Source organism: Streptomyces sp. NPDC033177 (assembly GCF_055577715.1).
On record NZ_JBVIPS010000001.1, the window covers coordinates 1,249,762 to 1,303,228 of the forward strand.

The following is a 53,467-nucleotide window of genomic DNA, read 5'->3' on the forward strand; positions in this document are numbered from 1 at the left end:
AACTCCCGATGCTCTGACGCTCCGCCGCGTGCGCGGGGATCGCGCTGCTGCGGGTGGGTTCCTCAACCCACCCGCAGCAGCGCCTTCTCCCGGCGCCGCGCCACGCTGGAGCCCGACTCCCTGCGGGCCATCCGGCGCAGCACGACCGGCGCCACCAGCAGACTGGCCACGGCGCCCAGACCCCCAGCACTCCGGCCGTCTCCCGTCGGGCACGCGCTGACCGTACTGGCCGCGCTGCAGCACGCCGGGCGCAGCGTTCCCCGTCGCCCGGCTGGCCGCCGCACTGGGGTGGCCGCAGGACCGCGTGCCCGAGGCCCTGTGCTGCGCCGGAGCGGACCGTCTCACTCCGGCACAGCTCAGGGCCTTGGGGGAAGGCCGCGCCTAGGCTGCCGCCGCGCCCGCCAGGGCGGGCCGTTCGGCTTCCCGCACGCGTTCCATCAGCGCGATGCGGGCCCGCGCGACGCGCGAGCGGACCGTGCCCACCGGGCAGCCGGTGAGCAGCGCGGCCTCCGCGTAGGGCAGCCCGAGGAGCTGGGTGAGGACGAAGGCCTCACGCCGTTCGTCGGGCAGCGTCGCGAGCAGGTCGGCGAGGACCACACCGTCGTCGAAGCCCGGCAGGCCCCTGGGCTGGGCCCGCTCCGCGGCGGACTGCCAGTCGTCCGTGTCGCAGAGGCGGGGCCTGGCCGCGGCGTAGCGCAGGCTGTCGATCACCGCGCGCCGGGCGATGGAGAGCAGCCACGTACGGGCGGACGAGCGCCCTTCGAACCGGTGCAGGCTGCCGAGGGCGCGCAGGAACGTGTCCTGCGTCAGGTCGTCGGCGGCCTGCGGGTCGCCGCCGAGGTACGTCACGTACCGGCGGACGTCCCGGTGGAGGGCGCGTACGAAGTGCTCGACCGCTTCGGGGTCTCCGGCGCGGGCGGCGAGCGCCCAGGCCGTTATCGACTCGTCGGGTGAGCTGGGCAGGGCAGGAATGATCACCTGGTGTCCTTCTCGGGAATCCGGGACCCGGACACGCCGTACGTGCGTGCGTCCGGCGGGTCCGGTGAGGGGGGTACGGCCGCGCGAGAGTGCGTACGACCGATGCCCGAGCCGTCGGGCCGCGCGAGATGGCGCGCGGGAACGGCGTCGGGGATCCGGCTGTCAGGCGACAGCGGTCCCCGCGGGCGGACCCCGAGAAGTGATGGCGTGGACGAGGAGCAACTGCCGCGGCCGGCCCGCCGAACGGTGGCGATGGAATCGGATGCGGGGCCGGTGTGCGGGCGTGGGCAGCGCGAGAGGCACCCGCAGCGGGGCGACGAGCCACCCGGCGAAGGCACGCGCGACACGGAAGGCCGCGCGTTCGCCGTGCGCGAGCCAGAGGCCGCAGACGAGCGCGGCGAGAACGTGGGCGGCGAGCATGCCGGTCGGCGACATGCCGCTCATGTCGTGGCCGCCGCCCATGTGATCCATGTGCTCCATGGAGGAGCCCATCGAGGACGCGGGCATGGCGGGCATGGGCGTCGTGCTCGCGTCGGGCATCGGCGCGGACACGGCCGAGCCCTGTCCCCGTCCCATGGACCCCATGGAATCGGCGCCCATCGGTGCGGCGCAGAGCATGTGCTGCACCCAGCGCCGCACGAGCGGCACTCCGGCCGACGGCTGCGCGGCGGCCTGGGCCAGGGAGAACCCCGAGTGCAGCGCAGCCTGAGCGGCCACCGCCGCGGAGACGACCAGGGGCAGACCCCGTTCGCGGCCGGCAAGGAGCCACGCCGTGCCGCCGACTCCGACGGCTCCGGCTCCCAGCGTCCACCAGGGCACCGAGGCGCCCGACATCATGACGTGCCCCAGGGCAGCGAGCAGCACACAGGCGGCCGCGAACACCGCAGCCCGTACCGCGCGAGAACACCATCCAGCAGTCATGGCGGGGACATCCTTGCATTCACGCCCCTCCTTTCACGGATGGGTACGCGAATTACCCCCGCCCTGCTCATCGGCCGGGGTCGCCGGAGTGCATGTCCCCCATGTCGTCCCCGGAATGCATGTCCCCCATGTCTCCCTCATGCGTCCCGGGCTCGGTCTCTGTCCCGGTCTCGGTCTCGGTCCGCTGTGTGCCGGGGGCGCCCGGCCCGACGGCCGACCCCACGGCGTACGACACCGCGAAGATCACCGCGAGCAGCGCGAGGAAACCGCAGAGCAGGGACAACTGGGGGCGGTCGCTCATCGCCGCTCTCCTGACACTCGTGACGCGACAGCACGGAACCGTCACGCCCGCGCCTGTTCAGGAGTCGGCCACGCGGGGGCCGAAGTTCCCGTGACCTACCGCCCACTTGACCTCAATCAAGGTTCAGGTACGAGCCTGACTCCATGAACCCGACATCAGAGGCTCCCTCCGAAGCCGTGGCCGACTGGCTGAGCCAACATGCCCGTCCCCTCGACGCCCATGACCCGTCGGCCGGGCCGGACGACCTGCGCCCGCTGGGTGACGCGGTGGCGGGGGCCGAGATCGTCGCGCTCGGCGTGGGGTCCCGCGCCACCCATGAACTGTCCGTCGTCCAGCATCGGATGCTGCGTTACCTGGTCGAGGAGCAAGGATTCCGCTCACTCATCCTCGAAGGGGGCGATCCGGCACGGCTCGGCCTCGACGCGTACGTCCTGACCGGCGCCGGCGACCCGCGGGCGCTGCTCTCCGAGGCCCGCCCCTTCCTGCGGACGGGCGAAATTCTCGACGTACTGCGCTGGATGCGCGCCCACAACGAACGCAACCCGCACGACCCCGTGCAACTGGCCACACCGCCGTCGCTGTCGGCGATGCCCGTCGGCGGTCTCGCGGAGATCGAGCGGTTTCTGGCCGACAGCACGATCCGGTGGCACGAACGCACCCGGCTGAAGACCGTCCACTGGGGCGGGCTCGCCCACACCGCCGTCGGCGCCCCCCGGACGGTGTCCTCACCCGCTCCGCAGACCCACCGCAACGCCGGTGGTTACCTGCGTGAGCACTTCGGCAAGGCGTACGCCTCCGTCGCGGTGACCTTCCACCACGGCGCGGGTCATCCGGCACCGCCCGCGGACTTCGCCGAAGCGGTACTCGGTGCCGTCGACCTGCCCGCGTACTTCCTCGACCTGCGCGCCCGGCGCCCCGCACCCGTCGACGCCTGGTTCGGTGCTCCCACGAAGACCCGCCTGGTCGGCCCCTCGTACGACGCCCGCGAGGACGCCGGCCACCACCTGTCCGGCAGCTCCCTCGCGCAGTGGTTCGATGCCGTGGCGCATGTCCGCGAGGTGACTCCGGCCAGGGCTCTCGGGGATTCCGTTCAGCCTTCCGGGCCGCCGCTCACACATGAGCGGGCATCTCATGGGCGCCGATGACCGCTTGGGCCGCGGCCGCCAGTTCCCGGCGGTCGGAGCCGTGCAGTGGGGCGTGTGCGGTGACGCGGACCGTCAGGCCACGGGCACGGGCCACGCGGTGCAGTGAGGCCCCGAAGGACTCGTCGCCGAGGAAGGCCGCCGTGGTGCTGCGCATGCCGTGCCGGTAGTAGCGGATGGTCACGGGCCTTACGGGTGCGCCCGCGTCGGCCGCCGCCTGGAACGTGGCCCGGCGGAAGCGGCCACCGGCCACGGAACACCAGGTGGTGGCCTGCGGGAAGACGAGAACGGAGCGGCCCGAGCGCAAGGTCGACGCCACCTCGGATACCACTGCGGGTAGTTGGCGTATTCCGTCGCGGTCGATGAACTGGCTTCCGGCCCGCCGGGCGAGCGAGCCGATCACCGGCCACCGGCCCACCTCCCGCTTGGCCAGGACCGTCACCGGCTCCACGGCGAGCAGGCTGACGACGTCGAGCCAGGAGATGTGGTTGGCGACGACGAGGGTGCCGGGCCGGGCACCGGTCACCGTCAGTCGCTCCGGCCCCGCCTCGAGGCGTATGCCGAGCGCGCCCAGAATCCCCCGGGCCCGCGCCCGCAGCGCCCGCGGCTCGGCGAGGCGCGCGCCCTGCGTCACGCCGACGCCGATCTCGTACGCCAACGCGGCGTACCGGCGGGCCAGTTCGCCCGGCGGGGCCTCCCGTGCCGACCGGGTGACGCAGGCCGGGGTGCACAGCGCCGCCGGGGTTCCCGCGGGGCTCATTGCGTCTCCCCCAGGAAATAGCGGCGGTAGCGGTCGCCGAGCCGGTCCATGTCCAGGAGGACGAAGAAGTCGGCGACGTCGAACTCGGGGTCGTGCGCGGGCGCCCCGCACATCCACGCCCCCAGGCGGAGGTAGCCCCGCAGCAGCGGCGGCAGGTCGGTGTAGGCGGGCCGCTCCACCGGCGGCGCGGTGGGCACCCAGGGCCGCCGGGGCTGCACCCGCAGCTCGGGCGGCGACGCGTGCCGGGACGTACCGAGCAGCCAGGCGCTCGACACCGCCCTGCCGCCGTCGGACAGCGGCACCGAAGCGCAGCCCGCCAGATAGCGGTGGCCGGAGAGCAGGACGTAGCGGGCGAGGGCCGACCACATCAGGTTGATCACCGCGCCGGAGCGGTGGTCGGGGTGCACACAGGAGCGGCCGGCCTCGATCGTGGAGGACCGCAGCCCCTCAAGGGCGCGCAGGTCGAACTCGCCGTCGGAGTAGGACTTCTCGGCCCGGCCGGGCGGCATCAGACGGTAGGTGCCGACGACCTCGCCGGTGGTGGTGTCGGTGACGATCAGGTGGTCCGCGAGGTCGTCGAAGGGGTCCACGTCGTGACCGGGCAGAGAGGTGTGGAGCGTGGCACCCATCTCCTCGCCGAAGACGCGGTACCGCAGCCGCTGGGCGGCCCGGATCTGCTCTTCGGAGTCGGCGACGGAGGTGACGTAGGCACGGGAGGCGGCGGGAGCGGAGGGCGTCAGGGGGGTAGCGGATGTCGAGGGCATGACAGATCCGGGCTCCGTTCGGGGGAGGTCGTCTGCCCGGTGAAGAGCAGCACGTACAGCACGGTGATGGCCCAGGCTGAACTGCGCACGATGACCGCGAGGCCGACGGTCAGGACACGCGTGAGCATCAGGTGAACGGCGAGCGCAAACACCTGCCCCGCACTTTCGTGAGGTCATCAACGGCCGGGGTAGCGTGCGCACATGATCCGAGTGCTGCTTGCCGACGACGAGGCGATGATCAGGGCCGGGATCGGGGCGATCCTCGGCACCGCCGATGACATCGAGGTCGTCGCCGAGGCAGCCGACGGGCGCGAGGCGGTCGACCTGACGCTCGGGCACCGTCCGGACGTCTGCCTCCTCGACATCCGGATGCCGCGGCTCGACGGCCTCGGTGCCGCGGCCGAGCTGAACAAGGTCGCGCCCGACACGGCGGTGGCGATGCTCACCACGTTCTCCGAGGACGAGTACATCGCGAGCGCGCTCGGCTCCGGGGCCGCCGGTTTCCTCCTCAAGTCCGGCGCTCCGCGCGAGCTGATCGCCGGGGTTCGGGCCGTCGCCGAGGGCGGCGCGTACCTCTCCCCGTCGATCGCGCGACGGGTCATCTCCCGTCTCGGGGCGGGGCAGCTCGGCAAGCAGGCCACCGCGCGGGCCCGCATCGAGGAACTGACGGCGCGCGAGCGTGAGGTGCTCGCGCTGGTCGGGGCCGGTCTGTCGAACGCGGAGATCGCCGGGCGGCTGCACGTGGTCGAGGGCACGGTGAAGGCGTACGTCAGTCAGGTCCTGGCCCACCTCGGCTTCAAGAACCGGGTGCAGGCCGCGATCCTGGCGTACGAGGCGGGGCTCATCGGCGAGGAATGAGCGGCCCGAGGTCCGGGGTGATCGGCGATGCTTGGCGGATGCGCGCCGCAAACGGCTGGTCCTCCCGGCTCCTTCCCCGGTTTTCCACCCGGTTCCCCCGGCTCCTTCCCGGGTTCTCCCGGTTCCTTCCCCGGCTCTTCGACATCGCACTGTTGCTCGTGGTGTGCGCGCCGCCGTTCTCGGCCGCCCTCGGCCCCGGCGGGCGTGCCGCCGTCGTCGCGGCCGTGGGAATCCCGCTGCTCGGGGGCGCCGTGGCCTTCGGCAGGCGGTGGCCGCTCGGCGCGCTCGCCGTGCCCGTCGCGCTGAGCCTGCTGACGGACGCGGAGATGCTGACGCCCGCGTACTGGGCGGCGCTCGCCGTCTTCGGGTATCTCGCCGGCAGTCGTACGGCCGCGGTGCGTCCGGCGCTGTGGTTCTTCGGGGCCGCCGCCGTGGCCGGACTCGTCCTGAACGGTTTCGTGGCGAGCGATCTGTGGGGCTGGCCCACGATGCTCCTGACCTTCCTGACCGGCGTGGTGCTGCCCTGGCTTCTCGGCCGGTACCGCCGTCAGTACGGCGAGTTGACGGCCACCGGCTGGCGGCTCGCCGAGCGCATGGAACACGAGCAGCAGGCTGTCGCGGACCGCACCCGTATCCGCGAACGGGCCAGGATCGCGGGTGACATGCACGATTCGCTCGGCCACGATCTGACGCTCATCGCCGTCCAGGCGGGCGTCCTTGAGGTCGATCCCACCCTCGACGCCCGCCAGCAGGCGGCCGTCGCGGAGCTGCGCGAGGCCGCGGGAGCGGCGACCGAACGGCTTCGGGAGATCATCGGCGTGCTCCGGGCCGACGACGAGGTGCCGCCCAGGGCGCCGTCGGAGGAGGGCCCGGAAGCCGTGGTCGAGCGCGCGCGGGCCTCCGGGGTCGAGGTCACGCTCGAACGGTGGGGCGCCACCGAGGACCTGCCGCCGATGGTCGCTCTCGCCGTCCACCGTGTGCTCCAGGAGTCCCTGACGAACGCCGCCAAGCACGCGCCCGGCGCCGCGGTCCGCGTCGGCATCGAGCGGGACGGCGACGCTCTGCGCCTGACGGTGGTGAACGACCCGGCCCCGGCGGGCCGCCTGCCCGGAGTGGCGTCGGGCGGCAGCGGACTCGTCGGCCTCGACGAGCGGGTGCGCCTGGCGGGCGGCACGCTCCGCGCGGACCCCACGGCCGACGGCGGCTTCGGGGTGACGGCCGTGCTGCCCGCGGCCGGCGCCGCCCCACGCACCGCCGACACCCCCCGGCCCACCACCTCCGCCAGGGAGCTGGAGCTGGCCAGGCGGCGGATCAGACGGCGGCTGACCCAGGCGGTCCTGACCCCGCTCGCGGTCCTGGCCGGAATCCTGCTGCTCATGATCCCCCTCAGTCTGATCAGCTCCGTCTTCTCGGTCCTGGACCGGGAGGTGTACGACGGCCTGCGGGCCGGGCAGCCGCGCGACGAAGTGGAGTCCCGTCTTCCGGACTTCACCATGGACGGACCACCCGACGGTGCGCCCGCGACACCGCGCGGCCAGGACTGCGCGTACTACAGCACCCGCTTCATGTCGGGCGACGGCTACCGCCTCTGCTTCGACAACGGGCGGCTCGTGTCCAAGTCGGTCGTGGGTGAGGGCGACTGAAGCGGCGTGCCGTGTGACCGTACAGACTCAGGCAGCACCCGCGAACCACCCGCGAACCCAGACAGGAAAAGTAGGGCAGTCATGGCGACGACGCACCACGAACCGGCAGGACACCTCCCACTGGAGGGCATCACCGTCGTCAGTCTGGAGCAGGCCGTCGCCGCTCCCTTCGCCACCCGCCAGCTCGCCGACCTCGGCGCCCGCGTGATCAAGGTCGAGCGCCCCGGCGGCGGTGACTTCGCCCGGCGTTACGACACCACGGTGCACGGCCAGGCCAGCTACTTCGTCTGGCTCAACCGCTCCAAGGAGTCCCTCACCCTGGACCTCAAGTCCGAGGAGGGCAGGGCGATCCTGCACGAACTCCTCGCGGACGCCGATGTGTTCGTGCAGAACCTCGCCCCCGGTGCCGCGGACCGTCTCGGCCTCGGCGCGGACGAACTCCAGGCCCGCTACCCCTCGTTGATCCCCTGCACCGTCAGCGGGTACGGCACCAGCGGCTCCTGGTCGGAGAAGAAGGCGTACGACCTGCTCGTGCAGTGCCAGACCGGACTGCTCTCGCTCACCGGCACACCCGACGAGGCGGTGCGGGCGGGCATCTCGGTGGCGGACATCGCGGGCGGGATGTACGCCTACAGCGGCATCCTCACCTCGCTCTTCACCCGGGCCACCACCGGGCGCGCACCGGCCGTCGAGGTCTCCCTCTTCGACGCGCTGGGCGAGTGGATGGGCCAGCCCGCCTACTACACGCGGTACGGCGGCACTCAGCCGCCGCGCGTCGGCGCCCGGCACGCGACGGTGGCGCCCTACGGCCCGTTCACCGCGTCCGACGGCAAGGACGTGCTGCTGTCCGTGCAGAACGAGCGCGAGTGGGCTGCCCTGTGCGAACAGGTCATCGGGCAGCCCGAGTTGACCGACGACCCGCGATTCGCCACCGGCTCCGACCGGGTCGCGCACCGCGACGCACTCGACGCGATCATCTCCGCGCGGTTCGCCCGGCTCGGCAGTGACGAGGCGATGGATCTCCTGGACCGCGCCAACATCGCCAACGCGGGCGTGAATTCGGTCGCCGAGTTCCTGGACCACCCCGCGCTCGTCGAGCGCGACCGCTGGCGGGAGGTCGCCATTCCGGGCAGCTCGTCACCGGTGCGGGCACTGGTGCCGCCCGCGAACCTGAAGGGCGTGGCCCCGCGCATGGACCCGGTACCGGCAGCGGGCGAACACACGGAGCGGATCCTCGGGGAGCTGGGGCGTGGCCGCGAGGAGATCGCCCGGCTCCGCGCGGAAGGGGTCTGCGGGTGAGCGGGGCATGAGCCTCGCCCGTGCGGGGCGACTTGGGCTCGGCCCGTGCGGGTCGACTTGGGCTCGGCCCGTGTCAGGCGACGCCGAGCCCTTCGAGCACCACCGCGTTGGGCAGCTCGGCGAACGCCTTGCCGGGCACGATGAGCTTGCCCCGGCGGCTGCCGCTGCCGATCAGGACGTACGGAAGGTCGACGACGGCGGCGTCCACGAGCAGCGGCCAGTCGGCGGGCAGGCCGATCGGCGTGATGCCGCCGTACTCCATGCCGGTCTCGCCGGTGGCCGTGTCCGTCGGCGCGAACGAGGCCTTGCGGGCGCCGAGTTGGCGGCGCACGACGCCGTTCACGTCGACGCGGGTCGTGGAGAGGACCAGGCACGCGGCGAGCGAGGTCTCGCCGCCGCGCTTGCCCGCGACGACGACGCAGTTCGCTGACTGCTCCAGGATGTCCTGGCCGTAGTGCTCCACGAAGGTGGCGGTGTCGGCCCACCGCGGGTCGGTGTCGACGTGGATGACCTGCTCGGCGGGGATGCTCCCGCTCCATCCGCGCACGGCGTCCGCGACGGGCGCGACGAGGAGGCCGAGGGCCTCGGGCGCGGGTCGGACGTCGTCGAAATCTCCCATGGGTGCACGCATGGCCGCACGCTAACAGGCCGCCCTACGGCAGGACCCCGCGGCTCAGTACGAGGAGGCGTGCGCCGGGGGCACCGACACCGACATGGTCATCTCGACGGGATCGGCACCCTTGTTGTGATAGCCGTGCGCCACGTTCGCCTCGAAGGACGCTGCCGAACCGGCGGGCACGAGATGCTCCACGCCGTCCACGACGAGGGTCAGCTCGCCCGCGGCCACGTGAAGCAGCTCCATCGTCCCCGGCGGGTGTGCGTCGGAGTCGCTGCCGTCGCCGGGCATAAGCGTCCAGGCCCACAGCTCGAAGGGCCCGCGCGCCTCGGTCCCGACCAGGAGGGTCGTGCTGCTGCCCGCCTCCGTGGACCACATGCGCACGGCCTGCTCCGGCGGCACGAGCCGTACGTGCGAGCCCTGTTCGTAGTCGAGGAGCGTGGTGATGCTGACGCCCAGGGCGTCGGCGAGCTTCACCGTGATGCCGACGCTGGGGTTGGTCCTGGCCTGCTCGATCTGGATGATCATGCCGCGGCTGACGCCCGCGCGGGCCGCGAGCGCATCGAGCGTGAAGCCCCGTTCCGAGCGCCAGCGCTTGAGGTTGCGGGCGAGGGACTGGGTGAGCTGATCGAGGTCCGACACATTCCGTCCAATATATTGGATGACAGAGTTTAGGATATTGAACTACGGTGTGGTGCACCTGAAGGTTCACCACACTGTACTGCGAGGATTTCCGATGACAGCACTGTTCGCCCTGGCCACCAGCCTCCTGTGGGGCCTGGCCGATTTCGGCGGCGGGCTGCTGACCCGGCGCCTCCCCGCGCTCACGGTGGTCGTCGTCTCGCAGGCCATCGCGGTGGTCGTACTCGGGGCGATCGTGGTCGCCACGGGCGGCTGGACGGAGTGGGGCCCTCAGCTGTGGTTCGCGGTCGGCGCGGGGCTCGTCGGCCCCGCCGCGATGCTCGCCTTCTACAAGGCCCTGGCGCTCGGCCCGATGGGCGTCGTCTCGCCGCTCGGCTCGCTGGGCGTCGTCGTGCCGGTGGGCGTCGGGCTCCTCCTCGGCGAGCGGCCGGGAGTCCCGCAGTTCGCCGGGATCGCCGTCGCCGTGATCGGCATCGTCCTCGCGGGCGGCCCCGAGTTGCGCGGCGCCCCCGTGCAGCGGCAGGCGGTCCTGCTCACGCTGGTCGCGGCCTTCGGGTTCGGCGGGGTGATGGCGCTCATCTCGGAGGCGTCGAGCAACCTCACGGGCCTGTTCCTGGCTCTGTTCGTGCAGCGCGTGACGAACGTGGCCACCGGCGGCGCGGCACTGTTCGTCTCGGTCAAGCGGGGCGGCAGGGCGCTCCCGGAGGGCGGCGGAATGCACGTCGTGTGGGCGGCGGTCCCGGCCCTGGCCTTCGTCGGCCTCGCGGACGTCGCGGCCAACGGCACGTACTCGGTTGCCGCCCAGAACGGCCCGGTCACCGTGGCCGCCGTGCTCGCCTCCGTCTACCCGGTGGTCACCGCACTCGCCGCCCGACTGGTGCTCAAGGAACGGCTGCGCGGGGTGCAGGCGGCGGGCGCGGGCCTGGCCCTGGTGGGCACGGTGCTCCTGGCGAGCTGAGCGGGAGCGCCGTGCGTCAGACCTGCTCACCGAGGTCGAGGTCGTCCAACTCCCCCAGAGCAAGCAGTTGTTCCGGCGTGACCCCGTCAGGAATCGGCACGGGCGCGGGCGTCCGCAACGGCGGCTGCCACCCCGCCTCGGGGTCCCAGGTCCGCACCACGCGGGCAGGCGCTCCGGCCACCACGGCGTGGTCGGGGACGTCACCGCGGACGACCGCGCCCGCGGCCACGACGACATTGCGGCCCAGCCTCGCACCCGGCAGGATCACCGCGTTCGTGCCGATCCAGCAGCCGGGGCCGATCTCGACCGGCTCCATGCGCGGCCACTGCTTGCCGATGGGCGTGTGCGGATCGTCGTACGAGTGGTTCGTGGACGTCACGTACACCGTGGGCCCGAAGTAACAGTCGTCGCCGATCGTCACCGTCGTGTCGGCGATGACGTGGCTGCCGCGGCCGAGCACGACGCCGTTGCCGATGCGCAGGATCGGGTCGGGCCCGAGGTCCAGGTCGGGCATCATCCCGGCGGTGAGGGTGACCTGCTCGCCGATGATGCAGTGGTCGCCGATGCGGATCCACGGCTCACCGAAGACGGTCCCCTGCGGGAAGGACAGCTTCGTGCCCTGGCCGATCGCACCGAACCGCAGCCTGCCCGGCCGCTGCGCGGTGACGGCGCCCGTCCGCTGCACCCAGGCCCAGCCCGCGTGGACGGCGCGCTGGGCCGCGCGGCGCCGCCAGTCGGCGACCGCGGATGAGAACGTGTTCCTGTTCTTCGGCACGCGCTCACGTTACTCAGCCGCGCGCGCCTGAGTGAGCCCGGACCCCTGTGATCTTCACCCCACAGGGCGGCGGACCCCACCCCGTCCCGTACGGTTCCGCCAGGCGCGAGACACGTACGAATGGAGAGTTCCGATGAGCCACGAGGCACTCATCACCGGGTTCGGCGGCAAGAACCCGCAGATCGATCAGGACGCCTTCACCGCGCCCACCTCGGTCATCATCGGCGAGGTGACGCTGCACGCCGGTGCGAGCGCCTGGTACGGGGCGGTGCTCCGCGCGGACGGCGGGCCCATCGTCGTCGGCGCCGACAGCAACATCCAGGACAACTGCAGCCTCCACGTCGACCTGGGCTTCCCCATGACGATCGGCGAGCGGGTCTCGGTCGGCCACAACGCCGTCCTGCACGGCTGCACCGTCGAGGACGACTGCCTCATCGGCATGGGGGCGACGGTCCTCAACGGCGCGGTGATCGGCGCCGGTTCACTGGTCGCGGCGCAGGCCCTCGTGCCGCAGGGGATGGTCGTGCCGCCCGGCTCACTGGTCGCGGGCGTGCCCGCCAAGGTGCGCCGCCCGCTCACCGACGAGGAGCGGGCGGGCGTCACCCTCAACGGCACGATGTACGTAGAGCTCGCCAAGGCCCACCGGGACGCCCACGCCGGGTGACGTCAGTCGGCGGCCGGAACGGGGACCGGCTCGGCCGCCGTCTTCGCACCGCTGTCGTCCTGCGCCGCCGAGCGCGCCTCCGCCGACTTCTTGGCGCGGCGCTTGACCAGCAGCATGGAGCCGACGCCGATGAGGACGGCGATGGCCAGGCCGAAGTACGAGAACCGCTTGAGCCAGTCCTCGGCGACGACACCGATGTAGTAGATGACGGCGGTGGTGCCGCCCGCCCAGACGATGCCGCCCAGGACGTTGGCGATCAGGAACTTCCAGTACGGCATGCGAAGGACGCCCGCGAGGGGTCCCGCGAAGATCCGGAGCAGGGCGACGAAGCGGCCGAAGAAGACCGCCCACATGCCCCACTTCTGGAACGACTGCTCGGCGCTGCCGACGTTCGCGGCGCTGAAGTGCGTGGGGAACTTGTGTTCAAGCCAGGCGAGGAGTGGCCGGCCGCCCTTGCGTCCGATCGCGTACCCGATGGAGTCGCCGATGATGGCGCCCGCGGTGGCGCAGATCCCCAGGATCACGGGGTTCAGCTCGCCGTGCTGCGAGGAGAGCAGCGCCGCGGAGACGAGGACGATCTCACCCGGCAGCGGGATGCCCAGGCTCTCCAGACCGATGACCACGCCCACCAGCGCGTAGATACTGACGGCCGGTACGGTCTCCAGCCATTCCTGGACGTGCAACGCCGGTTCCTCCTGTGCTGATGTGCGTGTACCCGGCGTGCGCGCTCCCCCCAAGATCGCGCACGCCGGGCAGCCTACCCGCTCACCCGGCGTCGGCCGGGGCGGAGTCCCAGAGGTCGCATCGGTGTTCCCTGGCCACGGTGCCGCTCAGCTCGTTCCCGCCCGCGGACGCGGTGCGCAGCGAGAGCACCTGGCCCGGCTGCGTCCGCTGGTCGGGCGCGGTGGGCTGGCCCTCTGCGCGCGGCGCGGCGCCGTGGATGAACGAGCCCCAGTACTGGACCATCTGCCGGGCGAGAACCCGCTGCTCCGCGTCGAGGGGTGACGCGAGCCCGAAGTGCTTGAAGAGGTATTGCACTTCGTTGACGTGGGTCGCCCCGAAGTCGAACGTCTTGCCCGCCTCCCGGATCGAGGCGAAGGGCGGCGAGGTGCGGTCGGCGAACTCATAGGCGTAGACGGGGCCGCGCCCCGCGAGCGACCTGTCCATGCGCAGTGCGGGGCACGCGAACATCTGGTCGCCTTGGGCGGCCGCGTACGCGTGTGTCGGCGAGGCGTGCCCGGACACGCGGTAGCGCTTCAGAACCTTGGCGCCCAGCTCCGCGCCGTACATCCGGGTGAGCGCGCCCGGGTACTGCTCCTCGGTCAGGGGCTTGCCCTGCCCGTCGAACTGGCCGTAGGCGAAGAGCCGCCCCTCGTCGCTGTTCGCACCGTTCAGGACCGGCACGCGCGAGGAGCTTCCGTTCTCGTACGCCTGCTCCGGCTGGACCGGCAGGAAGTCGCCGCCGGCCACCGGGCCCCAGTCGAACCCGGTCTGCGCGGCGAGGATCTCCGCGGCGGACTTCTCGCGCAGACACGCGAGAGCGGTCGCCGGGTCGGGGCAGCCCGCCTTCTTCGCGAACGCCACGCCCTGCGTGCGGGCCTCGTCGCGCTCGCGGGCGGCGCAGTCCCCGTAGGCGCCGCTCTGCACGATGCCCGCGCGGAAGAGGCCCTTGGCGGTGGGCGAGGCCAGCTGCGTACAGACGGAGCGGCCGCCCGCGGACTCGCCCGCGATGGTGACGCGCTGCCGGTCGCCGCCGAACGAGCCGATGTTGGCGCGCACCCAGCGCAGCGCGGCCTGCTGGTCGAGCAGGCCGTAGTTGCCCGAGACCCGGTCGGACGCCTCCGAGTCGAGGCCCTTGCCCGCGAGGAAACCCATGGCACCCAGGCGGTAGTTGACGGTCACCACCACCGTGCCGGTACGCCGGGCGAAGGTGTCGGGCACGATGTCCTCGCCCGCGCCCGCGGTGAGCCCGCCGCCGTGCAGCCAGACCATGACGGGCCGCGGCTTGTGCTGCCCCTCGGGTGCGTAGACGTTGAGGTCCAGGCAGTCCTCCGTATGGCTGGGGTTCTCGTAGCCGGGATCCCAACTCGCCGTCTGTACGCAGCGGTTGCCGAAGGAGGTCGCCCCGCGCACGCCCTGCCAGGACTTGGCGGGACGCGGTTCCTTCCACCGGAGGTCGCCGACGGGCTGCCGGGCGTACGGGATGCCGAGGAACTGCCGCCCCTCGGCGGTGGATTCACCGCGCAGCCACCCCGCGTCCGTGCGGACGAGGGTGCCGCCACCCCTCGGGGAAACGTCCTGCGGGGCGGCCTGCGCGAGGTGCGGGGTGAGCAGGACCGCGGCGGCGGCGATGAGGGTGAGGGTGGTTCGCTTGCGTCCCGTGCGTCTCATGCGGTGACTCCCTTGAAGACGTCAACCCTGGCGGCGGGAAACTATGACCACTACTGACTCGTGTCAATGAGTTGAACGGAAAGCCGGCGGAAACGGCGGGACGGGATCACGCAGAACGGCGCCGTGCCGGTCGGGACCCCCGTGGCCCGGCCGACGCGACGCCGCTGTGTTCAACGAACGTACGGAAGCGAACGCCCGTACGCGACTCAGTTATTGGGGCGCAGGGTCCAGACGACCGTCATCTCGCCGGTCACCGCGCCGTCCTCGCGCTGGATCGCGATCGCCACCGGGAACTCGGGGCGCTGCCCCGCGTCCAGCTCGGCGACGACCTCGGCAGCCGGACGGCCGAGGGTCGCGGTGGCGGTCACGGGCCCCATGGCGAGCTTCTTGTACGCGATGTCGGCGCTGACGGCGAGCGGCACGGCGCGCGAGAGCTGGTCGCCGAACGCGGCGAGCACGATGGCACCGCTCGCCGACTCACCCAGCGTGAACATGGCTCCGGCGTGCGGCCCGCCGACGTGGTTGTGGTACTCGGCCTGATCGGGCAGGGCGACCACGGCCTTCTCGGGCGTGGTCTCGCGGAACTCGAGGTTCAGCGTCCGGGCCATCGGCACGGTGGCGGCGAGCATCTCGCCGATCGACATCTGGTCAGTGCTCATGGCCGGGATGTTACCCATCAGTAGCGTTCTTTGGCCAGGAGCCTGCGGGGGGTGGATCACGGTCACCTATCGTTGCTGCGCATGTGGCCAGGAGAGCAGCAGCCCGGGGCCGGGCAGAACCAGCCGAATCCGTACCACCAGCCGGGATATCAGCAGTCGGGGCATCAGCAGGCGGGGCATCAGCAGGCGCCGTGGAACGCGCCCACCGTTCCCGGCGGCACACCCCAGACGCCGCGGGGCGGAGGGGGCGGAGGGGGCGGCAACAAAACCAAGGTGATAGCTGTCGTCGCCGCGGCGGCGGTCGTGGTGGCCGCGGGCGTCACCGGCTTCCTCGTCCTCGGCGGCGACAAGAACGACGCCGCGAAGCCGGACCCCGCGAAGTCTTCGTCCGCGGCGCCGAGCCCGGCGCGGTCTGACGGCTCCGACTCGCGCGGCAACGGCGGCAACCCCGAGCCGACGATCCCGGGCTGGCAGACCGTCGTGAATCCCAAGCGCGGCATCGCCTTCGACGTGCCCGCGGGCTGGAAGCTGAAGTCGACGGACTGGGTCGGCTGGGTCGCGGAGGCGGACGATCCGGACGACAAGCCCCTCGTTGCCATCGCCGCTCCGGCGTACCTCAAGGAGAAGTGGTGCGGGGCGGACGAGGACAGGGACGGGAACAAGGACTACTCGCCCCTCGCGGCGGCGGGCACCAAGGGCAACAAGGGGGCCAGGAGCACCGACGAGGCCGCGCGCAAGGACGCCGAGCTGTGGATCTACGGCGCCTTCACCCAGCCCGACAAGACGAAGGTCAAGGCCGGGGCCGCCGAGCCGTACACCACGAAGTCGGGCCTCAAGGGCAGTCTGGTGACCGCCTCGTCCTCGGGCGTCGAGAAGAAGGGCAAGTGCGACTCGGAGGGCAAGGCCACGGTGTTCGCGTTCAAGGACTCCGAGGGCGCGTTCGCCTCGTGGTCCTTCCATGGCGCGACGGGCGTGAGTGACGAGGTCCCGGACTCCACGGTCAAGAAGATGCTCGGCACGGTGCGCGAGATCAAGTCACAGCCGAAGTCCTGAACGACCGGGACCCCATGGAGTCCTGAGGCGTTTCGTACTCCGCGGAGGCTTATGGCCCGATGCGCCGTCCCCTCCGCGGGGGCAGCGATGGCATCAGGCCACAAGCCCCTCTATGGTTACTGCCCATGTGGCCAGGACAGCAGCCGCCCGGGGGCGAGCAGAACCCGCAGGACCAGAATCCCAATCCGTACCAGCAGCCGGGGTACCAGCAGCCGAACCCTTACCAGCAGCCCGGGTATCAGCAGCAGCAGCCGCACTCCGGCTCCTTCTCGCAGCCCGAGCAGCCGCAGTGGGCGGCGCCCACGCCTCCGCCGATGCCGGCCCAGCCGGGCGGCGGTCAGGGCGGGGACGGAAACAAGACGAAGATCACCGCGATCGTCGCGGCGCTCGCCGTCCTGGTGGCCGCCGGTGTCACGGGCTTTTTGGTCCTCGGCGGTGACAAGGACGACGAGGCGGACGGCAAGCCCGACAAGAAGTCGCCGGCCAAGTCGGCCTCGCCGAAGCCGAGCCCCAGCGAGACGGAGGGCGGCTCCGAGCGCGGCACGGACAACGGCCCGAAGCCGACGGTCAAGGGCTGGCAGGTCGTCGTGAACCCCAAGTGGGGCACGGCCTTCGACGTCCCCGCGGACTGGGAGGTCGCCACCCCCGGCACCTTCATCGGCTTCGAGGACCAGGAGAAGGGCGACGGCAGCGCGCTCATCGGCATGTCCGCGCCCGCGCACTACAAGTCGAAGTGGTGCTCGTCCGACGACGACAAGGACGGCACCAAGGACGACGTCGCCCTCGGCGCTGTCGGCACCAAGGGCCAGAACGGCGCCAAGAACACCAAGGACGTCGCGCGCAACGACTCCGCGTGGTGGGTCTTCGGCGGGTACACGGGCCAGAAGAAGGCCGACAAGAAGAGGATCAAGGTCGGCAAGGTGGAGTCGTACACCACCACGTCCGGCGTCAAGGGCAGCGTCGCCACCTCCACGACATCGGGTGTCGTCAAGGAGGACAAGTGCGACTCGGACGGCAAGGCCACGACGTTCTCCTTCAAGAACGGCGACGGTGAGTACGTCGCCTGGTCGCTGTACGGCGCCAAGGGCGTGAAGGACGAGATTCCCGACGCCACGGTGAAGAAGATCCTGAGCACGGTACGGCTGCACGGCGACCCCGAGGAGTCCTGAGCCGCTGATTCCGCTCGGGGTCCTGACCCCGAGCGGAAACGGTTTGGCAAGTCGACGTCCCGGCGTGGATAGTCCCCTGGTGACCACTCCCCCCGCCGTGCGCCGCCCCTCCTGGGCCGGCCGCAACTACAGCCTGCTGACCGCCGCCGCGATCGTGACCAATCTGGGCAGCCACGGCGCCCTGATCGCGGCGGCGTTCGCCGTGCTCGACTCGGGCGGCGACGGCGGGGACGTAGGTCTGGTGGCGGCGGCCCGCACGCTGCCGCTCGTTTTGTTCCTGCTCATCGGCGGCGCCGTCGCCGACCGGCTGCCGCGCCACCACGTGATGGTCGCGGCCAACGCGCTCAACTGCCTCTCGCAGGCCGTCTTCGCTGTCCTCGTCATCTCCGGCACGCCGCCGCTGTGGTCGATGATGCTGCTGACCGCGCTCGGCGGCACCGGTCAGGCCTTCTTCGGCCCGGCCGCCGAAGGCATGCTGATGTCGACCGTCAGCGGCGAACAGGCGAGCCGCGCCTTCGCGATGTACCGCATGGCGATGCAGGGCGCGGGCCTCGGCGGCGCGGCGCTCGGCGGTCTGATGGTCGCCGCGATCGGGCCCGGCTGGGTGCTCGCGGTGGACGCGGCGGCGTTCGCGGTGGCCGCGGCCCTGCGGTCACTCCTCGACGTGAGTCACATCCCGGTGCGCGCGCCTGGCGGCGGGCTTCTCTCCGATCTGCGGGAGGGCTGGCGGGAGTTCACGGGACGGCCCTGGCTGTGGGCGATCGTCGCGCAGTTCTCCGTGGTGGTGGCGGTGGTCGGCGCCGCCGAGGCGGTCTTCGGGCCGCTGGTCGCCCAGGACGAACTGGGCGGCGCGGGGCCCTGGGGCCTCGCACTCGGCGCGTTCGGCGCGGGCACGGTCGGCGGCGCGTTCCTCATGATGCGCTGGAAGCCGCGGCGTCTGCTGCTGGCGGGCACCCTGTGCGTCTTCCCGCTCGCCGCCCCGTCGGCGGCGCTCGCGGTGCCGCTGCCGGTGTGGGGGCTCGCGGCGGTGATGTTCGTCAGCGGCATCGCGATCGAGGTGTTCGGCGTCTCCTGGATGACGGCGATGCATCAGGAGATCCCGGAGGAGAAGCTGTCGCGGGTCGCCGCGTACGACTGGTTCGGCTCGGTCGCGATGGTCCCGCTCGCCACGGCACTCGCGGGCCCGGCCGAGCTCGCATTCGGGCGTTCGGCATCGCTGTGGGGCTGCGCGGCCCTGGTGGTCCTGGTGACGGCGCTGGTGCTCTTCGTCCCGGACGTACGCAATCTGACGCGCCGCACGGCGTCGAAGGAGATCGCCATGGACCTCACCAAGGCAGCCGCTCCCCTGGGCGGGCCCCCGCCTACGCCCTCAGCCGACGCTGAAGGCCCTGTCGGCCGACTCGGGTGAAGCGACGGCGTCCACGTCCCACACCCGCCTCCCACGCCGCCAAGGCACCCACTCCCCCGACCCCACCCTCAACAACCCTCGCAGCAAAACCCTCACCAAACGCTGAAGGTCCCACCCGGCAGCGCAGGTGAAGCGACAGCCTCCTCGTCCCGTACTGGCTTCGCCTCACCGGTGAACAGGCGCAGCGCGGACCTGTGCTTAACGCATGCCGGCAATCTGACGCGGCGCACGTCGACGAAGGAGCTCCCAAGGCAGTCGCTCCCCCGGCCCCCGCAGCCAGACCCTCACCCAATACTGAAAGCCCCACCCGGCGGCTCAGGTGAAGCGACCGCGTCCTCGTCCCGTACTGGCTTCGCGTCGGCGGTGAACAGGCGCAGTGCGAGCCCGTGCTCGACGCGTGCCGGGAAGATGTCGGCTGCCGTACGCCGGGCCAGGGCTTCGATCTCGATGGCCTCGTGCGAGGCGACGAGCACCGCGTTGCCGAAGCGGCGGCCGCGCAGCACGGCCGGCTCGGCGATCAGCGCGACCTGCCCGAACACCTCTGCGAAGGTGGCGAGCTGGGAGCGCAGGAAGCCGAACGGCGCCCCGTCGGCGAGGTTCGCCGCGTAGAGGCCGCCCCAGCGCAGCACGCGGTCCGCGGCACGCGCGTAGGCCACCGACGTCAGGTGGGCGGGCACCCGGGAGCCGCCGAAGACATCGGCGACGAGTACGTCGGCGCTGTCCGGAGCCGCGGTCTCGAGCCACTGCCGGGCGTCCGCGCCGTGCACGGTGATCCCGGAGCCCTCGCCCAACGGCAGCCGCTCGGTGACCAGTTCGAGCAGCCCCCGGTCCGCCTCCACCACGTCCTGCCGCGATCCGGGCCGGGTCGCTGCGACGTAGCGGGGCAGGGTGAGCGCGCCACCGCCGAGGTGGATCACGTCCAGGGGGCGGTCCTGGTCGGCGGCCGTGTCCAGGACGTGCGCGAGCCGCTGCGCGTACTCGAACTCCAGGTGGGTGGGCGCGTCCAGGTCGACGTACGACTGGGGCGCTCCGTCGACCGTGAGCAGCCAGGCGCGGGGCCGGTCCACGTCCGGCATCAGCTTGGCGGTGCCGTGGTCGACATCCTTGATCACGGCTATGGCCTCGTCCGCGCGTTCGTCCTCAGTCACCGCTCCATTGTGCCCGCCTCCCCCGGGGGTGGATCCCCCGCGGGAGGCGGGCGTCGGACGTCAGCCGACCTCGGTCACCGTGCCCGCGCCGACGGTGCGGCCGCCCTCCCGGATCGCGAAGCCGAGGCCCGTCTCCAGGGGCATGTCACGGCCCAGCTCGACCGTCATGGTCACGGTGTCGCCGGGCCGGGCGACGGTGGCCTCGCCGAGGTCGACGTCACCGACCACGTCCGCGGTGCGGACGTAGAACTGCGGCCGGTAGCCGGTCGCGATCGGCGTCGACCGTCCGCCCTCCTTGGTGGAGAGGACGTACACCTGCGCGGTGAAGCGGCGGATCGGACTGACGCTGCCCGGCTCCGCGACGACGTGCCCGCGTCGTACGGCGTCGCGTGGCACACCACGCAGGAGCAACGCCACGTTGTCGCCCGCCTGCGCGGACTCCATGGGCTTGCCGAAGGTCTCCAGGCCGGTGACGACGGTCTCCGTCTCCGCGCCGAGCACCTCCACCCGGTCACCGATCCGCACGGTGCCGCGCTCGACGGCTCCGGTGACGACGGTTCCGCGTCCGGTGATGGTGAGCACGTTCTCCACCGACAGCAGAAAGGGCGCGTCGACGTACCGCTCGGGCATAGGCACATAGGTGTCCACCGCGTCGAGCAGCGCCTCGATGGAGGCGGCCCACCGCGGGTCGCCCTCCAGCGCCTTCAGCCCCGAGACCCGTACGACGGGGACGGAGTCGCCCCCGTACCCGTGCGCGGAGAGCAGGTCGCGCACCTCGAGCTCGACGAGGTCGATGAGCTCCTCGTCGCCCGCGTCGGCCTTGTTGAGCGCGACGACGACGTGGTCGACGCCGACCTGCCGGGCGAGCAAGACGTGCTCGGCGGTCTGCGGCATGATCCCGTCGAGCGCGGAGACGACGAGGATTGCCCCGTCGAGCTGCGCGGCCCCGGTGACCATGTTCTTGATGTAGTCGGCGTGGCCCGGCATGTCCACGTGCGCGTAGTGCCGGGTGTCGGTCTCGTACTCGACGTGCGCGATGTTGATGGTGATGCCGCGCTGCGCCTCCTCGGGGGCGCGGTCGATGCGGTCGAAGGGCACGAACGTGCCGGTGCCGCGCTCGCTGAGGACCTTGGTGATCGCGGCGGTGAGGGTGGTCTTGCCGTGGTCGACGTGGCCCATCGTGCCGATGTTGAGGTGCGGTTTCGTGCGGACGTAAGCCGTCTTGGACATGGCGGTTCCTTCTCCGGAACTCGAAAGCTGAAGTCCTCGGCGCACGTCATCGCGTGCGCGCTCGGGACGGGGACCCCGGGGCCGGACCGACCCTCCCCCTATGGGGTCCGCCGGAGTGTCCGGGGAGGGTCAGCGTCGGGCGCCGTCGACGGGAAATGCTGCGCAGAGGAAAACGGCAGCCTTCGCGACGTCCGCGACTGCGGACGTGTCTGCGTGAAAGGCGTACCGGAACATGTCGCAGATCATTGCCGACGGGCAGGGGTACGTCGAATGGTTTTCGCCGCGATCACGACGTGGGTACGACGGGGCTGCGGCAGGAGTGGCCCGTGAAGTCCGGTGCGCTCAGAGGTTCTTCAGGGCCTCGCGCACCGAGAGCGGCGCGAGGCGCCCGCGCTCCCGCTCGACGAAGCCGCGTACGGCGTCCGGATCGGTCTTCGCGTACTCCCGCAGGCACCAGCCGATGGCCTTGCGGATGAAGAAGTCGGGGTGCCCCGACTGGCGTACGCAGTAGCCGAAGAGGCGTTCCGTGTCGGTGGCGTCCTTGTACCGGAGCTGGTGGAGGAGGGCGGTGCGGGCCACCCACAGGTCCTCGTCCTCGACCCAGGCGTCCATCTCGGTCCTGAGTTCCGGGTCGGCGGCGACCAGACCGCCCACGACATGCGCGGCGAGCGCGTCGACCGTGTCCCACCAGGAGACCGTCGTCACGAGGTGGCGCACGACCGGCAGGAAGTCCGACGGCAGGCGCGTCACGTGGCGGCGCAAATAGTCCACGGCGAAGTACGCGTACTCGCGCTCCGGAAGTTCCCAGCAGCGCAACGCGATCGCCGCGCAGTCGGTCGCGTCGGGGCGCGGGAGCCCGGCGAGCACCGTGCGGGACAGTTGGCGGCGCAACGGTGTGGGCAGGCCGAGGAAGGGGGCGACGTTCCTTATGTACGCCTGTGCCCGCGAGGCCCACTCCGGATCGGCCGGCGCCGTGTAGGCGGCGGTGAGCCGTGCCATGACGGTGTCGGCCAAGTCGCTGGTCGGGACGGTGACGCTCATGGACGCACCCTAGAACTGTGACGCCCGTGAGACGACGCATACGGCGATCACACACATTTGTCGGTTAGTCTCCCCGGATGTTCGACTCAGCCGCCGTCCGTACGCAAGGCTTCGCCGAGCGCTGCACCAGGGTGCTGTTCTCGCCGTGGTCGCGACTGTCGCTGCTGGTGGTGCTCCTCGCGGCCGCCGGAACGTGTGTCCTGCTCTTCGAGCCACAACGGATCCTGTCCGACGGCTGGCCCGCGCAACTCGGCGGCGCCGCCGCTGTCGTGGTCTTCGCCGTCGCGTACGGCCTGTGCACCACCGCCTTCGTGCCACGTCCGTTGCTCAATCTGGCGGCAGGCGCTCTGTTCGGTTCGCAGGCGGGCCTCGTCGCGGCGATCGCGGGCACGGTCCTCGGCTCCGGGATCGCCTTCGGACTCGGCAGGATGCTGGGGCAGGACGCGCTGCGCCCACTGCTCCGCGGACGCTGGTTGCAGGCGGCAGACGGGCAGTTGAGCAGGCACGGCTTCCGGTCGATGCTGGCGGCGCGGCTGTTCCCCGGGGTGCCGTTCGCGGCGGCCAACTACTGCGCGTCGGTGTCCCGCATGGGATGGCTGCCGTTCCTGCTCGCCACCGGCCTGGGGTCGATCCCGAACACCGCCGCGTACGTCATCGCGGGGGCCCGCGCGTCGACGCCGACGTCCCCCGTGTTCCTCGTCGCGATGGGCTTCATCGCGGTGACGGGCCTCGCGGGCGCGGTGGTGGCGTGGTGCAAGCGCCACCACCTGCGAAGCCGGTAGGTCGCCGGCAGACGGCGGGCCGGCCGGCGGCCCTCCGGCGGTCTCGTAACCAAGTGACGCTACGCTGCCCCACGGCAGGGGAGTGATCACCCCTCGCCCGCACACCTCCCGTGTCCCATCACATGACCGCACCCGCAGCCCATGATCCGTACTTGGACGGCGCAGTTTCCATGTCTTGGCTTGAATCCTTCATCCTCGGGCTCGTCCAGGGACTGACCGAGTTCCTCCCGATCTCGTCCAGCGCGCATCTGCGGCTGACCGCGGCGTTCGCGGGCTGGCACGATCCGGGAGCCGCGTTCACCGCGATCACTCAGATCGGCACCGAGGCCGCCGTGCTGATCTACTTCCGCAAGGACATCGCGCGGATCATCTCCGCGTGGTCCGGCTCCCTCGTCGGCAAGGTGCCACGCTCGGACCACGACGCGCAGATGGGCTGGCTCGTCATCGTCGGCTCGATCCCGATCGGTGTCCTCGGCGTCACGTTCAAGGACCAGATCGAGGGCCCGTTCCGCGACCTGCGGCTCATCGCCACGACGCTGATCGTGATGGGCATCGTCCTCGGCATCGCCGACCGCCTGGCGGCCCGCGACGAGGCCGGCGGGAAGCATCGCGCCGTCAAGGAGCGCAAGAGCCTGCGGGAACTGGGCGTCCGCGACGGCCTGATCTTCGGCATGTGCCAGGCGATGGCCCTGATCCCGGGCGTCTCCCGCTCCGGCGCCACCATCAGCGGCGGCCTGCTCATGGGCTACACCCGCGAGGCCGCGGCCCGCTACTCGTTCCTGCTCGCCATCCCGGCGGTCCTCGCCTCCGGCGTCTTCGAGCTCAAGGACGCGAGCGAGGGCGGCCATGTGTCCTGGGGCCCGACGATCTTCGCGACGATCGTCGCGTTCGTCGTCGGCTATGCCGTCATCGCGTGGTTCATGAAGTTCATCACCACCAAGAGCTTCATGCCGTTCGTCTACTACCGGATCCTTCTCGGCATCGTGCTGTTCGTGCTGGTCGGGATGGGCGTGCTGAGTCCGCACGCGGGTGAATCAGGCGGGTGATCGGCACTCTGGACGCCCAGTCGGTGGGCGGGCTGAGCCGTGCAGGGTCGGTAGGAGCGGGGGAACCAGGTACACCGGAACGGTGTCACGGCCCGACCCGTTGGACGCCACGAGCCGCAAACGTTCTCGGGCCGCCCTGCGAGCATGCGAAGGCCCGGTCTCCCACGGGAGAGACCGGGCCGGTTCAGCGCATCTCGTTCAGTAGTTTCCGTTCGACAGGACCTCTCCGCTCCTGTCGTAGACGGTCACCAGGCCGTTCTCCGAGTCATAGCAAGAGCCGAACGCACTCGCAATGAGCTTCCCGTCCGACGCATGCGGCCCCACGATCCCGCCGGTGAAGTCCGTGAACACTTCGGCCGCGTCAAGGACGTCGTTGTTCTTGTCCGCGCCTGTGACCTTGGTGACGTGCTTGGCAGCTGCCTTCTCGCTCGCGCTGCCGCCCTTGGCGACGCATGCCTTGAACTGGTCTGCCTGGCTTACCTCGTCCTCGGCGGGCGGGTTCTTCTTGACGTCACCGGACTTGGGCTTGTCGTTGGTCGTCGCGGCTTTGTCGTTGCCGGCCCCGTCGGTGGAATCGCCTCCGGCAGCTGCGCCGATGGCAGCGATCACGACGATGAGAGCGACGACACCGAGGCAGCCGAAGCCGAGGGTCTTCCCGGTCTTGGACTTCTTCGGGGGGCGCGGCTGGGAGGGCGACTGGGGATCTGCTCCCCATCCGGGCGATTGCTGCGGTTGACTCATGATTCCCCCCTGGGACTCTGCGATGAGGGGAGCATCATGCGCTCGGCGCAACTTCTGCGGAGGCCATATCGCGGTGGCGTGACACGAATGGGTGGAAGTCACGCAAAGGCCTGATCGATGAACGTGCAACTACGACGTTCGGCCCGCATGACGCGGCCCCGCCCGGAAGCACCGGGCGGGGCCGCTTCGCGTTACACCCCCTGCTCCACGATGTCGGTGATCTTCACAGACACCTTCGCGCTCGACGACGCCGTGCTGAGCATGGTCTGCGTGTAGTCGAGAGTCTTCCCCTCCGACAACTCGCCCGTCTCAATGACCGGCCCGGATTCGTCACCAGAGATCTCGTAGGTGATCTCGTACACGGCGTCAGGATCGAGGTTCTCACTCGGGCCGACGTACGACAGGCTGGGCTCAACCGTCAGATTGCAGCCCGCTGAGCCGAAGCACTGCCGCTCCGTGGTGCGCAGCGTCATCGTGAAGTCGTCGATGTCCGGCGTCCCGTACGTCGGCTCCGCGTCTGCCTCCTCTGCCAGAGCGGTCTCCGCATCCTCGCTTGCGGGGCTCGACGCGGTGGCGGCCGGCTTGCTGTCGTCGTCCCGGGACTGCACTACGAAAATCCCGGTCCCGACGATGGCGACGATGATCGTGGCGGCAGCTCCGACGATGATCGCGTTGCTACCGCGTCTCTTCGCCGTCGGTGCGGGTTGCTGCGGCGGAAGTTCGGGCTGTGGTGGCGGCGTGGTGGTGCTCATCGTTCCCCCTGCGGTTGTGCTCTGTCTGCGCATGATGGGGGCATATGTGGGGGCCGCGAAGGCGAAGTGTCTGGGTTGTGACAGAAGGAGGCCCCGCCGCGTCGGGTGCGGGGCTCGGGCGCCGGGCCTGTGCTGCTCGGGGAGCTGATCCGTAGCCCGCACGCGGGAGAGTCGGCAGGGTAGTGCCTGGCGCTGACTGAGGGCCCGTATCGGGGGAAGCCGGATGGCATGGCTGTTCTCAGGAAATGCGCACGCCCCTTGCTCGCCTCGGTCTTCCTGTCGGGAGGTTTCAGTACCCTCCGGAACCCCAAGCGCGTGGCCCCCGCGGCGGAGCCTGTCGCGGTTCCGCTGGGCTCCAAGATCCCCCGGCTGCCGCAGGACCCCGAAACCCTGGTCCGCATCAATGGTGCGGTGCAGGTCGGTGCCGGTGTGATGCTGGCCACCGGGCGGGTGCCGCGCTTCGCCGCGCTCGCGCTGGCCGGATCCCTCGTGCCCACGACGCTGGCCGGGCACGCCTGGTGGAAGGAGGAGGACCCCGAGCGTCGAGCCGCTCAGCGCACTCAGTTCATCAAGAACCTCTCGCTGCTCGGTGGTCTGCTGATCGCGGCGGCCGACACACACGGCAAGCCCTCCATGGCCTACCGCGGCCGTAGCGCCGCCAAGTCCGGCGCCACCCGCGGCCGCTCCGCCGTGAAGTCCGGGGCCCATCACGGCCGTACCGCGGCGGAGTCCGGACGGCGGGCCGCGCGCAACGCCGGGCGCGATGCCAGGGGCGCGCTGAACAAGGTGGCCGGGTCGTTGTGACCAATGGCATGCCGAAAGACCCTCTTCAGGAGGGTTTGGCCGCCATACGGTGAAGGAATGTCGCCCCTCGCCCGCATCAGCGCCTCGTACGCCCCGCGCTTCGCCGAGTTCGCCTTCGAGCCCGGTTTCACGGCCGCCGTGGACCAGCACGTGGCCGAGCTGCGGGACCGGCTTGAGATGGGCGGGGCCGGGCTCGTGCCGCCGGCGCCGGACCCGGAGATCCTCTCGGACTACGCCCTGGGGTTCCTCGACGCGCTGTCCGAGAACGACTGGCGGGAGCCGGTGGGCCACGACTACGCGGTGTGCCGCCTCACCGCCATCTCCTGGCTGGTGCGGCGGCACGACCTGGTGCCGGAGTCGTCCGGGGCCTGAGGCAGTCCAAGGAGAGACCGACTAGAGACGGACTGCCCTGGGACCCGGAACGGTCACATGCCGTCTCGCATGTCGTCGTCACGCAGGTGGCTGCCCGTGTCCGTGCCCATGCCGGGACGCGTGCGCTCCCGCGCGGGCTGGTTGGTCATCGCGTCCTGACGTCCCGCCTGGTAGGCGCTGACGCTGCCGCGCGCCTTGACCGTCTCCTGCTCAGCCGTGTCCAGCCAGCGCTCCCAGCGCTGCCGCATCGGGCCGATGAGGCCACCGCCCACGCCGACGATCAGGATTCCGGCACCGGCCGCGAGCGCCGCGTACAGGACCGGCTGGGTGACCGCGGTGGCGATGCCCGCCTGACCGAGGGCCGCGAACACACCGAGGGCGACGATGCAGGCCCACGCGATCGTGCCGACGGTCTTCCCGTACGACATCGAGGACAGGGCGCTGGTGACGATGTCACGCACGATGTTGGCGACCGCCATGGCGACGACCATCAGCACGATGGCGACGACGCCGCGCGGGATCCAGGAGACGATGCCGTCGAGCATCGTGGAGACCGGGTTGCTGCCGAAGACGCCGAAGCCCAGCTGCAGAGTGATCAGGAGCAGGGCGAAGTAGATGACCTTGCAGACGATCCCCGTCGTGTCGTACTTGGAGTTCGCCAGCATGCGGGACGCGCCCGCGCGTTCGGCGAGCTTCTCCGAGCCGACCTTGCGCAGGACCCGGTCGAGGACCCGCGCGATCATCTTCGACACGAACCAGCCGATGACCAGGACGACCAGGAAGCCGATCAGCTTCGGCACGAACTGAGCGACCTTCGACCAGGCGTCGTCGAGCCCTTGGGTGAAGTCCACGGAGAGACTTATGTACTGGGACATGAGTGGTCCTCCACTCGGTGGGCCCCGGCCGCCACGATGGCGTCGGGGCGATGAATCCCCCACGGCGCGCGGCTTCCGGCGCGTCCCTTCTCCCCTGGATATCAGGGCCCACGGCCGGGGGCGGTGCGGTGATGCGCCGTACGGGTGACGGCGTGCGACGGGCCGCTTCGCTGTGCGACCGCTCACTTGGAGGAGGTGAACGGTAGCTGAGAGTTCCGATTGTCGTAGGCATCCCCTAGGCTTGACCCATGCCCTTAACCCCTCATCCCCTTGGTTCCGCACGGTCTGCCGCGGAACTGAACGAGCGGATCCGCGGCCTGTGGATGCGCGCCGGCGGACGTCTCTCGGCCGAACAGCGCCGCGAGTACGAACAGTTGGTGACCGAATGGGCTGCTGCCGTACGCGAAGAAGTCGTCAAGGCGGCCTAGCGCAGGTCCGCACCGCAGACCCTCAGCTCAAGCCCTCGCTCCAGGTCCTCACCTCTGAGACGTGAACTCCCTTATGCGAGCGAGGGTTTGCGCCGTCCCGGTGTGTACGTGACCTGCCGTCCCCAGCGCCCGCGCCGCCGCGACATTGCCGGAGGTGTCGTCGATGAACAGCGCCCGCGCAGGCTCGACGGCGAGCAGCCGCAAGGCGATCTCGTAGATCCGCCGGTCAGGTTTGGCGCATCCGACCTCGCAGGACAGGATGAGGCGGTCGGCGACGTCCGTCAGACCACCGTCCGACATCCGCTCGCGCAGACCGGGCCAGGTATTGCTGACCACGGCCGTGCGGACGCCCTGCTTCCGCAGGCCGCGCAGGCACGTCACGAGCTCCTCGTCCCAGCCCTCCCTGGCCGCCAGGTCCCGGCGCAGCTCGGCGATCACATCCGGTTCCGTGCGCAGCCGCCCCCGCACGGTCTCCCACCAGGCGTCCTCGCTGACGCGGCCGATGAGGACACCGGAATCGTTCCCCTCGTACAGGGCGGCCATAAAGGCGGTGGGCGTGAGGCCGAGCCGTCTTCCCCAGGCCGCCGCGACGGCGGGCAGGTACTCGCGGACGAGCACACCGCCGACGTCGATCAGTACGCCGCGGGCGTGCGGGCTCATGTGCCGTACTTTCGCCGCGGCACGCCCCCGCCGTCAACGGCTGCCGCGTCAGCCCTTGCCCTGGCGCGCCTTCCTCGCCACGCGGCGCTTCTGCCGCCCCGTCAGTTCCTTGCGCTTGCCCTGCCGTTTGTACGACGCGATGCGCTGCTCGTTCTTCACCTGATCTCCCAGCTCGGAGTGTCCCTGCTTGCTTGACGGACATGGAACGCAGAGTGAACTGCCGTGCATAGTAGGGCAGTTGGCCGCGCATCGCCCCCCCCTCCGATCGCACCACACGCGCCGCGTTCCGGCATGCGTTCCGGCATGCGTTCCGGCACGCCTCTTGGCTGAGCTCCCCCCGTGCCCAACACTGACCCGATGACGCAGCGCGTGGAACTCGCCGCCGTGATGGACCGGTTGGCCATCGACTCCCTCATCACCGAGTACGCAGTGACCGTCGACGACGGCGACTGGGACGCCTACCAGCGGCTCTTCACCCCGGACGGCCGCGCCGACTACAGCTCGGCGGGCGGTGTCGACGCGAGCGCCGCGGAGGTGGCCGTATGGCTGGCCGGGACGATGCGGCTCTTCCCGATGCGGCAGCATCTGATCGTCAACCGGAGGCTTCGGTTCGGGACACTCGACCAGGACATCGGTGACGTCGCGCAGGTCCAGGCCGACTACGTGAACCCCATGCGCTTCACCTCGGGCGAGGCCGGGCACGAGGGCGAGGCCGGGGACAAGCGCGAGGGCGGCGCGGAAGCCTCCGCGCCGGACTTCGTATGCGGCGGCCGCTACGCCTTCACGGCCCTGCGTACGGAGCAGGGCTGGCGGCTGAGTCAGGTCACCGTGCAAGAGAAGTGGCGCCAGGTGAAGGAGCGGCCCGTGAGCCGCCCGTCCGGTTAGGAGGGCGGGCCGGCCGGGAGACGGCCGGGTGAAGGGTCGGGAAACGATCGGGAAAGCGCGTGGCAGGCGCACTGTCCTAGATCGTCCGGGGCGCGCACACTGGAGGGACGACCGGGCGTCGGGGACCGAGGGAGGCGCTGCATGGAACCACTCCGCGACGACCGGGACCCGCGGCGACCACGCCTCACGGCCGCTTCGGCGGCGGGGCTGCTCGCGTCGGCCCGTTGGCGGGGCGCCATCGCCGTGGCCGCCGGCGCACTGCCGGCCCTCGCCTTCCCCGCACCGTCGTTGTGGTGGTTCGCCTACGTAGCGCTCGTGCCCTGGATCCTGCTGGCGCGCTCGGCGGGGACCGGGCGCAGGGCGGCGATCGACGGCTGGCTCGGCGGCCTCGGGTTCATGGTGGCGGTGCATCACTGGCTGCTGCCGAGCCTCCATGTGTTCACCCTCGTCATCGCCGCGCTCCTCGGCCTGCTGTGGGCGCCGTGGGGCTGGCTCGTGCGGCGTCTGTTGGGCGGGGTGCTCACACCGGGGCGGACCGCGGCCGCGCTGGTCGTCCTGCCGTCCGGCTGGCTGATGGTGGAGCTGGTCAGGTCGTGGGAGGGGCTCGGCGGCCCGTGGGGGCTGCTCGGCTCCAGTCAGTGGCAGGTCGAGCCCGCCCTGCGCCTGATGTCGGTGGGCGGGGTGTGGCTGGTCAGCGCCCTGCTCGTGGCCGTGAACACCGCCGTCGCGGCGCTCGTTGCGGCGCTCGTCCCGGCGCTTGCCCCCGCCCACGCCGTACGCCCGTCGAAAACGGCCCGCACCCCCGCCGCCAGGGCCATCCCCGCCACCGCCGGTCTCGTGGCCGTGGCCGCCGTGACCACCACCGCCTGGGCGTGGGCGCCGCGACCCGAAGCCTCGGGCCGGATGCACGTGGCAGTCGTCCAGCCGGGCGTCATCAATGGGGTGGGCAGCACCGACAAGCGGCTCGCACGCGAGGAGGCGCTGACCCGCGGCCTGGCGGGGCAGGATCTGGACCTCGTGGTCTGGGGCGAGAGCAGCGTCGGGTACGACCTCGCGGAGCGCCCCGACGTCGCCCGGCGGATAGCCGCGCTGTCCCGGGAGGTCGGCGCCGACATTCTGGTGAACGTGGACGCCCGCCGCTCCGACCGGCCCGGCATCTTCAAGAGCTCCGTCCTCGTGGGCCCCGAGGGACCGACCGGCGACCGCTACGACAAGATGCGGCTCGTCCCCTTCGGCGAGTACATCCCCGCCCGCTCGCTTCTCGGCTGGGCGACATCCGTGGGCAAGGCGGCGGGCGAGGACCGCAGGCGCGGCGAGCGTCCGGTGGTGATGGACGTGGGAGGCGGCCTGAAGGTCGGCCCGCTGGTGTGCTTCGAATCGGCGTTCCCCGACATGAGCCGGCATCTGACGCGTGAGGGCGCCCAGTTGCTGCTCGCGCAGTCGTCCACCTCGACGTTCCAGTCCAGTTGGGCGCCCGAGCAGCACGCCTCGCTCGCCGCGGTGCGCTCCGCCGAGACCGGCCGCCCCATGGTGCACGCCACGCTCACCGGCGTCTCCGCGGTGTACGGCGCGGGCGGCGAGCGGGTCGGAGCGCCGCTCGGCACCTCGGCGAGCGCCACGTCGACGTACGACGTTCCGCTGGCCGAGGGCGTCACGCCGTACGTCAGGCTGGGCGACTGGCCCGTGCACACGGCCCTCGCCGTACTCGCGGTGCTGTGCGCGGCGGAGGGCCTGCGGTCCCTGCGAAGGCCCGCGAAGGGTCACCTCAGGCGGCCTGCTCCTGAGCCGCACGGACCACACGCTCGCACAGCTCATGGGTCCCCAGCGCGTCCCGGGCGCTGAGCACCTTGCCCGCGCGCACGGCGTCGAGGAAGGCGAGCACCACCTGCTCGATGCCGCGCTGCCGGGCCACCGGCACCCAGTCGCCGCGCCGCCGCACGCTGGGCTGGCCCTTGTGGTCGACGACCTCGGCGAGGTTGATCACCTGACGCTTGGTGTCCTGACCGGAGACCTCGAGGATCTCCTCGGTGGAACCGCTCAGCCGGTTCATCACGCCGAGCGCGGTGAACCCGTCCCCCGCGAGCTGCAGCACGACATGCTCCATGAGCCCGTCCTGGACGCGGGCGCGCACGCTGACGTGGTCGATCGGCCCCGGGGCCAGGAAGCGCAGGGTGTCCACGACGTGGATGAAGTCGTCCAGGACGAGCGTGCGCACGTCCTCGGGCAGACCGACGCGGTTCTTCTGCATCAGGATCAGCTCGCGCGGGTGCTCGACGCACTGCGCGTAGCCGGGCGCGAAGCGGCGGTTGAAGCCGACGGCAAGGCTGACCCCGCGCTCCTCGGCGAGGCGCACGAGCCGCTGGGAGTCGGCGAGTTCGTACGCCAGGGGCTTGTCGACGTAGGTGGCCACGCCCGCTTCGAGCAGCCGCGTCACGATCTCCGGGTGAGCGGCGGTCGAGGCGTGCACGAAGGCGGCGTCGATGCCCTGGGCGAGCAGCGCGTCCAGGTCGGTGTGGCAGCGCTCGTCGGGGATGTGGTGGGTGCCCGCGACGCGGGCCAGGGTCGCGGGCGTGCGCGTCTGCAGGTGCAGCTCGACCCCGGGCAGGGTGGTGAGCACGGGAAGGTACGCCTTCCGCGCGATGTCACCAAGTCCGATACAGCCGACCTTCACCACTGTCCCCTTTGTCTCCGCTACCGCTTCAGCTCTGTGCGAGTTCCGCTCCCGCAGCATACGGCTGCTGCGGCGGCCGCCAGTCGGCGATGGAGGCGAAGCTCCGCAGGATCAGGTTCGGGCCGAGGCGCCCGGCGGCGGCGATGCCTGCGTTGCGTACGGCGATGAGCGGGGCGCTCGTCAGGTGGTTCATGCGGGCCGCGCGCGCCGCCTGCCGGACGATCGCAGTGGTGCGCGGCACCCGCACCGCGCTGTAGCGGGCGAGGCCGGCGGCCAGGTCGCCTCCCGGGTCCGCGTGGTGGGCCAGGACGACGGCGTCCTCGATGGCCTGGTTGCCGCCCTGGGCCAACGTGGGCGCCATGGCGTGCGCGGCGTCCCCGATGAGGGCGACCCTGCCCCGGTGGTAGTGCGCGAGGGGCGTACTCATGTGGCGCACATCGTTGCGCAGGATGTCCTCGGGGCGCGCGGCGGCGATGATCTCGGGGATCGGGTCGTGCCAGGCGGCAAAGCGGCGCGCCATCTCGGCCTTCTCGCCGTCGGGGCTGTGGCCGCCATCGGGGACGGCGGCGGTGGCGTACGCGTAGATCCTGCCGTCCTTGAGCGGATGGGTGCCCCAGACACCACCGTGGCCCCAGGTCTCGTGCGGTTCGAAGCGGTGGCCGCCGGGAGCGGGGACCACCAGGCGCCAGGCGGTGAATCCGGCGTACGTCGGCTGCGGGTGGGCCGGGAACAGGGCCGTTCGCACGGCCGAGTTGATGCCGTCGGCGCCGACCACGAGGTCCGCCTCGATGGTGTCCCCGTCGTCGGTACGGACGACGGCCCTGCGGTCCTGCGACCCCGGATCGGTGAGCTCGGCCCGCACCCCGGTGCGCAGGGCGTCCGCGGGCAGCGCGGTGACGAGCAGCTCGACGAGGGTGGCGCGATGCACGAGGACCAGCGCGCCGCCGAACTCCGCGGCGGTCGCCGCCGCGGACGTCCGCACGAGCCAGCGCCCGTTCTGCGCGCGCAGACCACCGTCGCCCTCCCAGGCCGCGAGAGCGCGGACCTGGTCGCCGAGCCCCAGGACGTCCAGGGCGCGCTGGGAGTTGGGGGCCAGCCCGATTCCGGAACCGACGGGCTCCAGGGTGGCGGCCCTTTCCAGGACGGAGACCTGCCAGCCCGACAGGTGCAGGGCGATGGCGGAGGTGAGGCCACCGATGCCTCCGCCGATGATGACGGCGTGGGGCTTGGGACGCCGGGAGGGCTGGTGCGGGCGAAGGTGCCGCTGGGGTTGCTGGGGCCGTTGGGGCTGTGCCATGGGTCTGCTCCTCCTGCTCGAGCTCACGTACCGCGCCACTACATCTGTAGTAGCCGACGCACCGAAGGTACTACACCTGTAGTGAGGGCGGCTAGAGTGGTGGGCATGCGCGCACGCAACGAACTGATCGCCGACACGGCACTCGCCCTGCTCTCCGAGCGAGGCATGCGGGGGCTGACGCACCGGGCGGTGGACGAGGCCGCGGGGCTCCCGCAGGGCTCGACCTCGAACCACGCGCGCACGCGGCTCGCCCTCCTGGAGGCAGCGGTACGAAGGCTGGCGGAGCGGGAGGCCGAGGTCCTTGCCCTCCCGGACTCGGCGATTCCGGGGCCGGGCGGCCTCGAGCCCGTGATCACGGCGCTCGCCCGGGCCCTGCACCGTTACCTGACGGACGACCACCGCGCCCTCTTGATCGCCCGCTACGAACTGGCCCTGGAGGCAACCCGCCGACCAGAACTGCGCGCCTTCTACGACGCGACGGGAGCACGCTTCACGAAGCCGCTGGTCCCCCTGATGCGAACCCTGGGCTCACCGGCCCCGGAGCGGCACGCGCTGTCGCTGATGGCGTGGAGCGAAGGTCTGCTGTTCGCCCACGCGGCAGGCTCGTACCGCACCCCACCCCCGAGCGAGCAGACCCTGCGAACGGGCCTCACCGAACTACTGCGCGGAATGCTCCTCTAGAGCCCTTCTGACGGATCTCCGCGGCGCCGCGACGCCCGGCACTCCCGCCTTACTCCGCCACATGACCCTTCACCCCGCACTCCCCAGCCTCCGGCCGGGGGGAACCCCCAGCGCACGCACCGAATGCCGCTCCTTCTCCCACGGAGGTCCGTCAGAAGGCCCTAGGCCTGACACCAGGGCCACCCACCACCCCGCACCCCGCACCCCACGGAACCCGCATCACACAGAGCCCCGCGCCACACGGAACCCCGCCTCGCACAGAGCGCCCCAGGAAGGCCCGGAGCCCCGCCCCCGGCTCCCCCGCCGACCAGAGGCGCACTCACCCATGCGGGCCAACTTCCCCTCGTTCCCTCGCCGAAAGCAGCCCCCACCCCGCAGAGTTGCGCGAATGCACCGAACCACGACCACCGCCACACTCCTGGCCTCCGTGGCGGTCACCGCCCTCTCCGGCTGTGTGAGCGTCGAGCGGGAACCCGCGCCCGGGCCGTCCGCCGCGAGCGCCCCGCCCCCGGCGCCCCGCGCCGACGGCAACTCCCGGCCGCGCGTCGTGGAAGCCCCCGCCCGCGAGGCACTGGAGCTCATCGCACCGCCGCGTGCCCCGGCGCCCCGCGCCACCGGCACCGCCCCGACCGTCCCCACCGCACAAACCCGCGCGGCCGGCCCCGCACGCCCCTCGGACCCGCCCCCGCAGCGCCGTGCACCCCGGCCCGAGGCCGCCGAACCAGCCGCTCTGCCCACCGTCGCGCCGACGATCGCTGACCTCTGCGCCCTCGGCAAGCAGTACGGCGGCTGGCAGCCGGGCAGCCCCGAGGCGGTCATCTGCCAGAACGCCTACGGGCGTTGACCGCAGGCACCCGAAACCCCCGCCTCACCTCACGGCGCCCCGCCTCACTCGACCTCACTGCCCTCCCCCAACTGCAGCTCAAGCCTCCCGATAGCCGCCCGGACCCCGTCCCCGTACCCGTCGTCCCCCAGGGCCCCGACCGCCCCACGCGCCCGCCGGATGTGGTTGCGCGCCGCCTCGGGGCGCCCCAGCTTCGCGTAGTCCGCCGCCAGGTTCAGGTGCAGCGAGGGGTAGAACCCGCGGACGGCGATCGAGTCGTGGTGCTCGTGCAGACGCTCGTCCGTGAGCTCGTCCGCCGCCGACAACGCCCGCAGATCCCACGCCAGTTCGTCCGAGGGGTCCTCCTGCGTGTCCGCCATGTAGTGCGCAAGCGTGCAGCGGTGCAGCGGGTCGCCCTCCTCGCCGATCTCCGACCACAGACCGAGGAAGCGGTCCCGCGCCTCCTCGCGGTCACCTCCGTGGTGCAGCATGACCGCCTGCCCGATCCGGGTCATCATGGCGTCTTCCGCCGCCTGCTCCTGCTGCTCCGCCACCGGGTCCTCCACACTCGTACGCCCATCGTGCCCACCGCTATCGACGCTATCCGCCTGCACTGACAATCACGGTCAGGCGCGATCGGGCCGCGAGGCGCTCACGCGTACCGCTGGGCCAGCCCGGTGACGGTCCCCGCCTCACGAGCTGAGCCCAGCCCGCCCCGGAGGAAAACCTCAGCCCAGGTCCGGGATCCGCCAGTCGATCGGCTCGTGTCCCTGCGCCGCCACCGCCTCGTCGATCTGCGTGAAGGGGCGTGAGCCGAAGAACTTCTTCGCGGAGAGCGGCGAGGGGTGCGCGCCCTTGACGACCACGTGCCGCTCCTCGTCGATGAGGGGCAGCTTCTTCTGGGCGTAATTGCCCCACAGGAGGAAGACGGCGGGGTCCGGGCGGTCGGCGACCGCGCGGATCACCGCGTCGGTGAACTTCTCCCAGCCCTTGCCCTTGTGGGAGTTGGCCTCTCCGGCGCGGACCGTGAGCACCGCGTTCAGGAGGAGGACGCCCTGCTGGGCCCACGGCATCAGATAGCCGTTGTCCGGCACGGGGTGGCCGAGCTCCTCCTGCATCTCCTTGTAGATGTTCCGCAGCGAGGGCGGGGTCTTCACACCGGGCCGCACGGAGAAGCAGAGGCCGTGCCCCTGCCCCTCGCCGTGGTACGGGTCCTGACCGAGGACAAGCACCTTCACCTGGTCGTACGGCGTCGCGTCGAGCGCGGCGAACACCTCGTCACGCGGAGGGTAGACAGGTCCCTGCTCCCGCTGTTGCTCGACGAACTCGGTGAGCTCCTTGAAGTAGGGCTTCTGCAGCTCCTCGCCGAGGACTCCGCGCCAGGACGCGGGCAGCATGGCGATGTCGGTCACGTCAACAACCTCCGGTGTGCGGTCACTTCTCACCACAGAACCTACCGGCGACCACTGACAATCAACCCGCCGCCCGCTGCCCGGGCCCCTTCGCTGCTCGCGCCCCCGCTACCAGCTCGTCTTGCGCTCCAGCTCCCACATCATCATGATCGCCGAGGGATCCAGGGCGCGCTCGCCGCCCGCGATCTCCTCGCTCGCCATGATGTACTGCTTGCCCTGCCACAGCGGCAGCAGCCGCGCGTCGTCGACGAGGAGCTTCTGGGCCCGCTCGAAGTCGTCGGCCACCGCGCCCCGGTCGGCCTCACGGCGCGAGCGCGGCAGCACCTCGTCGGTGATCTCCGGTGCCGGGTAAGGCGTGTTGAGCACGTTCTTCGCGCCGATGAACGGCGCGATGAAGTTCTCCGCGTCAGGGAAGTCGGGGAACCAGCCACGGCCGAAGACCGGGTACTCGCGCTTCTTGGTGCCCGCGTCGAACTCGGTCCAGGGACGGCTCTTGAGCGTGATCTTGAAGAGCCCCGAGTCCTCGAGCTGCCGCTTGATCTCCTCGAACTCCCCGGCGGTCGCCGAACCGTAGCGGTCGGTCGTGTACCAGAGCGTGAGCGGCACCGGTTCGTTGATGCCCGCGCCCTTGAGGATGTTCGCGGCCTTGCTGTCGCTGGGGTTTCCGTAGTCGTCGAAGAAGCCGGTGCCGTGCCCGGTGAGCCCCTGGGGGACCATCGAGTACAGCGGCTCGACGGTGTCCTGGTAGATCTTGTGGGCGATGGCCGGGCGGTCGATGACCTGGGCGAAAGCCTGTCGGACCGGCTTCTTCCTGGCCCAGGGGTCATCCGGGTTGAACACCAGGTAGCGGATCTCGGTGCCCGAGCCCTCCACGAGCTGGATTCCCTCGCGCGCGTGCTTGTTGGCCTGCATGTCGACGATGTCCGTGGCCGCGAGTCCGCGGAAGGTGACGTCGATCTGCTTGTCCTTCAGGGCCTCGACCATGGTGGCCGACTTCTTGAAGTAACGGATCGTGACGGCGTCGTTCTTGCGGTCGGCCGCACCCTCGTAGTTGGTGTTCTTGACCAGCTCCGCCCGGTCACCGGCCGTGTACGACTCCAGGGAGTACGGCCCCGAGCCCGCGATCGATGAGCCCTCGCGGAGCTTGTCCGCCGGGTACTCGCGCGGATCGACGATCGACATCGCGGGTGTGGAGAGCACGAACGGGAAGGTGGCGTCCGGCTTCTTGAGCCGGAACGTGACCGTGCGGTCCCCCTTCGTCTCGACCGTGTCCAGCGAGCCGAGCAGACCCGCGGGCCCGCCCTTCACGTCGATGCGCCGCATGCGGTCGAAGGTGTGCTTGACCGCCTTGGCGTCGAGCGCGTGGCCGTCGGAGAACTTGAGGTCCTCGCGCAGCTCACAGGTGAAGACGGTGTTCGTCGCGTCGGCGAACTTGCAGGACTCGGCCGCGTCCGGCTCGGGCTCGGCCGCCCCGCTGGGGAAGCTGAGAAGCGTCTGGAAGACGTTGCGGTACAGCTCCCAGGAGCTGTCCCAGGCGGCGGCCGGGTCGAGGGTGCTGGGAGCACTCATGGTGCCGACGGTGATCTTCTGTTCCTCGTCGGACTCGTCCGACGAGAATATTCCGCATCCCGAGAGCAAGGATATGGACACCAGCGCCGCGGCCGGCCGCAGGCCCCGGCGGGGCAGCCCGGCCAGGCCACGCAGACCCGCCGCCGCCACCAGGCGAACTTCACTGAACACGCGCACGCTCCTCGATCGGCCATGCCATGGGTCGGGAGACAATATCGCAATGCCCCGCCGGGCCAACTTGCGGCGCCGACGGGGCACTTGATGCGGGTGTACGTCCCTTTTGGATGGCGTACCTGGTGATTGCCGGGCCTTCGTCAGCTGACGCCCGCATTGAGGAAGATGCCGCCATCGACCACGAGTGTCTGTCCCGTGATCCAGTCGGACTGGCTCGACGTGAGGAACGCGGCCGCGCCCCCGATGTCCTCCGGCACACCGAGCCGCCCCAGGGGGTACGCGGCTGCGGCCTCCGCCTCGCGGCCCTCGTAGAGCGCCTGGGCGAACTTGGTCTTGACCACGGCGGGCGCGATCGAGTTGACCCGCACCTTCGGCGCGAACTCGTGCGCGAGCTGCAGGGTGAGGTTGACCATCGCGGCCTTGCTCATGCCGTACGCACCGATGAACGGCGAGGGGGCGACGCCCGCGACGGAGGCGATGTTCACGATCGCGCCGCCGTTCTCGCTCTGCCAGGCCTTCCAGGTCTGCTGGGCGAAGCCGAGTGCCGAGATCACGTTGGTCTCGTAGACCTTGCGCGCCACATTGAGGTCGAGCTCCGCGATCGGCCCGAACACCGGGTTCGTACCGGCATTGTTGATCAAGAAGTCGACCCGGCCGAAGGCCTCCATGGCGCGCTCGACGGCGACCGCCTGGTGGGCCTCGTCGTGGGCCTTGCCCGCGACGCCGATGACGCGGTCGGCGCCGAGCTTCTCGACGGCCTCCTTCAGCGCGTCCTCGTTGCGTCCGGTGATGCACACACGGTCACCGCGGGCGACGAGCGCCTCCGCGATGCCGTAGCCGATGCCTCGGCTGGCGCCCGTGACGAGCGCGGCCTTTCCGCTGTCCTGCACAGTCATCTCCGCATCCCTCCGGGAAGAACTAGTTGAGCGGGCCGCCGGCCACGTACATGACCTGACCCGAGACGAAGCCCGCCGCGTCGCCGGTGAAGAAGGCGATGGCGTTGGCGATGTCGTCGGGGCGGCCGACGCGCTGGACCGGGATCTGGGTGGCGGCCGCGGCCTGGAAGTCCTCGAAGCCCATGCCGACGCGGTCGGCGGTGGCCTTGGTCATCTCGGTGACGATGAAGCCGGGGGCCACGGAGTTGGCGGTGACGCCGAACTTGCCGAGCTCCTTGGCGAGGGTCTTGGTGAAGCCCTGAAGGCCCGCCTTGGCCGCGGCGTAGTTCACCTGGCCGCGGTTGCCGAGCGCGGAGGACGAGGAGAGGTTCACGATCCGGCCGAACTTGGCGTCCACCATGTGCTTCTGGCAGGCCTTCGACATCAGGAAGGCGCCGCGCAGGTGCACGTTCATGACCGTGTCCCAGTCGCTCGCGCTCATCTTGAAGAGGAGGTTGTCGCGGAGCACACCGGCGTTGTTCACGAGGATCGTGGGCGCGCCGAGCTCGTCGGCGATCCGGGCGATGGCCGCCTCGACCTGAGCCTCGTCGGACACGTCGCAGCCGACGGCGATCGCCTTGCCACCGGCAGCGATGATCTGCGTGACGGTGTCCTTGCAGGCGGCCTCGTCGAGGTCGATCACCGCGACGGCGCGGCCTTCGGCGGCCAGACGTACGGCGGTCGCCGCGCCGATGCCTCGCGCTGCTCCGGTCACGACCGCGACGCGCTGCTCAGTGGTGGACATGCTGGTTCTCCTCGCCCTGTGGGATGCGGCTCTACGGTACGCCCCGATGGTGAGCGACCGCTTAGTACCTTCAGCTGAACGAGACGCTAGAAGCCCTGGCACCCGGTGTCAACGGCACACTGGGGCCTGTGATTCTTTACCTCACCAGGAGGTCGAGGAGTCGGTCCACCTCTGCGGCAGGATCCGCGGTCAGCCCCGTGTGCACCGGCCCCGGCTGGACGACGGTCGAGCGCGGCGCGATCAGCCACCGAAAGCGCCGTCCGGCGTCGTCCCGCTCGGCCTGCCCCGCAGCCTCTCCCCCGGCGCAGATCCGCTCGACGGCGCCGAGCGCCGCCCTGATGCCGTCGAGGTCGGCTGCCGGGTCGAGGGCCCGCAGCTTGCCCTCGTCGAGATGCGTACGGGCAGCCACGAAGGACTTCGCCCGGCAGTAGACGACCACTCCCGCGTTGAACTGCTCGCCGCGCTCCACACGCGGCACCACGCGCACCAGGGCGTACTCGAAGACGTCCCGCTCGGACGGCTTCGGCCGCTGGTCGGTCACTGGCGCTGTCACTGGGTGGCACCCTTCCACTGCGCCTGGGGCAGCTGGATCCGCTCATGGATGGTCTTGGCGCGCGGCAGCAGCGCCGCCGCATAGGCGCGGCGCACGGCGTCGGGGTCCTCGAATCCGGGCTCGTCCACCAGCCACGCGTCGGGCACGTCTGCCGCGGCGGCGGCAAGCAGCTCCTCGGTGACGAGCGGGGCGAGCTCAGCGGCGGCGGACGCGACGTCGGGCCCGAAGGGGGCGAGGGCGTGGTCGGACGCGTCGAAGGGCTTGGCGGCCGCGGTCTCGGCGGTACGCCAGTTGTGGTGCCAGATCATGCTCGCGCCGTGGTCGATGAGCCACAGCTCGCCGCCGGTCATGAGCATGTTCGGATTGCGCCAGGAACGGTCGACGTTGTTGATGAGCGCGTCGAACCACACGACACGGCCGGCCTCGGCCGGATCGACGTCGAACGCGAGCGAGTCGAAGCCGAGCGCGCCCGACAGGAACTCCATCCCGAGGTTCAGTCCGCCGCTCGACTTGAGCAGCTCCTGCACCTGCTGGTCGGGCTCGCCAAGGCCGAGCACGGGGTCGAGCCGGACCTGCGCGAGGCTCGGCACCCGGAAGCCGAGGCCGCGCGCGAGCTGCCCGCAGATCACTTCGGCGACGAGCGTCTTGCGGCCCTGTCCGGCCCCGGTGAACTTCATGACGTACTGCGCGTACGTTCCCCGGTCGTCGACGGCCTCGACGAGGCCGGGGAGCGATCCGCCCTCCCGCAGGGGCGTCGCGTAGCGGACCGCGGTTACTTCGGTGAGCATTGCCCCAGGTTAATGCCGGTCCGAACTCGGTTCGCGCAAGAAGTGCTTGAGGTTTTGAACACGGCGGCGCGTGGCCTCGTACCACCGGGCATGACCCTTTCGAAGGAACCCATTGGCCCGCTCTCCCGCCGCTCGGTCGTCTCCGCGGCGGGTGTCGTCAGCCTCGCCGCCGCCCTCGCGGCCTGCGGCGAGAGCGACGACGGTTACGGCTCCGACCAGGCCGACGAGCAGACGCCCGCCGAGCCGGAGGCCCCGGAGGGCGCCGCCGGGGCCGCGCTCGCCAAGACGTCGGAGATCCCGGTGGGCGGCGGCAAGATCTTCAAGGATCAGGGCGTGGTGGTGACCCAGCCGACGGAGGGTGACTTCAAGGCCTTCTCGAACCGTTGCACCCATAAACAGTGTCCGGTGACGAGTGTCGAGGGCGGCACCATCAACTGCCCTTGTCACGGCAGCAAGTTCTCCATCGCCGACGGAAGCGTGAAGGCCGCACCGGCACCGAAACCGCTGCCCGCCGCCGAGATCAAGGTGGACGGGGACACGATCACGCTGGCCTAGGACGCTTCCAGGTGCCGAGGATCTCCTCGGTGGTGGCGATGGTGGCCACCAGGGAGAGCGTGTTGCGGATCATCGCGGGTGCATAGTCGGAGGGGACTCCCGCGATGGCGTCCGACGGCACGACGGCGGTGTAGCCGAGGTTCACGGCGTCGAAGACGGCGTTCGGTATCGCCACGTTCGCCGACACGCCGGTCACCAGGAGGGTGCGGCAGCCCAGGTTGCGAAGGAGCGCGTCGACGTCCGTGCCGGCGAGGGGCGAGAGGCCGTGCAGCCGCCGTACGACGAGGTCCTCGTCGGCCACTTCGACGGGCGGCGCGATCCGCACGGCCCTGGTCCCGGAGAGCTGCTGCACGGGCAGCCGTCCGGCGGCCCGGAAGAGGCGGGCGTTGCGGTTGGCGCCGCGCCCGTCGGGCCGGCGTTCGGCGACGGCGTGCAGGACCTGCACCCCGGCCAGGTGGGCGGCGGAGACGAGCCGCGCGACATTGACGAGGCAGCCCGACGAGCGTGCCTCGTCGGCGAGTTCGGGCAGCGCGCTCTCCGTCCCCACCACCCCCTGCTGGCACTCGACGGTCATCAGTACGGTGGTGGCGGGATCGAGGAGTTCCCTGAGCTGTTCGTACGACGGCATCGCTCCCCCTGTCCGGGTCGCCCCGGGCCGGACGCGGCGGGCTGTGCCCGGGATGCGCGGAGGTTAGCCGCCATTGCGTCACGGCGGAAGAGACCGCATGCTTTCCTGACGCGCGGAACTGACGCACAGTCAGTTCGCTTCGTGCGTCCACTTTTCTCACACGCGCGGGAGGACCGATGGCCGTCACACAGCGCCGGGGCCGCAGGATCATGATGTCGCCGGACGAGCTCGACGCCTACCTCGGCGCGGAACGCACCTGCCGGGTCGCGACCGTGTCCGGCGACGGCGCCCCGCACGTCAGCGCGCTCTGGTTCGCCTGGGACGGCACGTCCTTGTGGCTGTTCTCGATCACCCGCAGCAAGCGCTGGACCGACTTGCGGGGCGATCAGCGGATCGCCGTGGTGATCGACTCCGGCGTGGAGTACGGGGAGCTGCGGGGCGTGGAGCTTTCCGGGTCGGCGGTCTTCGTCGCGGAGACACCGCGCATGGGCGAGCCCTGCCCCGAACTCGACGTACCTGAACGGCTGTTCGCCCAGAAGTACTTCGGGATGGACACGATGCCGTACGACGGGAAGCACGCCTGGATCCGGCTCACCCCCGAAGCGATCACGTCCTGGGACTTCCGGAAGCTGGCGGAGCTGCCGGCCCGGCCCTAGCGCAGCCCCGCCCCCTGGAGTGCCTCCACCGCCGCCCTGATCGAGGGGCGGCGGTCGGCGTCCGCGCGCCACACCACGTACACATGACGGCGCACTCGGTGGCGCACCGGAACGGTCCTGACCCCGGCCGGCATCGGATCGCGCCCCAACTGTGGCGCCACGCACACGCCGAGACCCGCGGCCACCATCGCGAGCTGGGTGTGGTGTTCCTCCGCGCGGTGCGCGATCCGCGGCTCGATGCCCTTGGCGCGGAGCGTGAACATCAGCCACTCATGGCAGAACTCCCCCTCCGCCCAGGCGATCCACTCGTCGTCCGCGAACTCCTCCAGGTCCACATCGGCACGGTCGGCGAGGGGGTGCGCCGCGGGCATGGCGACATCGGCGGGGTCGTCCAGGAGAGGCGCCTTGACCAGGCCTCCGGGCATCGGCAACGGCTTGTTGTACCAGTCGAGGACCACCGCAAGGTCGATGTCGCCGCGCACCACGGCGGCCACTCCGTTCTGCGGCTCCATCTCCTGGGAGCGCACGCGCAGGCCGGGATGTCCGGCACGCAACGCAGTGAGGGTGGCGGGCAGCAGCCCTCGCATCGCCGTGGGGAACGCGGAGATCCGCAGCTCACCGACGGCCTTGCCGCGCTGCTCCTCCAGGTCGGACTGGGCGAGTTCCACCTGGGAGAGGATGCGCCCGGCGTGCTCGGCGAGCAGGCGTCCGGCGTCGGTGAGGCGCACTCCGCGGCCGTTCTTGGCCAGGAGCTGCTGGCCCACCTCGCGCTCCAGTTTGGTCATCTGCTGCGAGACGGCCGACGTCGTGACGTGCAGCCCGGCCGCGGCGCCACTGACCGAGCCGTGCCGGGCCAGTGCGTCGAGCGTGCGCAGGCGCTCCAGGTTCAACATGTAAGCGATGCTACGCGGTACTGGGCAGCTAATTTCGCTTGTTCTACGAGGTCGCAGGCTCCAATGTGACGTACATGCGCGTCACCACCCCTCCCGGCCCCCCTGTCACCACGTCCCCCACCGCTTCTGACATCGCCGAACCGAAGCGCCGCCGCGCCCTCGGCTGGCGTCTCCGCTTCGGCATCCTCTCGCTGATCTGGGGCTTCAGCTTCCTGCTGATCAAGGTCGGCACGGAGAGCTACGCCCCCTTCCAAGTCACCCTGGGGCGGCTCCTGTTCGGCACCGCGGTCGTCGCGGTCGTCCTCGTCACGAAGCGTGAGCGGCTTCCGCGCGGGGGACGGACCTGGGCGCACCTCACCGTCTCCGCACTGCTGCTCAACGCCCTGCCGTTCTCGCTCTTCGCGTACGCGGAGCTGACGATCCCTTCCACGCTGGCCGGAATCTGCAACGCGACCTCACCCCTGTGGGGCATGGCGCTCTCGACGGTCGCGCTCTCCGAGGACCGGCCGACGCGGCGCAGGGTCGCGGGGCTCGGCATCGGGTTCCTCGGCGTGCTCACGGTGCTCGGCGCCTGGCAGGGCTTCAGCGGGCTCGACCTGCGCGGCACGTCGCTGGCGCTGCTCGCCTCGCTGAGCTACCCGATCGGCTGGATCTACGTGCGCCGCACCCTGGCCGGTTCCAGCCACTCGAACTTGTCGCTGACCGGTGCCCAGCTGCTGGTCGCGACCGTCGAACTGGCCGTTGTCACACCGCTGTTCACGTCCCTGCCCACGCACTTCCCCGTCGTGCCGCTCCTCGCGATCGTGGCACTGGGTGCCGTCGGCACCGGCCTCGCCTTCCTGATCCAGTACGGCCTGGTCGCCGAGGTCGGTCCCACGACGGCCCAGATGGTCACGTACTTCGTCCCGGTCATCGCCACCGCCGCAGGCGTCGCCGTGCTCGGCGAGTCCCTGAGCTGGTCGACGCCGGTCGGCGCGGTGATCGTCCTGGCGGGCGCCGCACTCACCCAGTCAAGGCCGCGTGATCGCTCGCGGAAGCCCGGTCACTCGTAGCGCCGCGCGGGAGCGGGCCCGGTGGCGGACGCGACGGCGTCCGCCACCGTCTCGATGTCCTCGTCCCCGAGCGTCGACACCGTGATCCGCACCCCGGGCCGCGCGCCCATCCGGAAGCGGGCCCCCGGAGCGACGGCCCACCCCGCGTGCAGCAGCCGGGCGACCGCCCCGGTCTCGTCCGGCACGGGCACCCACACGTTCATGCCGCTGCGCCCGTGCGCCACGACGCCCCGCCGGGCCAGCGCGGCGATCAGGGCAGCACGCCGTCTTCCGTACGAAGCGGCCACCTCACCCGCGTCCACCGCCCCCTCCGTCCACAGCCGCACGACGGCGCGCTGCGAGATGTGGCTGACCCAGCCGGGGCCGAGCCGCTGGCGCCCTTGGACGCGATCGACGGTGACGGCGTCCCCGGTGAGCAGGGCAAGGCGCAGGTCGGGGCCGTACGCCTTGGCCGTGGAGCGGATGAACGCCCAACTGCGGGTCACGCCCGCCAGCGGGTGCAGCGGCAGATCGACGATGGCGTGGCCGTGGTCGTCCTCGACGAGCAGCACGTCCTTGTGCGCGGAGAGGACCTTGCGCAGCGCACGCGCGCGTGCGGCGCTGATCGCGGCGCCCGTCGGATTCTGGGCGCGGTCGGTGACGATGAGCGCCCGAGCGCCGCCGCGCAACGCGTTCTCGGTGTCGGCGGGCAGCGGCCCGTCGTCGTCGACGCCCACCGGGACCGTGCGCAGCCCGAGCACCGGCATCAGGTCGAGCAGGCTGCCCCAGCCCGGATCCTCGACCGCCACCGCGTCGCCGGGCTTGAGATGAGCGGCAAGGACACGCTCGATGGCATCGAGGGAACCGGACGTGACGGCCACGGGACCGTCCGGCACGCCGTCCTCGTCGAGGGCCACGCGCGCGTGGCGGGCCATTTCGGGGTCCACGGCCTCCTCGCCGTACAGCACGGGACGCCGGTCGCCCTCCCCGGCCGCCGCCGCGAACACCTCGGCAAGCGACGGCAGCAGAGCCGTGTCCGGATTGCCGTTCGACACGTCGCGCACACCGGCCGGCACGTCCACCCGGATCAGCTCGCGCACCGTCGTCGCGGGCTTGGGACGTACGCGGCTGCCACGCCGCCCCGCCGTCTCGATGACGCCGCGTTCGCGCAGCGTGCGGTAGGCGGCGGCCACCGTATTGGGATTCACCCCGAGCCGCTCCGCCAACTCGCGCATCGGAGGCAGCACTTGGCCCGGCTCCAGGTCACCACCGCCCACCGCGCGCTCCACGCTGGCAGCGATCTCGGCTGCGCGCCGACCTTCGATCCGATACTCTCCTAGCACAAACGAGATTATGCACTAGTGCAATGGAGAATGCAATGAGCGTCGCATCCGAGCCCGGCATCGAAACCGGCGTGGACACCGCCGCCGACACCGCCACCGCCTCGTACGCGCCGACCGACCTCACCGTCCCCACCCGCGGCCGCGACCGCGCCGCGTACGACCAGGAACTGGTGCACGCGATACTCGACGAGGCGTACGTCTGCCACCTCGGCTTCGTGCGTGACGGCGCTCCCGTCGTCCTGCCGACGCTCTACGGCCGGGTGGGCGAGCGCCTCTACGTGCACGGCTCGACGGGGTCCCGGCCGCTGCGGATGGCGTCCGACGGCCGGCGCCAGGAGGAGGACCCGGGCCTCGCGGTCTGCCTGACCGTCACCCACGTCGACGGCCTGGTCCTCGCCAGGTCAGCCTTCCACCACTCGATCAACTACCGCTCCGTGGTGATCCACGGCACCGCCCACCAGGTCACGGACCCCGAGGAGAAGCGGGCCGCCCTCGACGCGCTCGTCGACCACGTCGTGCCGGGCCGCTCCGCCGACTCCCGCCCCGCGAACGCGAAGGAGCTCGCGGCGACCGCCGTACTCAGCCTCGACCTCGCCGCGGTCTCCGCCAAGGTGCGCTCCGGTGGCCCGAACGACGACCCCGAGGACCTCGGCCTCCCGCACTGGGCCGGAGTCGTCCCGCTGCACAAGGGCCACGACCCGCTCGTCCCATCGACCGACCTGGCCCCCGGCATCGACGCACCCGACTACCTGATCGAACCGTGACGCTGCCCCACCCCGGCCGGGGGCCGGTTGGGGGGGAGAGCCCCGCAAGGGGCGCGGGGAACTGCGCGACCAACCCCCTCCGGCCCGCAGGGGGGAGCGCCCCGTAAGGGGCGCGGGGAACTGCGCGACCAACCCCCACCGGCCCGCAGACGCAATACGCGGCTCAGGAAAGGGCGCCCAGCAGAGCCACCGAGAGCCCCGCTACGCCGGTTCCAGCTGCGGCTCACGCCCCCGCACCCCCGCCGCCCCCCGCCGCGCGACAACCGTCTCCGCGACCGCGAGGCCCGTCACCGCGGCCAGCATCAGCAGGGTGCCGAGCACCGTCGAGAGGGTCAGTTCCTCGCCGAGCAGCAGCACCGCGATGACCGCTGCGCTCAGCGGTTCGAGGAGCGTGATCACGGACACGGTCGCGGACCGGATGACCGCGGCGCCCGCGAAGTACAGGGCGTAGGCGACCGCCGTCGGGATCACCATGATGTACAGCAGGTACAGACCCATACGCGCCGGCTCCGCGGTGTGCGGAACGAGACCCTCCACCGCGGCGAGCGGCAGCAGGCATACGGACACGACGGCGAACGACCAGACCGTTGTGTCGGACGAGTCGGCACCGCCGTCCCGCCCCCACCACCGCGTGAGCAGCGTCATCGTGGCGTACGCGGCCGCCGAGAGCAGCCCCCACCCAACGCCCACCGGACGGACGCTCGCGCCGCCGCCACCGAGGACGAGCACCACGAGCCCGGCAAGCGCACCGGCCACCGCGACGACACCGCCGAACCCGAGCCGCTCGCCCATGGTGAGCCGCGCCCCGAGCGCGATGAGTACGGGTCCGGCCCCCATCGTGACCACTGTGCCGACGGCGAGTCCGGTCGACTCGACGGCCGCGAAGTAGGCGGTCTGGAACACGGCGAGGGCCACGCCGGTCGCCACGATCCGGGGCAGCCTGCGCCGCAGCGGCGCGCCCGCGCCTGAGGCGGCACCGGCGGCGGACCGTCGGCGCGAGCGCATCAGACGGACGGCGAAGAGCAGCACGAAGCCGCCCGCGCAACGCCAGAAGGACAGGCTGACCGGTCCCATGTCACTGGCGTCGAAGACCAGTGCGGCGGCGGCACCGGCGGTGCCCCAGGCCGTACCGGCGACGATCAGATAGAAGAGGCCTCGTCCGACGGACAGGCCGGAGACAGCAGTCGACGTACTCGACGCATTCGACACGTGGGTTCTCCGCAGAAAGGAAAAGAAGGTCCTTGGCTCCGTCTGCGGGCAGCGCCGTTCGACCCGGCAACCGCCGGGTGTGATCCGTGGAGTGCCCGCGCCTAAGCGGCCGGGGGCGGAAGAACGAGCGCGCGTGAATGCATGATCAACACCCTAGACGGCCGTACCGCTGGACGACAACCGCTCTTCCGCCCCCGGCCGACCGCCCGCGGTGGGCCCCTCCCGGGGCTTGGTGGGCGTGGACGACTGCGCGATGAACGCCCCCGCGAGCACCACGGCACCCCCGATGATCTGCGGCGCCGACAGGTGTTCGCCCAGCAGGACCCAGGCGAGCACGGTGGCGATGACCGCTTCCAGACAGGCCACGACGCCTGCCACCTGCGGCGAGAGCCGACGCACCGAGAGCACCCCGGTGACGTACGCCACGACGGTCGCGACGAGCACGATCCAGCCGATCAGCGCCCACGCGGGCACGGCCGTGCCGTCCATGTCCCCGCTCCCGGCGAGCACCGACCAGTCCATGCCCCAGGGCCGCGCCACGACGGTCAGCACCACGGCGCCGATCAGCAGTCCGAACGCGATGACGCCGAGCGGGTCGGGAGCGTCGTCGCCCGCGTCGCTGCCCTGGTCGGACAGGACGAAGTAGCCGACCTGGCAGCACGCGGCACCCAGCGCGAGCAGCAGCCCCACGGCATCGAAGCTCAGCCCCGCCCACACCTCGACGACGCAGGCGAGCCCGCCGACCGCGAGCACCACGCCCACGGCGGCCGCGCGCGTCACGGGCCGCCGCTGCACGAAGCGCACCCAGCCGAGGACGAGCGCGGGCGCGAGGTATTCGACAAGGAGCGCGACACCGACGGGGATGCGGGAGATCGCCGCGAAGTAGCAGGCCTGGACACCGGCCACGGCGAGCAGGCCGAAGCCGAGGAGAAGCGCGGGCCTGCGGAGCAGCAGCCCGCGGTGGCGCCAGGCGACCGGCAGCATGACGAGGGCGGCACCAGCCACCCGCAGCCACACGACGTGGAGCGGGTCGAGGCCCGCCTCGATCAGCGGCTTGGCCGCCACACCCGAGCCGCCGAAAGCGACCGCCGAGCCCAGGGCGAGCCCCAGGCCGACGCCTCTCCCCCGGCTCGGCCCCGAGCCGTTCTGATTCCCCTGAGACGCTTGCACCGGCACATCATGACAGGAGGTGTCATGAGCGTCACCCCCGATAGACCCTGTCTCAATCGGCGGACGTCTCCGCGTACGGATCGGCGGACGCCTGCGCGTACGGATCGGCGAACGCGTCGGCGGACGACCCGGTGCGCGGATCGTCCTCGATCCGCCGGAGTATCCCCTGCGCGTCGACCCCGGCCCGCCCAAGGACCTCGACGGCGCGGCAGTCCGGATCGGCGACGAGCGCCGCCAGGAGGTCCACACCGAGGGCCTGCGGTTCGCCGCGGCGGTCGGCCCGTTCGATGGCCGCCTCCATGGCGGCGCTCGCGGAAGGCGACCAGCCCGTCTCCTTCACGGGGGCGGGATTGCTCTCCCTCGCCACCGGCACCGCTCCGGAGTCCTCGACCGTCCCCTGCCACTGCAGGCCGTACCCGATGCTGCGCTGGATGAGATAGCCGAGCAGCCGCACCACCTGGGCCCCCTGCTCGAAGGCCGCCCGGACCTCCGGGTCGGTCTCCAGAAGGGAGTGCAGCAGGTGCGCGGTGTCGATCTGACGGTCCCCGTCACGCACCGCGCGCCGGCGTGCGCCGACCACCACGGACGTCAGTGCGGCGGTCAGTCGGGAGTCGGTCTCTGCTCGGATCGGGCCGGGCTCGGCGCCCTGCGGGGTACGGCTTTGCACATCTTCCACCCCATCAGCCCCCGAGCACGGCGTCATCGGCGGCGGGAAGCATCTTGGCGTCCGACACAGGTTGGGTACCCATGAGCGGCTTCTCCTCCTTACGGATGAGATCCGGCTGTTCTTCCCCGAGGGGCGCGCGCCGCCTTGATGCGCGCCGGGCACGCAACCACGGCGCACCGGTCACTCGTCTTTTGGGCATGGAGCGCAGGTGCTGGCTGGTCGCGCTGCCGGCCATCGACGGCAGGCAGTACGTGTACCGGGTGTACGCACCCGAAAACGCGCTGCCCGCCGACCTCTTCTGGGACGCCTGGCACTGCCACGACGAGGGCCCGTTCCCCAGGGCGTGCGATCTCTTCGACGCGGCGGTGATAAGCAGGGTGGACTGACGCCCGTCGGCCTGACCGGCGCCACCCGCGTGACCGGCGCCGCCCGCGCTCTACGCGGGCCGCGTCCCGATGACGACCGTCGCGTACATCTCCTCGTCGCTCACCGACCGCGGCACGAGACCTCCGTCGGCGACCGCTTCCAGCGCGTACGGCACCTGTCGCTCACTCGTCTCGAACAGCAGGCTGCCGCCGGGAGCCAGCCAGCGTGCCGCGTCCGCGGTCACCCGCCGCAGCACGTCAAGACCGTCCGCCCCGCCGTCGAGCGCCACACGCGCCTCGTGGACACGGGCTTCCGGCGGAAGGAGACCGACCTCTTCGGTGGGTACATAGGGGACGTTCGCCAGTAGAACGCCGACAAGGCCGCGGAGTGCGTCCGGCAACGGCTCGTAGAGATCACCTTCGTAGACCCGTCCCCCCGCGTCGGCGACGTTCCGCCGTGCGCAGCGCACGGCGGCGGGATCGATGTCGGCGGCATGCAGCTCTATCCCGTCGACGGCGGCGCCGAGCGCGGCCCCGAGAGCCCCCGAGCCGCAGCACAGGTCGACGACGACGGCACCTGGCCCGGCAAGAGCGGCGGCCTGCTGTACGAGGAACTCGGTGCGCCTGCGGGGCACGAAGACCCCCGCGTCCACGGCGATCCGCAGACCGCGGAACTCCGCCCAGCCAAGGACGTGTTCGAGCGGATGACCGATGACGCGCCGCTCCACCATGGCGGCGAGTTCGGCGGGGTCACGCGCGGAGTCGACGAGCAACTCCGCCTCGTCCTCGGCGAAGACGCAGCCGGCGGCACGCAGCCTGGTGACGATGGCGGAACGGATGAGGGCCGTCATGGGCGATGACACGGATGACACAGACGGCGCTGATGAGGAAGACGAGCAAGATGAAGCCGACATGCGAAGAGAAACCTTTCGGGACGCCTTGTGGGGCTCCCTCGGTCACCTATGCCGGGTGAACCGCGCGGTCGCGAAGGGGGAGCACCCGACCTGCTGCTGCGGTAATGGGTCTCACCTCCTGGGTCCGTCTTCCCGCGTCCGTCGCGAGGATGGCCACAGTACCTGACCTGGTCGCGGGCAGCCTCGTGGGAGTGTCCACAACATCTGACGGTTCATCAGTATTGAATGTTCCGGGCCCTGCGGCTACGTTCCGCGACACCGCAGCTGCGCCCCGCCGCAGCGCCCGAGGAAAAGGGGTCGTCGCATGGCCGAAGTCAGCGCGGAAGCACGGATCGAGGCGCCCGCCGAGAAGGTCTGGGCCCAACTCACGGACTTCCCCTCGTACGGCGAGTGGAACGCCACGCACACGAGTTTCCCGAAGGGTGCCCCCACCACACTGGAGGAGGGCGGCACGTTCGAGGAGAACATGAAGCTGATGGGCTTCCCCGCCGAGGTCAACTGGACGATCGAGGAGCTGACGAGCGGGCGCACGCTGGCGATCAAGGGCAAGGGCCCGATGGGCGTGACGGTCGGCACCCGCTACTCCCTCACCCCGGAGGGGGACGCGACGAACGTACGCATAGACGGCGAGTTCACGGGCGCGGCGGTCTCCCTGATGGCGGGCAAACTCAAGGATTCGGCGACGGCGGCCCTGAACGAGTCGCTGCGCAAGCTGGCGGGCTTGGTGACCTGAGCCGGAGCCGTCCCCACGCCACCGCTCCCCTCCGACGCACGAAAAGGCGCCCCACACGTGAAGTGCGGGGCGCCTCAACGGCCATGGGGATCACCGATCCCCACCGCCTCAGTCCTCATCGGCGAGGATCAGATACAGCTTCTTGCGGGCGTCGTTGATGACCGTGAGAGCCTTCTCGCGCTGCTCCTTGCTGCCGGTCTTCCAGACCTGGCCGAACGCCTCCATCAGACCGAAGCCGGCCTGCCGGATCTCGCTCAGCGCCTCCCAGTCGACCCCGCGCCCGGCCTCTTCCCAGGGCGCGTCGGGACCCTCGTCCGCCGCGGTGCGACCGGCGTCGGTGAGCGAGAAGAGCTTCTTGCCGCCCTCGCTCGCGCTGCTGATCAGCCCCTCGTCCTCCAGAAGCTGGAGGGTCGGGTACACCGAACCGGGGCTGGGCTTCCACGCCCCGCCGCTGCGCTCGGCGATCTCCTGGATCATCTCGTAGCCGTGCATCGGCCGGTCCTTCAGGAGAGCCAGGATCGACGCGCGTACGTCACCGCGCCTCGCCCTGCCTCGCGGACCACCCCTGCCGCCGCGACCGCCCCAGGGGCCGCCGGGCCCACCGGGGCCGCCGAAGCCGGGCCCGAAGGGACCGAACGCCGCGCGCCGCCCCTCAAAACCGCCGCGACCCTCGTGACCGGGGCCGCACTTTCCACGTCCGTGCTCGTGCTCATAACCGTGGGAACGCATGACAACCACTCCTCTTACGTGTCTCGTAGGTGATCTATCGCGCCATCGTTGATCAGTCGCGATGCCTCAACGATATATCGGAATAGCTCGCCTGACAACCCTCCCCTCCGAGCACCTCTCCAAGACACACAAACCGCCAGGCCAGAGCCCCCGAACCGCAGCGAAGCCCTCACTCACCCCACCGCAGCCACGCCGCAGCGAAGCCGAACCCCGCGACCAGCGCACGCCGACAACCCCACCCACGGGTCAGCCACCCCGGAAACACTCCTCACACACGATCGAGCCCACCTCACCGATCACCCCGCCACGCCCGACGGCCACATCAACCACGACGCAGCGATACCGCCACCAGTCAGTCAGTCGCCCAGAACGCACCCAATCCAAGACCCCACCGCAG

General features: G+C 71.2%; 60 protein-coding genes and 1 pseudogene (1 of these 61 cut by a window edge). 25 read left to right on the forward strand and 36 right to left on the reverse strand.

Annotation, left to right across the window (positions count from 1 at the left end; translation table 11 throughout):
- Positions 1–17, forward strand: partial view of a CoA-binding protein gene (locus ACZ5U5_RS05645; RefSeq protein ID WP_469016626.1) — the final stretch only. It extends 388 nt beyond the left edge of the window; the window shows 17 of its 405 coding nt (coding positions 389–405); its start codon lies beyond the left edge, outside the window; it ends in the stop codon at positions 15–17.
- 45 nt (positions 18–62) lie between these two features.
- Here ACZ5U5_RS05645 and ACZ5U5_RS05650 read toward each other — a convergent pair.
- From ACZ5U5_RS05650 to ACZ5U5_RS05665, 4 genes and pseudogenes are all read right to left on the reverse strand, one after another.
- Positions 63–202, reverse strand: a pseudogene (locus ACZ5U5_RS05650) (ABC transporter permease); the annotation flags it as partial.
- 179 nt (positions 203–381) lie between these two features.
- Positions 382–978, reverse strand: coding sequence for a sigma-70 family RNA polymerase sigma factor (locus ACZ5U5_RS05655; protein ID WP_469016628.1), 597 nt, complete (start codon positions 976–978; stop codon positions 382–384).
- Between the two features lie 162 nt (positions 979–1,140).
- Positions 1,141–1,899 (reverse strand): hypothetical protein, encoded by a 759-nt coding sequence (locus tag ACZ5U5_RS05660; RefSeq protein ID WP_469016631.1) that lies wholly within the window; start codon positions 1,897–1,899, stop codon positions 1,141–1,143.
- A 67-nt stretch (positions 1,900–1,966) separates the two neighbouring features.
- A complete protein-coding gene (locus ACZ5U5_RS05665; protein ID WP_469016633.1) occupies positions 1,967–2,200 on the reverse strand; it encodes a hypothetical protein in 234 nt (77 codons plus the stop codon).
- Positions 2,201–2,343: 143 nt separating this feature from the next.
- Here ACZ5U5_RS05665 and ACZ5U5_RS05670 point away from each other — a divergent pair, with 143 nt between their 5' ends.
- Positions 2,344–3,345 carry an erythromycin esterase family protein gene (locus ACZ5U5_RS05670; RefSeq protein WP_469016635.1) on the forward strand — a complete coding sequence of 334 codons (1,002 nt, stop codon included), beginning with the start codon at positions 2,344–2,346 and terminating at the stop codon, positions 3,343–3,345.
- Here ACZ5U5_RS05670 and ACZ5U5_RS05675 read toward each other — a convergent pair.
- Both ACZ5U5_RS05675 and ACZ5U5_RS05680 read right to left on the reverse strand, forming a co-directional pair.
- Entirely contained in the window at positions 3,311–4,102 is a 792-nt protein-coding gene (locus ACZ5U5_RS05675; protein WP_469016638.1) for a lysophospholipid acyltransferase family protein, read from the reverse strand. The two genes, ACZ5U5_RS05670 and ACZ5U5_RS05675, sit on opposite strands and share 35 nt — an antisense overlap.
- Positions 4,099–4,866, reverse strand: a complete 768-nt coding sequence (locus ACZ5U5_RS05680; protein ID WP_469016640.1) for a GNAT family N-acetyltransferase — start codon at positions 4,864–4,866, stop codon at positions 4,099–4,101. The genes ACZ5U5_RS05675 and ACZ5U5_RS05680 overlap by 4 nt, the downstream gene beginning before the upstream one ends.
- Before the next feature lie 201 nt (positions 4,867–5,067).
- Between ACZ5U5_RS05680 and ACZ5U5_RS05685 the strand changes: the two genes are divergently transcribed.
- From ACZ5U5_RS05685 to ACZ5U5_RS05695, 3 genes are all read left to right on the forward strand, one after another.
- Positions 5,068–5,724: a response regulator gene (locus tag ACZ5U5_RS05685; protein ID WP_469016643.1), complete on the forward strand. Its 657-nt coding sequence runs from the start codon at positions 5,068–5,070 to the stop codon at positions 5,722–5,724.
- 38 nt (positions 5,725–5,762) lie between these two features.
- Positions 5,763–7,367, forward strand: a complete 1,605-nt coding sequence (locus tag ACZ5U5_RS05690; protein WP_469016645.1) for a sensor histidine kinase — start codon at positions 5,763–5,765, stop codon at positions 7,365–7,367.
- Positions 7,368–7,448: 81 nt separating this feature from the next.
- The gene (locus ACZ5U5_RS05695; RefSeq protein WP_469016648.1) at positions 7,449–8,666 is read left to right on the forward strand and encodes a CaiB/BaiF CoA transferase family protein; all 1,218 of its coding nucleotides are present in this window, start codon (positions 7,449–7,451) and stop codon (positions 8,664–8,666) included.
- Between the two features lie 73 nt (positions 8,667–8,739).
- On the opposite strand, the gene ACZ5U5_RS05700 is transcribed toward ACZ5U5_RS05695, so the two are convergent.
- On the reverse strand, positions 8,740–9,297 hold the full coding sequence (locus tag ACZ5U5_RS05700) for a YbaK/EbsC family protein (protein WP_469016650.1): 558 nt from the start codon (positions 9,295–9,297) through the stop codon (positions 8,740–8,742).
- Positions 9,298–9,339: 42 nt separating this feature from the next.
- Positions 9,340–9,924 (reverse strand): helix-turn-helix domain-containing protein, encoded by a 585-nt coding sequence (locus tag ACZ5U5_RS05705; protein ID WP_469016653.1) that lies wholly within the window; start codon positions 9,922–9,924, stop codon positions 9,340–9,342.
- Positions 9,925–10,018: 94 nt separating this feature from the next.
- Here ACZ5U5_RS05705 and ACZ5U5_RS05710 point away from each other — a divergent pair, with 94 nt between their 5' ends.
- Positions 10,019–10,882 (forward strand): EamA family transporter, encoded by an 864-nt coding sequence (locus tag ACZ5U5_RS05710; protein ID WP_469016656.1) that lies wholly within the window; start codon positions 10,019–10,021, stop codon positions 10,880–10,882.
- Between the two features lie 16 nt (positions 10,883–10,898).
- Here the strand turns inward: ACZ5U5_RS05710 and ACZ5U5_RS05715 are convergent, their stop codons facing one another.
- Positions 10,899–11,657 (reverse strand): acyltransferase, encoded by a 759-nt coding sequence (locus tag ACZ5U5_RS05715; RefSeq protein ID WP_469016659.1) that lies wholly within the window; start codon positions 11,655–11,657, stop codon positions 10,899–10,901.
- 133 nt (positions 11,658–11,790) lie between these two features.
- Here ACZ5U5_RS05715 and ACZ5U5_RS05720 point away from each other — a divergent pair, with 133 nt between their 5' ends.
- Complete coding sequence (locus ACZ5U5_RS05720; protein WP_365822243.1) at positions 11,791–12,321, forward strand: gamma carbonic anhydrase family protein; 531 nt, start codon at positions 11,791–11,793, stop codon at positions 12,319–12,321.
- A 2-nt stretch (positions 12,322–12,323) separates the two neighbouring features.
- On the opposite strand, the gene ACZ5U5_RS05725 is transcribed toward ACZ5U5_RS05720, so the two are convergent.
- From ACZ5U5_RS05725 to ACZ5U5_RS05735, 3 genes are all read right to left on the reverse strand, one after another.
- On the reverse strand, positions 12,324–13,004 hold the full coding sequence (locus ACZ5U5_RS05725; protein ID WP_469016663.1) for a DedA family protein: 681 nt from the start codon (positions 13,002–13,004) through the stop codon (positions 12,324–12,326).
- An 82-nt stretch (positions 13,005–13,086) separates the two neighbouring features.
- On the reverse strand, positions 13,087–14,712 hold the full coding sequence (locus ACZ5U5_RS05730; protein WP_469016665.1) for a carboxylesterase/lipase family protein: 1,626 nt from the start codon (positions 14,710–14,712) through the stop codon (positions 13,087–13,089).
- 206 nt (positions 14,713–14,918) lie between these two features.
- A complete protein-coding gene (locus ACZ5U5_RS05735; RefSeq protein ID WP_363206715.1) occupies positions 14,919–15,356 on the reverse strand; it encodes a DUF4442 domain-containing protein in 438 nt (145 codons plus the stop codon).
- A gap of 96 nt (positions 15,357–15,452) precedes the next feature.
- On the opposite strand from ACZ5U5_RS05735, the gene ACZ5U5_RS05740 reads away from it, so the two are divergent.
- The 3 genes from ACZ5U5_RS05740 to ACZ5U5_RS05750 all read left to right on the forward strand — a co-directional run bounded on the left by ACZ5U5_RS05740 (position 15,453) and on the right by ACZ5U5_RS05750 (position 19,001).
- Positions 15,453–16,424 carry a DUF8017 domain-containing protein gene (locus ACZ5U5_RS05740; protein WP_469016668.1) on the forward strand — a complete coding sequence of 324 codons (972 nt, stop codon included), beginning with the start codon at positions 15,453–15,455 and terminating at the stop codon, positions 16,422–16,424.
- A 125-nt stretch (positions 16,425–16,549) separates the two neighbouring features.
- Positions 16,550–17,593: a DUF8017 domain-containing protein gene (locus tag ACZ5U5_RS05745; RefSeq protein ID WP_469016671.1), complete on the forward strand. Its 1,044-nt coding sequence runs from the start codon at positions 16,550–16,552 to the stop codon at positions 17,591–17,593.
- Positions 17,594–17,669: 76 nt separating this feature from the next.
- On the forward strand, positions 17,670–19,001 hold the full coding sequence (locus ACZ5U5_RS05750) for an MFS transporter (RefSeq protein WP_469016994.1): 1,332 nt from the start codon (positions 17,670–17,672) through the stop codon (positions 18,999–19,001).
- Positions 19,002–19,285: 284 nt separating this feature from the next.
- On the opposite strand, the gene ACZ5U5_RS05755 is transcribed toward ACZ5U5_RS05750, so the two are convergent.
- The 3 genes from ACZ5U5_RS05755 to ACZ5U5_RS05765 form a co-directional block, all read right to left on the reverse strand.
- Entirely contained in the window at positions 19,286–20,077 is a 792-nt protein-coding gene (locus tag ACZ5U5_RS05755; protein ID WP_469016996.1) for a spermidine synthase, read from the reverse strand.
- 132 nt (positions 20,078–20,209) lie between these two features.
- Complete coding sequence (gene tuf, locus ACZ5U5_RS05760) at positions 20,210–21,379, reverse strand: elongation factor Tu (RefSeq protein WP_469016674.1); 1,170 nt, start codon at positions 21,377–21,379, stop codon at positions 20,210–20,212.
- A gap of 342 nt (positions 21,380–21,721) precedes the next feature.
- A complete protein-coding gene (locus tag ACZ5U5_RS05765) occupies positions 21,722–22,420 on the reverse strand; it encodes a DNA alkylation repair protein (RefSeq protein WP_469016676.1) in 699 nt (232 codons plus the stop codon).
- A gap of 77 nt (positions 22,421–22,497) precedes the next feature.
- On the opposite strand from ACZ5U5_RS05765, the gene ACZ5U5_RS05770 reads away from it, so the two are divergent.
- Complete coding sequence (locus ACZ5U5_RS05770; RefSeq protein WP_469016679.1) at positions 22,498–23,202, forward strand: TVP38/TMEM64 family protein; 705 nt, start codon at positions 22,498–22,500, stop codon at positions 23,200–23,202.
- Positions 23,203–23,372: 170 nt separating this feature from the next.
- Positions 23,373–24,248: an undecaprenyl-diphosphate phosphatase gene (locus tag ACZ5U5_RS05775; RefSeq protein WP_469016681.1), complete on the forward strand. Its 876-nt coding sequence runs from the start codon at positions 23,373–23,375 to the stop codon at positions 24,246–24,248.
- 198 nt (positions 24,249–24,446) lie between these two features.
- Here ACZ5U5_RS05775 and ACZ5U5_RS05780 read toward each other — a convergent pair whose 3' ends face one another.
- Together ACZ5U5_RS05780 and ACZ5U5_RS05785 are read right to left on the reverse strand one after the other, a co-directional pair.
- Entirely contained in the window at positions 24,447–24,989 is a 543-nt protein-coding gene (locus ACZ5U5_RS05780; RefSeq protein WP_469016684.1) for a hypothetical protein, read from the reverse strand.
- A gap of 191 nt (positions 24,990–25,180) precedes the next feature.
- Positions 25,181–25,741, reverse strand: a complete 561-nt coding sequence (locus ACZ5U5_RS05785) for a hypothetical protein (protein ID WP_469016686.1) — start codon at positions 25,739–25,741, stop codon at positions 25,181–25,183.
- A 228-nt stretch (positions 25,742–25,969) separates the two neighbouring features.
- On the opposite strand from ACZ5U5_RS05785, the gene ACZ5U5_RS05790 reads away from it, so the two are divergent.
- Positions 25,970–26,545, forward strand: coding sequence for a DoxX family protein (locus tag ACZ5U5_RS05790; RefSeq protein WP_469016688.1), 576 nt, complete (start codon positions 25,970–25,972; stop codon positions 26,543–26,545).
- A gap of 57 nt (positions 26,546–26,602) precedes the next feature.
- Complete coding sequence (locus ACZ5U5_RS05795) at positions 26,603–26,917, forward strand: DUF6401 family natural product biosynthesis protein (RefSeq protein ID WP_469016691.1); 315 nt, start codon at positions 26,603–26,605, stop codon at positions 26,915–26,917.
- Positions 26,918–26,970: 53 nt separating this feature from the next.
- Here the strand turns inward: ACZ5U5_RS05795 and ACZ5U5_RS05800 are convergent, their stop codons facing one another.
- Positions 26,971–27,792, reverse strand: a complete 822-nt coding sequence (locus ACZ5U5_RS05800) for a mechanosensitive ion channel family protein (protein ID WP_469016693.1) — start codon at positions 27,790–27,792, stop codon at positions 26,971–26,973.
- 248 nt (positions 27,793–28,040) lie between these two features.
- Here ACZ5U5_RS05800 and ACZ5U5_RS05805 point away from each other — a divergent pair, with 248 nt between their 5' ends.
- Positions 28,041–28,220, forward strand: a complete 180-nt coding sequence (locus tag ACZ5U5_RS05805) for a hypothetical protein (protein WP_469016696.1) — start codon at positions 28,041–28,043, stop codon at positions 28,218–28,220.
- 48 nt (positions 28,221–28,268) lie between these two features.
- Here the strand turns inward: ACZ5U5_RS05805 and ACZ5U5_RS05810 are convergent, their stop codons facing one another.
- The gene (locus tag ACZ5U5_RS05810) at positions 28,269–28,880 is read right to left on the reverse strand and encodes an HAD family hydrolase (protein ID WP_469016698.1); all 612 of its coding nucleotides are present in this window, start codon (positions 28,878–28,880) and stop codon (positions 28,269–28,271) included.
- A 357-nt stretch (positions 28,881–29,237) separates the two neighbouring features.
- Here ACZ5U5_RS05810 and ACZ5U5_RS05815 point away from each other — a divergent pair, with 357 nt between their 5' ends.
- Both ACZ5U5_RS05815 and lnt read left to right on the forward strand, forming a co-directional pair.
- Complete coding sequence (locus tag ACZ5U5_RS05815; protein WP_469016701.1) at positions 29,238–29,765, forward strand: nuclear transport factor 2 family protein; 528 nt, start codon at positions 29,238–29,240, stop codon at positions 29,763–29,765.
- Between the two features lie 141 nt (positions 29,766–29,906).
- Positions 29,907–31,607 (forward strand): apolipoprotein N-acyltransferase, encoded by a 1,701-nt coding sequence (gene lnt / locus ACZ5U5_RS05820; RefSeq protein WP_469016703.1) that lies wholly within the window; start codon positions 29,907–29,909, stop codon positions 31,605–31,607.
- Here the strand turns inward: lnt and ACZ5U5_RS05825 are convergent.
- On the reverse strand, positions 31,531–32,436 hold the full coding sequence (locus tag ACZ5U5_RS05825) for a Gfo/Idh/MocA family protein (RefSeq protein WP_469016706.1): 906 nt from the start codon (positions 32,434–32,436) through the stop codon (positions 31,531–31,533). The genes lnt and ACZ5U5_RS05825 overlap by 77 nt on opposite strands.
- 28 nt (positions 32,437–32,464) lie before the next feature.
- Positions 32,465–33,733, reverse strand: a complete 1,269-nt coding sequence (locus tag ACZ5U5_RS05830) for an FAD-dependent monooxygenase (protein ID WP_469016708.1) — start codon at positions 33,731–33,733, stop codon at positions 32,465–32,467.
- Between the two features lie 105 nt (positions 33,734–33,838).
- On the opposite strand from ACZ5U5_RS05830, the gene ACZ5U5_RS05835 reads away from it, so the two are divergent.
- Together ACZ5U5_RS05835 and ACZ5U5_RS05840 are read left to right on the forward strand one after the other, a co-directional pair.
- A complete protein-coding gene (locus ACZ5U5_RS05835) occupies positions 33,839–34,414 on the forward strand; it encodes a TetR/AcrR family transcriptional regulator (protein ID WP_469016710.1) in 576 nt (191 codons plus the stop codon).
- Between the two features lie 388 nt (positions 34,415–34,802).
- Entirely contained in the window at positions 34,803–35,258 is a 456-nt protein-coding gene (locus tag ACZ5U5_RS05840) for a hypothetical protein (RefSeq protein ID WP_469016713.1), read from the forward strand.
- A gap of 44 nt (positions 35,259–35,302) precedes the next feature.
- Here the strand turns inward: ACZ5U5_RS05840 and ACZ5U5_RS05845 are convergent, their stop codons facing one another.
- The 7 genes from ACZ5U5_RS05845 to ACZ5U5_RS05875 form a co-directional block, all read right to left on the reverse strand.
- Positions 35,303–35,791 carry a hypothetical protein gene (locus ACZ5U5_RS05845; RefSeq protein ID WP_451219066.1) on the reverse strand — a complete coding sequence of 163 codons (489 nt, stop codon included), beginning with the start codon at positions 35,789–35,791 and terminating at the stop codon, positions 35,303–35,305.
- Between the two features lie 174 nt (positions 35,792–35,965).
- Positions 35,966–36,649, reverse strand: a complete 684-nt coding sequence (gene ung, locus ACZ5U5_RS05850) for a uracil-DNA glycosylase (RefSeq protein ID WP_469016715.1) — start codon at positions 36,647–36,649, stop codon at positions 35,966–35,968.
- 108 nt (positions 36,650–36,757) lie between these two features.
- Entirely contained in the window at positions 36,758–38,368 is a 1,611-nt protein-coding gene (locus ACZ5U5_RS05855; protein WP_469016999.1) for an ABC transporter substrate-binding protein, read from the reverse strand.
- Positions 38,369–38,532: 164 nt separating this feature from the next.
- On the reverse strand, positions 38,533–39,288 hold the full coding sequence (locus ACZ5U5_RS05860; protein WP_469016717.1) for an SDR family oxidoreductase: 756 nt from the start codon (positions 39,286–39,288) through the stop codon (positions 38,533–38,535).
- A 22-nt stretch (positions 39,289–39,310) separates the two neighbouring features.
- Positions 39,311–40,072 (reverse strand): 3-oxoacyl-ACP reductase FabG, encoded by a 762-nt coding sequence (fabG, locus tag ACZ5U5_RS05865; protein ID WP_469016719.1) that lies wholly within the window; start codon positions 40,070–40,072, stop codon positions 39,311–39,313.
- Positions 40,073–40,208: 136 nt separating this feature from the next.
- On the reverse strand, positions 40,209–40,625 hold the full coding sequence (locus tag ACZ5U5_RS05870; protein ID WP_469016722.1) for a DUF3037 domain-containing protein: 417 nt from the start codon (positions 40,623–40,625) through the stop codon (positions 40,209–40,211).
- Positions 40,622–41,413, reverse strand: coding sequence for a HipA family kinase (locus ACZ5U5_RS05875; protein ID WP_469016724.1), 792 nt, complete (start codon positions 41,411–41,413; stop codon positions 40,622–40,624). The genes ACZ5U5_RS05870 and ACZ5U5_RS05875 overlap by 4 nt, the downstream gene beginning before the upstream one ends.
- A 90-nt stretch (positions 41,414–41,503) precedes the next feature.
- On the opposite strand from ACZ5U5_RS05875, the gene ACZ5U5_RS05880 reads away from it, so the two are divergent.
- Positions 41,504–41,968 (forward strand): Rieske (2Fe-2S) protein, encoded by a 465-nt coding sequence (locus tag ACZ5U5_RS05880; protein WP_469016727.1) that lies wholly within the window; start codon positions 41,504–41,506, stop codon positions 41,966–41,968.
- Here ACZ5U5_RS05880 and ACZ5U5_RS05885 read toward each other — a convergent pair.
- A complete protein-coding gene (locus ACZ5U5_RS05885; RefSeq protein WP_469016730.1) occupies positions 41,955–42,596 on the reverse strand; it encodes a cysteine hydrolase family protein in 642 nt (213 codons plus the stop codon). The two genes, ACZ5U5_RS05880 and ACZ5U5_RS05885, sit on opposite strands and share 14 nt — an antisense overlap.
- 176 nt (positions 42,597–42,772) lie before the next feature.
- Here ACZ5U5_RS05885 and ACZ5U5_RS05890 point away from each other — a divergent pair, with 176 nt between their 5' ends.
- Positions 42,773–43,252, forward strand: a complete 480-nt coding sequence (locus ACZ5U5_RS05890; protein WP_469016732.1) for a pyridoxamine 5'-phosphate oxidase family protein — start codon at positions 42,773–42,775, stop codon at positions 43,250–43,252.
- Here ACZ5U5_RS05890 and ACZ5U5_RS05895 read toward each other — a convergent pair.
- Positions 43,249–44,145, reverse strand: coding sequence for a LysR family transcriptional regulator (locus tag ACZ5U5_RS05895; RefSeq protein ID WP_469016734.1), 897 nt, complete (start codon positions 44,143–44,145; stop codon positions 43,249–43,251). The genes ACZ5U5_RS05890 and ACZ5U5_RS05895 overlap by 4 nt on opposite strands.
- A 38-nt stretch (positions 44,146–44,183) precedes the next feature.
- On the opposite strand from ACZ5U5_RS05895, the gene ACZ5U5_RS05900 reads away from it, so the two are divergent.
- A complete protein-coding gene (locus tag ACZ5U5_RS05900) occupies positions 44,184–45,197 on the forward strand; it encodes a DMT family transporter (protein WP_469016737.1) in 1,014 nt (337 codons plus the stop codon).
- On the opposite strand, the gene ACZ5U5_RS05905 is transcribed toward ACZ5U5_RS05900, so the two are convergent.
- Positions 45,188–46,519 carry an aminotransferase class I/II-fold pyridoxal phosphate-dependent enzyme gene (locus ACZ5U5_RS05905; RefSeq protein ID WP_469016739.1) on the reverse strand — a complete coding sequence of 444 codons (1,332 nt, stop codon included), beginning with the start codon at positions 46,517–46,519 and terminating at the stop codon, positions 45,188–45,190. The genes ACZ5U5_RS05900 and ACZ5U5_RS05905 overlap by 10 nt on opposite strands.
- 35 nt (positions 46,520–46,554) lie before the next feature.
- Between ACZ5U5_RS05905 and ACZ5U5_RS05910 the strand changes: the two genes are divergently transcribed.
- Complete coding sequence (locus ACZ5U5_RS05910; protein ID WP_469016741.1) at positions 46,555–47,283, forward strand: pyridoxamine 5'-phosphate oxidase family protein; 729 nt, start codon at positions 46,555–46,557, stop codon at positions 47,281–47,283.
- Positions 47,284–47,484: 201 nt separating this feature from the next.
- Here ACZ5U5_RS05910 and ACZ5U5_RS05915 read toward each other — a convergent pair whose 3' ends face one another.
- From ACZ5U5_RS05915 to ACZ5U5_RS05925, 3 genes are all read right to left on the reverse strand, one after another.
- Positions 47,485–48,492 carry a DMT family transporter gene (locus ACZ5U5_RS05915; protein WP_469016743.1) on the reverse strand — a complete coding sequence of 336 codons (1,008 nt, stop codon included), beginning with the start codon at positions 48,490–48,492 and terminating at the stop codon, positions 47,485–47,487.
- Positions 48,493–48,645: 153 nt separating this feature from the next.
- Complete coding sequence (locus ACZ5U5_RS05920; RefSeq protein WP_469016746.1) at positions 48,646–49,668, reverse strand: EamA family transporter; 1,023 nt, start codon at positions 49,666–49,668, stop codon at positions 48,646–48,648.
- 46 nt (positions 49,669–49,714) lie between these two features.
- Complete coding sequence (locus tag ACZ5U5_RS05925; RefSeq protein WP_469016748.1) at positions 49,715–50,329, reverse strand: Clp protease N-terminal domain-containing protein; 615 nt, start codon at positions 50,327–50,329, stop codon at positions 49,715–49,717.
- A 197-nt stretch (positions 50,330–50,526) separates the two neighbouring features.
- Between ACZ5U5_RS05925 and ACZ5U5_RS05930 the strand changes: the two genes are divergently transcribed.
- On the forward strand, positions 50,527–50,715 hold the full coding sequence (locus tag ACZ5U5_RS05930; RefSeq protein WP_469016751.1) for a hypothetical protein: 189 nt from the start codon (positions 50,527–50,529) through the stop codon (positions 50,713–50,715).
- 50 nt (positions 50,716–50,765) lie between these two features.
- Here the strand turns inward: ACZ5U5_RS05930 and ACZ5U5_RS05935 are convergent, their stop codons facing one another.
- Positions 50,766–51,545, reverse strand: a complete 780-nt coding sequence (locus ACZ5U5_RS05935) for a putative protein N(5)-glutamine methyltransferase (protein WP_469016754.1) — start codon at positions 51,543–51,545, stop codon at positions 50,766–50,768.
- Between the two features lie 367 nt (positions 51,546–51,912).
- Here ACZ5U5_RS05935 and ACZ5U5_RS05940 point away from each other — a divergent pair, with 367 nt between their 5' ends.
- Positions 51,913–52,341 (forward strand): type II toxin-antitoxin system Rv0910 family toxin, encoded by a 429-nt coding sequence (locus ACZ5U5_RS05940; protein ID WP_469016757.1) that lies wholly within the window; start codon positions 51,913–51,915, stop codon positions 52,339–52,341.
- Between the two features lie 108 nt (positions 52,342–52,449).
- Here ACZ5U5_RS05940 and ACZ5U5_RS05945 read toward each other — a convergent pair whose 3' ends face one another.
- Positions 52,450–53,070: a PadR family transcriptional regulator gene (locus ACZ5U5_RS05945; RefSeq protein ID WP_160503658.1), complete on the reverse strand. Its 621-nt coding sequence runs from the start codon at positions 53,068–53,070 to the stop codon at positions 52,450–52,452.
- Between the last annotated feature and the right edge of the window lie 397 nt (positions 53,071–53,467).

Excerpts from the sequence above, each read along its gene's own strand:
- ACZ5U5_RS05665 (WP_469016633.1), bottom strand. The coding sequence starts at position 2,200 with ATGAGCGACCGCCCCCAGTTGTCCCTGCTCTGCGGTTTCCTCGCGCTG.
- ACZ5U5_RS05745 (WP_469016671.1), top strand. The coding sequence starts at position 16,550 with ATGTGGCCAGGACAGCAGCCGCCCGGGGGCGAGCAGAACCCGCAGGAC.
- ACZ5U5_RS05730 (WP_469016665.1), bottom strand. The coding sequence starts at position 14,712 with ATGAGACGCACGGGACGCAAGCGAACCACCCTCACCCTCATCGCCGCC.
- fabG (WP_469016719.1), bottom strand. The coding sequence starts at position 40,072 with ATGTCCACCACTGAGCAGCGCGTCGCGGTCGTGACCGGAGCAGCGCGA.
- ACZ5U5_RS05840 (WP_469016713.1), top strand. The coding sequence starts at position 34,803 with ATGCACCGAACCACGACCACCGCCACACTCCTGGCCTCCGTGGCGGTC.
- ACZ5U5_RS05945 (WP_160503658.1), bottom strand. The coding sequence starts at position 53,070 with ATGCGTTCCCACGGTTATGAGCACGAGCACGGACGTGGAAAGTGCGGC.
- ACZ5U5_RS05935 (WP_469016754.1), bottom strand. The coding sequence starts at position 51,545 with ATGACGGCCCTCATCCGTTCCGCCATCGTCACCAGGCTGCGTGCCGCC.
- ACZ5U5_RS05880 (WP_469016727.1), top strand. The coding sequence starts at position 41,504 with ATGACCCTTTCGAAGGAACCCATTGGCCCGCTCTCCCGCCGCTCGGTC.
- ACZ5U5_RS05835 (WP_469016710.1), top strand. The coding sequence starts at position 33,839 with ATGCGCGCACGCAACGAACTGATCGCCGACACGGCACTCGCCCTGCTC.
- ACZ5U5_RS05755 (WP_469016996.1), bottom strand. The coding sequence starts at position 20,077 with ATGCCGGACGTGGACCGGCCCCGCGCCTGGCTGCTCACGGTCGACGGA.
- ACZ5U5_RS05710 (WP_469016656.1), top strand. The coding sequence starts at position 10,019 with ATGACAGCACTGTTCGCCCTGGCCACCAGCCTCCTGTGGGGCCTGGCC.
- ACZ5U5_RS05770 (WP_469016679.1), top strand. The coding sequence starts at position 22,498 with ATGTTCGACTCAGCCGCCGTCCGTACGCAAGGCTTCGCCGAGCGCTGC.
- ACZ5U5_RS05720 (WP_365822243.1), top strand. The coding sequence starts at position 11,791 with ATGAGCCACGAGGCACTCATCACCGGGTTCGGCGGCAAGAACCCGCAG.
- ACZ5U5_RS05910 (WP_469016741.1), top strand. The coding sequence starts at position 46,555 with ATGAGCGTCGCATCCGAGCCCGGCATCGAAACCGGCGTGGACACCGCC.
- ACZ5U5_RS05680 (WP_469016640.1), bottom strand. The coding sequence starts at position 4,866 with ATGCCCTCGACATCCGCTACCCCCCTGACGCCCTCCGCTCCCGCCGCC.
- ACZ5U5_RS05765 (WP_469016676.1), bottom strand. The coding sequence starts at position 22,420 with ATGAGCGTCACCGTCCCGACCAGCGACTTGGCCGACACCGTCATGGCA.
- ACZ5U5_RS05860 (WP_469016717.1), bottom strand. The coding sequence starts at position 39,288 with ATGACTGTGCAGGACAGCGGAAAGGCCGCGCTCGTCACGGGCGCCAGC.
- ACZ5U5_RS05940 (WP_469016757.1), top strand. The coding sequence starts at position 51,913 with ATGGCCGAAGTCAGCGCGGAAGCACGGATCGAGGCGCCCGCCGAGAAG.
- tuf (WP_469016674.1), bottom strand. The coding sequence starts at position 21,379 with ATGTCCAAGACGGCTTACGTCCGCACGAAACCGCACCTCAACATCGGC.
- ACZ5U5_RS05830 (WP_469016708.1), bottom strand. The coding sequence starts at position 33,733 with ATGGCACAGCCCCAACGGCCCCAGCAACCCCAGCGGCACCTTCGCCCG.
- ACZ5U5_RS05740 (WP_469016668.1), top strand. The coding sequence starts at position 15,453 with ATGTGGCCAGGAGAGCAGCAGCCCGGGGCCGGGCAGAACCAGCCGAAT.
- ACZ5U5_RS05775 (WP_469016681.1), top strand. The coding sequence starts at position 23,373 with ATGTCTTGGCTTGAATCCTTCATCCTCGGGCTCGTCCAGGGACTGACC.
- ACZ5U5_RS05690 (WP_469016645.1), top strand. The coding sequence starts at position 5,763 with ATGCGCGCCGCAAACGGCTGGTCCTCCCGGCTCCTTCCCCGGTTTTCC.
- ACZ5U5_RS05930 (WP_469016751.1), top strand. The coding sequence starts at position 50,527 with ATGGAGCGCAGGTGCTGGCTGGTCGCGCTGCCGGCCATCGACGGCAGG.
- ACZ5U5_RS05675 (WP_469016638.1), bottom strand. The coding sequence starts at position 4,102 with ATGAGCCCCGCGGGAACCCCGGCGGCGCTGTGCACCCCGGCCTGCGTC.
- ACZ5U5_RS05695 (WP_469016648.1), top strand. The coding sequence starts at position 7,449 with ATGGCGACGACGCACCACGAACCGGCAGGACACCTCCCACTGGAGGGC.
- ACZ5U5_RS05670 (WP_469016635.1), top strand. The coding sequence starts at position 2,344 with ATGAACCCGACATCAGAGGCTCCCTCCGAAGCCGTGGCCGACTGGCTG.
- ACZ5U5_RS05700 (WP_469016650.1), bottom strand. The coding sequence starts at position 9,297 with ATGCGTGCACCCATGGGAGATTTCGACGACGTCCGACCCGCGCCCGAG.
- ACZ5U5_RS05800 (WP_469016693.1), bottom strand. The coding sequence starts at position 27,792 with ATGTCCCAGTACATAAGTCTCTCCGTGGACTTCACCCAAGGGCTCGAC.
- ACZ5U5_RS05685 (WP_469016643.1), top strand. The coding sequence starts at position 5,068 with ATGATCCGAGTGCTGCTTGCCGACGACGAGGCGATGATCAGGGCCGGG.
- lnt (WP_469016703.1), top strand. The coding sequence starts at position 29,907 with ATGGAACCACTCCGCGACGACCGGGACCCGCGGCGACCACGCCTCACG.
- ACZ5U5_RS05735 (WP_363206715.1), bottom strand. The coding sequence starts at position 15,356 with ATGTCGATCGGCGAGATGCTCGCCGCCACCGTGCCGATGGCCCGGACG.
- ACZ5U5_RS05890 (WP_469016732.1), top strand. The coding sequence starts at position 42,773 with ATGGCCGTCACACAGCGCCGGGGCCGCAGGATCATGATGTCGCCGGAC.
- ACZ5U5_RS05660 (WP_469016631.1), bottom strand. The coding sequence starts at position 1,899 with ATGACTGCTGGATGGTGTTCTCGCGCGGTACGGGCTGCGGTGTTCGCG.
- ACZ5U5_RS05790 (WP_469016688.1), top strand. The coding sequence starts at position 25,970 with ATGGCTGTTCTCAGGAAATGCGCACGCCCCTTGCTCGCCTCGGTCTTC.
- ACZ5U5_RS05885 (WP_469016730.1), bottom strand. The coding sequence starts at position 42,596 with ATGCCGTCGTACGAACAGCTCAGGGAACTCCTCGATCCCGCCACCACC.
- ACZ5U5_RS05895 (WP_469016734.1), bottom strand. The coding sequence starts at position 44,145 with ATGTTGAACCTGGAGCGCCTGCGCACGCTCGACGCACTGGCCCGGCAC.
- ACZ5U5_RS05810 (WP_469016698.1), bottom strand. The coding sequence starts at position 28,880 with ATGAGCCCGCACGCCCGCGGCGTACTGATCGACGTCGGCGGTGTGCTC.
- ACZ5U5_RS05875 (WP_469016724.1), bottom strand. The coding sequence starts at position 41,413 with ATGCTCACCGAAGTAACCGCGGTCCGCTACGCGACGCCCCTGCGGGAG.
- ACZ5U5_RS05805 (WP_469016696.1), top strand. The coding sequence starts at position 28,041 with ATGCCCTTAACCCCTCATCCCCTTGGTTCCGCACGGTCTGCCGCGGAA.
- ACZ5U5_RS05795 (WP_469016691.1), top strand. The coding sequence starts at position 26,603 with ATGTCGCCCCTCGCCCGCATCAGCGCCTCGTACGCCCCGCGCTTCGCC.
- ACZ5U5_RS05780 (WP_469016684.1), bottom strand. The coding sequence starts at position 24,989 with ATGAGTCAACCGCAGCAATCGCCCGGATGGGGAGCAGATCCCCAGTCG.
- ACZ5U5_RS05785 (WP_469016686.1), bottom strand. The coding sequence starts at position 25,741 with ATGAGCACCACCACGCCGCCACCACAGCCCGAACTTCCGCCGCAGCAA.
- ACZ5U5_RS05815 (WP_469016701.1), top strand. The coding sequence starts at position 29,238 with ATGACGCAGCGCGTGGAACTCGCCGCCGTGATGGACCGGTTGGCCATC.